This is a genomic window from Stenotrophomonas sp. YJH_SMC_10, from assembly GCF_059371555.1.
The window spans coordinates 1-57671 of record NZ_JCAFUS010000019.1; the positions used below are offsets into that span (position 1 = coordinate 1).

52 protein-coding genes and 2 tRNA genes (1 of these 54 running past the window's edge) are annotated in these 57671 nt (G+C 67.2%); 26 read left to right on the forward strand and 28 right to left on the reverse strand.

Annotated features, from left to right (window positions below; translation table 11 throughout):
* From AC5P9C_RS18520 to AC5P9C_RS18535, 4 genes are all read left to right on the forward strand, one after another.
* The coding region (locus tag AC5P9C_RS18520; protein WP_495205238.1) for a hypothetical protein at positions 1-277 on the forward strand (277 nt) is incomplete at its 5' end.
* Complete coding sequence (locus AC5P9C_RS18525; protein ID WP_495205239.1) at positions 270-449, forward strand: hypothetical protein; 180 nt, start codon at positions 270-272, stop codon at positions 447-449. The genes AC5P9C_RS18520 and AC5P9C_RS18525, both read left to right, overlap by 8 nt.
* Positions 446-667: a hypothetical protein gene (locus AC5P9C_RS18530; protein WP_495205240.1), complete on the forward strand. Its 222-nt coding sequence runs from the start codon at positions 446-448 to the stop codon at positions 665-667. Before AC5P9C_RS18525 ends, AC5P9C_RS18530 begins: the two co-directional genes overlap by 4 nt.
* A gap of 17 nt (positions 668-684) precedes the next feature.
* Positions 685-1875, forward strand: a complete 1191-nt coding sequence (locus AC5P9C_RS18535) for a site-specific integrase (protein ID WP_495205241.1) — start codon at positions 685-687, stop codon at positions 1873-1875.
* A 4-nt stretch (positions 1876-1879) separates the two neighbouring features.
* Here the strand turns inward: AC5P9C_RS18535 and AC5P9C_RS18540 are convergent, their stop codons facing one another.
* From AC5P9C_RS18540 to AC5P9C_RS18550, 3 genes are all read right to left on the reverse strand, one after another.
* Positions 1880-2785 (reverse strand): AbiTii domain-containing protein, encoded by a 906-nt coding sequence (locus tag AC5P9C_RS18540; protein WP_495205242.1) that lies wholly within the window; start codon positions 2783-2785, stop codon positions 1880-1882.
* A 167-nt stretch (positions 2786-2952) separates the two neighbouring features.
* Positions 2953-3029 (reverse strand) — tRNA-Arg (locus AC5P9C_RS18545).
* 39 nt (positions 3030-3068) lie between these two features.
* Positions 3069-3145: transfer RNA gene (locus tag AC5P9C_RS18550), tRNA-Pro, on the reverse strand.
* A 180-nt stretch (positions 3146-3325) separates the two neighbouring features.
* On the opposite strand from AC5P9C_RS18550, the gene AC5P9C_RS18555 reads away from it, so the two are divergent.
* Together AC5P9C_RS18555 and AC5P9C_RS18560 are read left to right on the forward strand one after the other, a co-directional pair.
* Positions 3326-4084 carry a Bax inhibitor-1/YccA family protein gene (locus tag AC5P9C_RS18555; protein WP_057495144.1) on the forward strand — a complete coding sequence of 253 codons (759 nt, stop codon included), beginning with the start codon at positions 3326-3328 and terminating at the stop codon, positions 4082-4084.
* Positions 4085-4174: 90 nt separating this feature from the next.
* The gene (locus tag AC5P9C_RS18560; RefSeq protein ID WP_049471073.1) at positions 4175-4795 is read left to right on the forward strand and encodes a flavin reductase family protein; all 621 of its coding nucleotides are present in this window, start codon (positions 4175-4177) and stop codon (positions 4793-4795) included.
* Positions 4796-4863: 68 nt separating this feature from the next.
* Here AC5P9C_RS18560 and AC5P9C_RS18565 read toward each other — a convergent pair whose 3' ends face one another.
* The 5 genes from AC5P9C_RS18565 to grxC all read right to left on the reverse strand — a co-directional run bounded on the left by AC5P9C_RS18565 (position 4864) and on the right by grxC (position 8824).
* Positions 4864-5772, reverse strand: coding sequence for a LysR family transcriptional regulator (locus tag AC5P9C_RS18565; RefSeq protein WP_187756933.1), 909 nt, complete (start codon positions 5770-5772; stop codon positions 4864-4866).
* Between the two features lie 53 nt (positions 5773-5825).
* Entirely contained in the window at positions 5826-6569 is a 744-nt protein-coding gene (locus tag AC5P9C_RS18570) for a cysteine hydrolase family protein (RefSeq protein WP_053462276.1), read from the reverse strand.
* Between the two features lie 242 nt (positions 6570-6811).
* A complete protein-coding gene (locus AC5P9C_RS18575) occupies positions 6812-7816 on the reverse strand; it encodes an isocitrate dehydrogenase (RefSeq protein ID WP_049464919.1) in 1005 nt (334 codons plus the stop codon).
* A 328-nt stretch (positions 7817-8144) separates the two neighbouring features.
* Positions 8145-8537: a carboxymuconolactone decarboxylase family protein gene (locus tag AC5P9C_RS18580; RefSeq protein ID WP_004154542.1), complete on the reverse strand. Its 393-nt coding sequence runs from the start codon at positions 8535-8537 to the stop codon at positions 8145-8147.
* A complete protein-coding gene (gene grxC / locus AC5P9C_RS18585) occupies positions 8534-8824 on the reverse strand; it encodes a glutaredoxin 3 (protein ID WP_329853418.1) in 291 nt (96 codons plus the stop codon). The genes AC5P9C_RS18580 and grxC overlap by 4 nt, the downstream gene beginning before the upstream one ends.
* A gap of 142 nt (positions 8825-8966) precedes the next feature.
* Here grxC and AC5P9C_RS18590 point away from each other — a divergent pair, with 142 nt between their 5' ends.
* From AC5P9C_RS18590 to lpxH, 9 genes are all read left to right on the forward strand, one after another.
* Positions 8967-10613 (forward strand): M48 family metalloprotease, encoded by a 1647-nt coding sequence (locus tag AC5P9C_RS18590; protein ID WP_049468159.1) that lies wholly within the window; start codon positions 8967-8969, stop codon positions 10611-10613.
* Positions 10614-10729: 116 nt separating this feature from the next.
* Positions 10730-11419: a phosphate regulon transcriptional regulator PhoB gene (phoB, locus tag AC5P9C_RS18595; protein ID WP_005408258.1), complete on the forward strand. Its 690-nt coding sequence runs from the start codon at positions 10730-10732 to the stop codon at positions 11417-11419.
* 106 nt (positions 11420-11525) lie between these two features.
* Entirely contained in the window at positions 11526-12857 is a 1332-nt protein-coding gene (gene phoR / locus AC5P9C_RS18600; protein ID WP_049468161.1) for a phosphate regulon sensor histidine kinase PhoR, read from the forward strand.
* Between the two features lie 4 nt (positions 12858-12861).
* Positions 12862-14949, forward strand: a complete 2088-nt coding sequence (ppk1, locus tag AC5P9C_RS18605; RefSeq protein ID WP_053506092.1) for a polyphosphate kinase 1 — start codon at positions 12862-12864, stop codon at positions 14947-14949.
* 323 nt (positions 14950-15272) lie between these two features.
* Positions 15273-16799 carry an exopolyphosphatase gene (gene ppx, locus AC5P9C_RS18610; RefSeq protein WP_049468166.1) on the forward strand — a complete coding sequence of 509 codons (1527 nt, stop codon included), beginning with the start codon at positions 15273-15275 and terminating at the stop codon, positions 16797-16799.
* Positions 16800-17116: 317 nt separating this feature from the next.
* A complete protein-coding gene (locus AC5P9C_RS18615) occupies positions 17117-20041 on the forward strand; it encodes a TonB-dependent receptor domain-containing protein (RefSeq protein WP_053462269.1) in 2925 nt (974 codons plus the stop codon).
* 169 nt (positions 20042-20210) lie between these two features.
* Positions 20211-21356 carry a glycosyltransferase family 4 protein gene (locus AC5P9C_RS18620; protein WP_049468169.1) on the forward strand — a complete coding sequence of 382 codons (1146 nt, stop codon included), beginning with the start codon at positions 20211-20213 and terminating at the stop codon, positions 21354-21356.
* Positions 21337-21876, forward strand: a complete 540-nt coding sequence (locus AC5P9C_RS18625; protein ID WP_049468171.1) for a phosphatase PAP2 family protein — start codon at positions 21337-21339, stop codon at positions 21874-21876. The genes AC5P9C_RS18620 and AC5P9C_RS18625 overlap by 20 nt, the downstream gene beginning before the upstream one ends.
* A 91-nt stretch (positions 21877-21967) precedes the next feature.
* Positions 21968-22714: a UDP-2,3-diacylglucosamine diphosphatase gene (gene lpxH / locus AC5P9C_RS18630; RefSeq protein WP_049468174.1), complete on the forward strand. Its 747-nt coding sequence runs from the start codon at positions 21968-21970 to the stop codon at positions 22712-22714.
* Positions 22715-22768: 54 nt separating this feature from the next.
* Here lpxH and AC5P9C_RS18635 read toward each other — a convergent pair whose 3' ends face one another.
* Entirely contained in the window at positions 22769-24022 is a 1254-nt protein-coding gene (locus AC5P9C_RS18635) for a zinc-dependent metalloprotease (protein ID WP_049468176.1), read from the reverse strand.
* Positions 24023-24247: 225 nt separating this feature from the next.
* On the opposite strand from AC5P9C_RS18635, the gene AC5P9C_RS18640 reads away from it, so the two are divergent.
* Positions 24248-25705 carry a T6SS phospholipase effector Tle1-like catalytic domain-containing protein gene (locus AC5P9C_RS18640; protein ID WP_154330112.1) on the forward strand — a complete coding sequence of 486 codons (1458 nt, stop codon included), beginning with the start codon at positions 24248-24250 and terminating at the stop codon, positions 25703-25705.
* Positions 25706-25772: 67 nt separating this feature from the next.
* Here the strand turns inward: AC5P9C_RS18640 and AC5P9C_RS18645 are convergent, their stop codons facing one another.
* From AC5P9C_RS18645 to AC5P9C_RS18675, 7 genes are all read right to left on the reverse strand, one after another.
* Positions 25773-26597, reverse strand: coding sequence for a ferritin-like domain-containing protein (locus AC5P9C_RS18645; protein WP_329851599.1), 825 nt, complete (start codon positions 26595-26597; stop codon positions 25773-25775).
* Between the two features lie 9 nt (positions 26598-26606).
* Entirely contained in the window at positions 26607-28073 is a 1467-nt protein-coding gene (gene purF / locus AC5P9C_RS18650) for an amidophosphoribosyltransferase (protein WP_049465904.1), read from the reverse strand.
* Positions 28074-28103: 30 nt separating this feature from the next.
* Positions 28104-28883, reverse strand: coding sequence for a CvpA family protein (locus tag AC5P9C_RS18655; RefSeq protein ID WP_057495134.1), 780 nt, complete (start codon positions 28881-28883; stop codon positions 28104-28106).
* Positions 28884-28929: 46 nt separating this feature from the next.
* Positions 28930-29976, reverse strand: a complete 1047-nt coding sequence (locus AC5P9C_RS18660) for an SPOR domain-containing protein (RefSeq protein ID WP_049465901.1) — start codon at positions 29974-29976, stop codon at positions 28930-28932.
* An 81-nt stretch (positions 29977-30057) separates the two neighbouring features.
* The gene (folC, locus tag AC5P9C_RS18665; RefSeq protein WP_414615300.1) at positions 30058-31329 is read right to left on the reverse strand and encodes a bifunctional tetrahydrofolate synthase/dihydrofolate synthase; all 1272 of its coding nucleotides are present in this window, start codon (positions 31327-31329) and stop codon (positions 30058-30060) included.
* Between the two features lie 41 nt (positions 31330-31370).
* A complete protein-coding gene (locus tag AC5P9C_RS18670; RefSeq protein ID WP_049465896.1) occupies positions 31371-32015 on the reverse strand; it encodes a histidine phosphatase family protein in 645 nt (214 codons plus the stop codon).
* Between the two features lie 238 nt (positions 32016-32253).
* On the reverse strand, positions 32254-34416 hold the full coding sequence (locus AC5P9C_RS18675) for a S46 family peptidase (RefSeq protein WP_053462263.1): 2163 nt from the start codon (positions 34414-34416) through the stop codon (positions 32254-32256).
* A 399-nt stretch (positions 34417-34815) separates the two neighbouring features.
* On the opposite strand from AC5P9C_RS18675, the gene tdh reads away from it, so the two are divergent.
* Positions 34816-35838: an L-threonine 3-dehydrogenase gene (gene tdh, locus AC5P9C_RS18680; protein ID WP_049468340.1), complete on the forward strand. Its 1023-nt coding sequence runs from the start codon at positions 34816-34818 to the stop codon at positions 35836-35838.
* 132 nt (positions 35839-35970) lie between these two features.
* Here the strand turns inward: tdh and AC5P9C_RS18685 are convergent, their stop codons facing one another.
* A complete protein-coding gene (locus tag AC5P9C_RS18685; RefSeq protein ID WP_049468338.1) occupies positions 35971-36663 on the reverse strand; it encodes a TorF family putative porin in 693 nt (230 codons plus the stop codon).
* Between the two features lie 196 nt (positions 36664-36859).
* Between AC5P9C_RS18685 and kbl the strand changes: the two genes are divergently transcribed.
* Positions 36860-38068, forward strand: coding sequence for a glycine C-acetyltransferase (gene kbl / locus AC5P9C_RS18690; RefSeq protein WP_049468337.1), 1209 nt, complete (start codon positions 36860-36862; stop codon positions 38066-38068).
* Between the two features lie 64 nt (positions 38069-38132).
* On the opposite strand, the gene AC5P9C_RS18695 is transcribed toward kbl, so the two are convergent.
* The 4 genes from AC5P9C_RS18695 to AC5P9C_RS18710 form a co-directional block, all read right to left on the reverse strand.
* A complete protein-coding gene (locus tag AC5P9C_RS18695; RefSeq protein ID WP_005412356.1) occupies positions 38133-38468 on the reverse strand; it encodes a hypothetical protein in 336 nt (111 codons plus the stop codon).
* Positions 38469-38553: 85 nt separating this feature from the next.
* Positions 38554-39360, reverse strand: coding sequence for a pseudouridine synthase (locus tag AC5P9C_RS18700; RefSeq protein WP_206149893.1), 807 nt, complete (start codon positions 39358-39360; stop codon positions 38554-38556).
* Between the two features lie 20 nt (positions 39361-39380).
* A complete protein-coding gene (locus tag AC5P9C_RS18705; protein WP_049468334.1) occupies positions 39381-39887 on the reverse strand; it encodes a hypothetical protein in 507 nt (168 codons plus the stop codon).
* Between the two features lie 219 nt (positions 39888-40106).
* Positions 40107-41198: an OmpA family protein gene (locus tag AC5P9C_RS18710; protein WP_049468332.1), complete on the reverse strand. Its 1092-nt coding sequence runs from the start codon at positions 41196-41198 to the stop codon at positions 40107-40109.
* Between the two features lie 357 nt (positions 41199-41555).
* Here AC5P9C_RS18710 and AC5P9C_RS18715 point away from each other — a divergent pair, with 357 nt between their 5' ends.
* From AC5P9C_RS18715 to AC5P9C_RS18735, 5 genes are all read left to right on the forward strand, one after another.
* A complete protein-coding gene (locus AC5P9C_RS18715; RefSeq protein ID WP_329851590.1) occupies positions 41556-42575 on the forward strand; it encodes a zinc-binding alcohol dehydrogenase family protein in 1020 nt (339 codons plus the stop codon).
* A gap of 196 nt (positions 42576-42771) precedes the next feature.
* Positions 42772-43404, forward strand: a complete 633-nt coding sequence (yczE, locus tag AC5P9C_RS18720; protein WP_064237731.1) for a membrane protein YczE — start codon at positions 42772-42774, stop codon at positions 43402-43404.
* A gap of 139 nt (positions 43405-43543) precedes the next feature.
* Positions 43544-45574 carry an FAD-dependent oxidoreductase gene (locus AC5P9C_RS18725; RefSeq protein ID WP_343542020.1) on the forward strand — a complete coding sequence of 677 codons (2031 nt, stop codon included), beginning with the start codon at positions 43544-43546 and terminating at the stop codon, positions 45572-45574.
* Between the two features lie 299 nt (positions 45575-45873).
* Positions 45874-46332, forward strand: coding sequence for a cell wall hydrolase (locus AC5P9C_RS18730; RefSeq protein ID WP_004154513.1), 459 nt, complete (start codon positions 45874-45876; stop codon positions 46330-46332).
* Positions 46333-46416: 84 nt separating this feature from the next.
* Entirely contained in the window at positions 46417-47028 is a 612-nt protein-coding gene (locus AC5P9C_RS18735) for a glutathione S-transferase N-terminal domain-containing protein (RefSeq protein ID WP_032955882.1), read from the forward strand.
* A 99-nt stretch (positions 47029-47127) separates the two neighbouring features.
* Here the strand turns inward: AC5P9C_RS18735 and AC5P9C_RS18740 are convergent, their stop codons facing one another.
* The 6 genes from AC5P9C_RS18740 to AC5P9C_RS18765 all read right to left on the reverse strand — a co-directional run bounded on the left by AC5P9C_RS18740 (position 47128) and on the right by AC5P9C_RS18765 (position 53318).
* Complete coding sequence (locus tag AC5P9C_RS18740; protein ID WP_343541717.1) at positions 47128-48183, reverse strand: suppressor of fused domain protein; 1056 nt, start codon at positions 48181-48183, stop codon at positions 47128-47130.
* Positions 48184-48217: 34 nt separating this feature from the next.
* Positions 48218-48733, reverse strand: a complete 516-nt coding sequence (locus AC5P9C_RS18745) for a hypothetical protein (RefSeq protein ID WP_313287768.1) — start codon at positions 48731-48733, stop codon at positions 48218-48220.
* 215 nt (positions 48734-48948) lie between these two features.
* Entirely contained in the window at positions 48949-50829 is a 1881-nt protein-coding gene (prpE, locus tag AC5P9C_RS18750; protein ID WP_053462258.1) for a propionate--CoA ligase, read from the reverse strand.
* A gap of 117 nt (positions 50830-50946) precedes the next feature.
* Positions 50947-51561, reverse strand: coding sequence for an RluA family pseudouridine synthase (locus AC5P9C_RS18755; RefSeq protein WP_049467560.1), 615 nt, complete (start codon positions 51559-51561; stop codon positions 50947-50949).
* A gap of 160 nt (positions 51562-51721) precedes the next feature.
* Positions 51722-52708 (reverse strand): malate dehydrogenase, encoded by a 987-nt coding sequence (locus AC5P9C_RS18760; RefSeq protein WP_074725629.1) that lies wholly within the window; start codon positions 52706-52708, stop codon positions 51722-51724.
* A 118-nt stretch (positions 52709-52826) separates the two neighbouring features.
* Entirely contained in the window at positions 52827-53318 is a 492-nt protein-coding gene (locus AC5P9C_RS18765; protein WP_004153629.1) for a peptidylprolyl isomerase, read from the reverse strand.
* A gap of 272 nt (positions 53319-53590) precedes the next feature.
* Here AC5P9C_RS18765 and typA point away from each other — a divergent pair, with 272 nt between their 5' ends.
* Genes typA through AC5P9C_RS18780 form a run of 3 tightly spaced genes read left to right on the forward strand, consistent with a single transcriptional unit; the run spans position 53591 to position 57580 of the window.
* Complete coding sequence (gene typA, locus AC5P9C_RS18770; RefSeq protein ID WP_049467556.1) at positions 53591-55438, forward strand: translational GTPase TypA; 1848 nt, start codon at positions 53591-53593, stop codon at positions 55436-55438.
* A 10-nt stretch (positions 55439-55448) separates the two neighbouring features.
* The gene (locus AC5P9C_RS18775; protein WP_049467554.1) at positions 55449-55916 is read left to right on the forward strand and encodes a DUF2127 domain-containing protein; all 468 of its coding nucleotides are present in this window, start codon (positions 55449-55451) and stop codon (positions 55914-55916) included.
* A 41-nt stretch (positions 55917-55957) separates the two neighbouring features.
* Entirely contained in the window at positions 55958-57580 is a 1623-nt protein-coding gene (locus tag AC5P9C_RS18780; protein WP_150827591.1) for an amidase, read from the forward strand.
* Between the two features lie 83 nt (positions 57581-57663).
* Here the strand turns inward: AC5P9C_RS18780 and AC5P9C_RS18785 are convergent, their stop codons facing one another.
* Positions 57664-57671, reverse strand: the 3' end of a protein-coding gene (locus tag AC5P9C_RS18785; RefSeq protein ID WP_176422010.1) for a mechanosensitive ion channel family protein. It continues 1120 nt past the right edge of the window; 8 of the gene's 1128 nt are visible here — the last part of the coding sequence; the start codon falls outside the window, past its right edge — the gene reads right to left on this strand; its stop codon occupies positions 57664-57666.

Sequence of the window (57671 nt, forward strand, 5' to 3'; positions counted from 1 at the left end):
GAAGATGAGTTCGAAGGTCGCATCGGTGCAAACCGCGCAAAGGCGGTGGCCAATGGCTGACCAGCTGCTCAACGTGCATCCAGTGCGCGTAGTGGTGAACGCGAAGTTCATTGCGAGTCCCGGTGTGTCCGTGCTTGAGGGCCGCTTCCAGTGCGAACTGGATTGCGGCCACATCGTCATCCGCCCAGGAGAGCACGTGCGCGGCACCAGGTTCTCTATTCGGGCGCCCCACAGCGCCCCGTGCAACCAATGCAAGAAGGAGCCCGACCATGGCTGAGCGAAAGCCGTACGGCCGCACTGGCGACGATATGGATCTGCCCGAGGGCAAGAACTGCGGCGACTGCGTGCATTGCCGACGCTGCACCGCCATGTTCGGCCACATTCCTGCAGACGAAAGCTGTGACTGGTCGCCGTCTCGATTCCGGGCCGTCGAAGGAGCCACGCCTTGATCGGCGAGATCCTCCAATTCCGTGACCTGCAGGAACTCTGCCAGCCCGGGAAGCGCCCGCGACTGGCAACCGTCGAGCGCTGGGCGCGCGATCGCCACATCCGATTTCAGTACGACGCCCGCGGCGGAATCTGGACCACCACGACAGCATTGAACGAGGCACTGGGCCTCACAGTGCCCGCCAGCAATGGCGACACCTATTCGACCGACCTGCTCTAACGGACACCGCTGAGAACATGGCACGCCCTCGTAAGGCTCCTTCGAACCTCCCCAAGCACATCGACTACGGCAAGGTGCCACAAGGCGTCTACTGGGACGGGACCGGCCGTGGGCGATGGTATGTGCGCGATGTCCATCCGGAGGGGCATGGAACGAAGTGCAAGACCGTGGCCGGCCCGGCCGCGCGGCTATCGGACCTACATGCGATCGCAGAAGCTCGCGGGGGCGAGGCGCAAAGGGGTACCGTCGCCTACGTCATCGACCAACACGCGAAGAGCTTCGCGTTCTCCCAGCTCGGTACCACCACGCAGCAGCACTATCGTGACTACGCGAAGGCGATCAAGGTGTTCCCTCTGAAGAACGGGAGCAAGCTGGGTGATGCCGTCGTGGACCGCCTGTCGCCAGGGTTCATCCGCCGGCTGATCGACATCATTGCCCAAGGCCGACCTGGCACAAAGCCAGGTGATGCATCCATTCCCGGCTACCCGACCAAGGCGAACCACTGGCTTAGCTACCTGCGCCGCGTCTTTGGCTGGGCGCGCGAGCATGACCATGTGACGACCAACCCCGCCGCCGGCATCAAGAAGGTTAAAGAAAAGCGCGACCACCGCATGCCGGAGCGCGACGTGTTCCGGGCGGTGCAGGACTATGCAAGACGCTGCAGCGAACGTGGTGCGCGCGAGAAGGGAGCGCTACCGGCCTACCTGTGGGCAGCGATGGAGCTGGCTTACCAGGCCCGCTTGCGCGGCATCGAGGTTCGAACGCTGACCGATCACCATGTGAAGGGAGAGGTCCTTCAGACCAACCGCCGCAAAGGCAGTCGCGACAACCTGGTGCGCAAGGGCGAACAAACTGAACTCGCGATCCGGGTCCTGCAGGATCGCCGTGCCGCCATCTGGGCCAAACGCGGCATTAATCAGTTCAATGCCCCACTGTCCGCAAAGTTGCGACCACTGTTCGTCAGCGAAGACGGCGAAATGCTCACCGGGCACGGATGGCACACCACTTGGGGTCGACTGATGCGCAACGCGGTGAGGGACGGAATCATCAAGGCAGATGAGCGCTTTGCGCTGCACGGCCTAAAGCATCGCGGGGTAACTGACACCAAAGGCAACAAGAAGGAAGCCAGCGGCCATGTAACCGACTCGATGTTGAACGTTTACGATCATTCTTTGCCAACTGTGGCGGAATCAGATCCCGCGCCGTAGGGACTCAGCGAATGGGGAAGCCGTAAAACGCAGACAATGCCGCAGTAATGATGTTTGCGGCGACTGTGGTACCAATCTTCCAGGTCCCGGACAGAGTCTTTCCTAAGGCAGTTGCCACCCACCCTTTGACATTGGCGCCAAGCTCCTTCGCCATTCCGGGTGCTGCTCCATCGGCGCTGATCGCCATCTTGAGCGACTCAGCGTCGCCGTCCGAAAGTCCAGACCGCTTTAACTCCGAGATCAGCGTGGCCAAGTCACCGAGGGTGACGCCACTGTTGATCTTGGCGACATTGTGGTCACCGAACTGAATCACAGAGTTATCACCCATCACCACGTTCTGAAAAATGGTCTCCACTCGCTCTTTCATTTCTCCACTCACTGGACTCTTGAACGCGTCATCCGAAGGCAGGGCTTCCTTTAGCTCAAGCACAAACTCCAGAAGGCGGGATCGCACCTGGAGCAGAATCTGATCCCAGGCTCCGTGGGAAGTAACGCCATAGAGGCGCTCGATCACACAGTGAGGCTGCAGCGCGCCTGCAAACAAGCCACCAAGATCGACCGGGAATGGAATGACGATGTTGTCTTTGCCGGCCCACGCCTGGATCGACCTAATTCCCTCCCGCACGGTCGTCTCGGTGAGCCGCTTCCGCATCTGATCGTCAAGATGAAAAATCGGCAGCGATTGCTTGGTTACCGTCCGTGCGCCGGCTGAAATAGTGGCCTGGAGTTCCAGTTCTATCTTTCGGTAGGAAGGTATTTCCGCGTCGACAGCGTACCCGGACAGCTCGTTCATGCACCAAGTCGCTAGGGGCTTGTTCCCAAGATTAGAGGCAAGCACACGCGCCTTCAGCAAGGCTGTTGCGATGTCGCACTGCTCGGAACTCAGAACATCAATGATCTCTGCAGCCAAGCTCACACTCGATCTCCATTCGAAAGCGCCCAGCATTCCTGAACAAACTGCAACAAGGCAGCCCGAACCGTAGTCCCATCATGGGGGACGCGAGCCTGATTTTCAGGATGCAATTCAGGACAGGCCAAGTTATCCACAGCAAACGCCATCTAACTTATTGATTCCAATGGCGCGCCCGACAGGAATCGAACCTGTAACCGCCGGCTTAGAAGGCCGGTGCTCTATCCAGTTGAGCTACGGGCGCCCGGACCGGAACGGTGTCCAATCCGACGTGATGTGGGATTGGTCGGGGTAGAGGGATTCGAACCCCCGACATCCTGCTCCCAAAGCAGGCGCGCTACCAGACTGCGCTATACCCCGGTCTTGCAATCCCCTCGGGCCAGGCCCGGGGAGCTGGTCATTGTCGCCAAGCCGGTCGCGAACTGTCAACGCGGCCGGCTCGACGCTGGTCCCCGCCACAGCGCCGTACGCAGTCATCGGCTATGCTCGCGGTCATCGGCCGGATGGCCGTCCCGATCCTCATTCGCACGGAGAATACGCATGCGCAGCGGCAACCCGGCTCTTTCCGAGTCGACCTTCCTCGACCTCGCCAGCGGTTCGGTGGTGACCAGCCCCGACCAGGTGATGACCCTCAACGGCACCGCCAACAAGACCGGCCTCCTGCTGCTGCTGACCGTGCTGACCGCAGCGTTCGCCTGGAGCCAGTCGGTCGACGACTACGGCCAGATCTCCGGCAGCGCGAGCCTGTACGCCATCGGTGGCGCGATCGGCGGCCTGGTGCTGGCGCTGATCACCATCTTCAAGAAGGAATGGTCGCCGGTGACCGCGCCGATGTACGCGCTGGTCGAAGGCCTGTTCCTGGGCGCCGTGTCGGCGCTGTTCAACATGAAGTACCCGGGCATCGTGTTCCAGGCCGTGCTGCTGACCTTCGGCACGCTGGCCGCGCTGCTGGTCGCGTACCGCAGCGGCGTGATCAAGGCCACCGAGAACTTCAAGATGGGCGTGGTCGCCGCCACCGGCGGCATTGCCCTGCTCTACCTGGCCTCGTTCGTGCTGGGCTTCTTCAACATCAACGTGCCGGTGATCCACGACGCCAGCTGGCTGGGCATCGCCTTCAGCCTGTTCGTGGTGGTCGTGGCCGCGCTGAACCTGGTGCTGGACTTCGACTTCATCGAAACCGGCGTCGCCCAGCGTGCGCCGAAGTACATGGAGTGGTATGGCGCATTCGGCCTGATGGTGACCCTGGTCTGGCTGTACGTGGAATTCCTGCGCCTGCTCTCGAAGATCCAGCAGCGCTGAGTCCAGCCACGCCGTAAACGACAGGCCGCGATCCGCAAGGGTCGCGGCTTTTTTTGTAGAGTCGAGCAAGCCCACACGTCCCCTGCCCCCATGCCCGACACCTTCCACAGCTACCGCCCGGCGGAGGGCCACCGCCTGCCGCATGACCCGTTCAACGCCATCATCGGCCCGCGCCCGATCGGCTGGATTTCCAGCCAGGACGCGGGCGGCACGTTGAACCTGGCGCCCTACAGCTTCTTCAACGCCTTCAACTACACCCCGCCGATCATCGGGTTCTCCAGCCAGGGCCGCAAAGACTCGCTGCGCAACATCGAAGCCACTGGAGAGTTCGTCTGGAACCTGGCCACCTTCGACCTGGCCGAGGCCATGAACGAAAGCTGCCGTGCGGTCGCGCCGGATGTCGACGAGTTCGCCCTCGCCGGCCTGTCCCCGCTGGCCTCCACGCAGGTCGCACCACCGCGGGTGGCACAAAGCCCGGTCAGCATGGAATGCCGCTGCACCCAGATCGTGCGCCTGCGCGATGCCGCCGGACAGGACACCCAAGGCTGGCTGGTGCTGGGCGAGGTGGTGGCGGTGCATATCGATGCACGGTTGCTGATCGATGGCATCTACGACACTGCCGCAGCGGCACCGATCCTGCGCGGCGGCGGCCCCGCCGATTACTTCCGTATCGGCGCCGAACAGCGCTTCCGCATGTTCCGCCCGACCTGATCCCAGCCCTTTGCGGGGCAATCCGCAGACTCACCGACGCTATCACCACCACGGCTGCAGCCGCGCGGCTACCCGGCCGCGCCCATCGGTGCAGCGTAGTGCGCCGCGAGGTGCTCGACCAGCGCGCGCACCTTGGGCGCGAGCGCACGTGCATGCGGATACAGCGCGAAATAGCGCCGCTGGCCGGCATGCCAGGCCGGCAGCACCCGGATCAAACGACCGGCGCGCAGGTCCTCCTGCACCGTCAACGCGGTGAACAGGCTGATGCCCATTCCGGCCAGCGCGGCGGCGTACAGCGCAGGCGTGGCATCCACACGCAGGCGCTGTCCGGCTTCAACGCTCACGCAGGCGCCGCGCGGCCCCTGCAACTGCCAGGGCGGCATTGATGGGGTGGGACTGAACCCCAGCAGCGTGTGCTGCTCCAGATCCGCAGCCTGCCGCGGCAGGCCATGCCGGGCCAGGTAGGCCGGTGCGGCGACCAGGATGCGCGGGCAGCTGGCCAGCTCGCGCGCGACCAGCTGGCTGTCCGGCAACGAAGCCGCGATGCGCAGAGCCAGGTCAAAACCACCGCCCACGACATCGACCAGCTGATCATCCGCCGACAGGTCCAGCGTGACCTGCGGGTAACGCTGCAGGAACGAGGGCAGCCAATGCGGCAGTTCCTGGCTGGCCACCACCTGCGGCACGCTGATCCGCACCCTGCCACTGGGTTGCGCCTGCCCGGCGCGGGCACGATCGTCCGCCTCCTGCAGGCGGTCCAGCAGCGTTGCCGCCTCGCGGTAGTAATCGCGCCCGGCCTCGGTCAACGACAGCCGACGGCTGTTGCGATCAAGCAGGCGCACCTGCAGGTGGTCTTCCAGCTGCCGCAGTTGCCGCGACATCGCCGAATGGGTGGTGCCCAGGCGTTCGGCGGCGGAGGTAAAGCTGCCCGCGTCAACGATGGCGCGCAGCGCACGCAGGGCGGCGAAGTGATCCATCGGTGGGCAGCTCCACGTGGCGGGGCCCACGGCATGCGGGCCCCGCCAGCTTATCAAGCGCCGTCGCCGGCCTTGCGCACCGGCAGTGCCAGGATCGCGTCAGTCGTCATGACATCACCAAAGGCGTCCTCGATCTGGGCCAGCGAGGCTTCATGCAGCGCGCGATGGCCGATGCGCTGGCCGCCAGCCAGATCCAGGTCGCGGCTGGCGCTGGCATCGGACGAGACGATCACCCGGTAACCACGGGGCGCGGCCGCCGCGTCGCGCGCGGCACCAGCCACGCAGGCATGGGTCTGCAGGCCGGTGACGATCAGGGTGTCGATGCCAGCGTTCTTCAGCACCTGATCGAGCACGGCGGCGGAGGCGCCGGCGAACACGCTGACGTTGTCCTTCTGCACCACGGTCTCGCCCTGGCGCGGCTGCAGGTCGCGATGGAAGGCCGCGTTGATGCTGCCCTGTGCGAACAGCGGCGCACCCGCCGGCAGGACGTGCTGCACATGGATCACGCGGATGCCATGAGCATCGGCGAATTCGACCACCCGCTTCGCCTGGCGCAGCGCGGCCTGGCCATCGGGAATGACCATGCGGCCACCGGCAAAGCCCGGTGCGGCCTTGGCATCGAAGTACTCGTTCTGGAAGTCGATCACCAGCACGGCGGTCTTCGCCGCGTCGAGCGAGCTCGCACGCGGTGCCCCTGCGATGTGGCGGATGGTGGGATGGGCCGGCTCGGCGGCGGCGACCGGGGCGGTGGCGGCCATGCCGATCAGACTGGCCAGACCGAAAGCGGTGAGATTCATGTGCGGATTCCTGCGATGGGTGTGGAGCACAGGATGCGGAGCGCCTGGCGCAACGAACCAGCCCCGCAGGGGCACATGATCTGTGCGGAATCCGCACAGGCCATCCCCCTGAAGCCACCCCATGGGTGGCTGCGGACCAACGCCCCGTCATCCACACATGGCGTGGTTACCGGGTCTGCCCATAACGCAACGGGGCGCCCGAAGGCGCCCCGCTGTGGATCCAACCGAGGTCGGCCGGCCGCTTACAGGCGGCGGGCGATGGCCTGGGCAAAGCTCATGGTGGTGCCGGTGCCGCCCAGGTCGCCGGTCAGCGAATCCTTGGCTTCCATGGTTGCCACGATGGCCTTGCGCAGGCGCTCGGCGTTTTCCGGCTGGCCGACATGGTCCAGCATCTGCGCGGCAGCCAGCAGCAGCGCGCACGGATTGGCCTTGCCCTGGCCGGCGATGTCCGGCGCGGTGCCGTGCACGGCTTCGAAGATCGCCGCGTCCTTGCCGATGTTGGCACCCGGGGCCAGGCCCAGGCCGCCGACCAGGCCGGCGCACAGGTCGGAGATGATGTCGCCGAACAGGTTGGTGGTGACGATCACATCGAACTGTTCCGGACGCATCACCAGCTGCATGCAGCAGTTGTCGACGATCATTTCCTGGAATTCGATGTCCGGATACTGCGCGGCCACTTCACGGGCGACATTCAGGAACAGGCCCGAGGTCGACTTGATGATGTTGGCCTTGTGCACGGCGGTGACCTTCTTGCGGCCGGTGCTCTTGGCCAGCTCGAAGGCGTAGCGCACGATGCGCTCGGAACCCTTGCGGGTGATGCGGGTGCCGGAGAAGGCGGTTTCGCCGTCGGCCGACACTTCCTGGCCTTCGGCCAGGTAGGCACCTTCGGTGTTCTCACGGACGGTGATCAGGTCGACGTTGTCGAAACGCGACTTGGTATTCGGGAAGGTGTGGGCCGGACGCACGTTGGCGTACAGGTCGAAGTGGCGGCGCAGGCTGACGTTGATCGAGGTGAAGCCACCACCGACCGGGGTGGTCAGCGGGCTCTTCAGCGCGACCTTGTTGCGCGCGATCGATTCAAGGGTCACCGCCGGCATCAGGTCGCCGTGCTTCTCCAGGGCCACCAGGCCGGCGTCGGCGTCTTCGTACTCCAGGCCCGTCTTGAGCTGGTCCAGCACGAACAGGGTGGCGTCCATGATTTCCGGGCCAATGCCGTCGCCGCGGATGACCGTAATTTTCTGCGTCATTGATCGATGTTCCGAACAGGGGGAAAAACGCCGTCCGGACGTGCCCGGAAACGCCGGCGCAAAGGAAGTTTCACCGGCAATTATGCCTGAGCCGGGGCCGAGGTCCCAAATAGACCATGGTCCCAGTTCCCGGCTCAGGCAGAATTGCCCGCGCATCCCACCTTATCCCCGCGCCTGTCGGCGCGCCCCTTCAACAAGAAGGGGCTCCTGGGCTGTTGGATCGTGGGGAAGGCCCCCTTGCAGGTCCGGTAGTGCCGGCCGCTGGCCGGCAACCTCGGCCATGTGGGGTTCAGGAAATGCCGGCCCGCGGCCGGCACTTCCGGAGCACTCAGTGCTCGTGCGCTGCCGGGGCGGCGGCGCCACCTTCAAGCTGGTCGAGGAAATCGACCGCGCGGCGCAGGTGCGGGATCACGATGGAACCGCCCACCACCAGGCCGACCGAGAAGGTCTCGAAGAACTCCTCGCGGGTGACCCCGGCGTCCTTGCACTGGGCCACGTGGTAGCTGATGCAGTCGTCGCAGCGCAGCACCATCGAGGCCACCAGGCCCAGCAGCTCCTTGGTCTTCACATCCAGCGCGCCGGCCTGGTAGGTCTGCGTGTCCAGCGCGAAGAAGCGCCGCACCACCTGGTTCGGCTCACCCAGGATGCGCTCGTTCATGCGCTTGCGGAACTCGGTGAACTCGGCGATGCGGTCCTTGCTGCCGTCGTCGGCCGCGCTCATGCCTGGCCCTGCCCGGCCAGCAGCGGCTCGAGCTTGCCTTCACGGTGCAGGACCATCATGTCGTCGTAGCCGCCGACGTGGACGTCGCCGATGAAGATCTGCGGCACGCTGGTACGGCGGGTCTTGGCCACCATCTTCTCGCGCTCGGCCGGGTCCAGGTCGATGCGGACCTCGGTCCACTGCTGGCCCTTGCTCTTCAGGAAGTTCTTGGCGGCCACGCAGTACGGGCAGACGGCGGTGGAATAGAGGGTGATGGCGGGGGCACCGCCGGCGGTCTGGGCTGTCACGGGAAACTCCACGATGGATCGACGGTCTACATATGGTACCGGTGCGCTGGAATTTCCACGCCACGGCCGCAACACTGTGGATTAACGAATGGTTGCCCCCTGCCCTGCCAGGCTGGGCGCGCCCCGCCCGAGGACCTTCTGCTTGCGAGCCCTGCTGCTGACTACCGCCGTCACCCTGGCCCTGGCCATGCCGCTGGCCCAGGCCCAGGAGAAGCTGCCTGACATCGGCTCCTCGGCCGGCGAGCTGCTGACCCCGGCCCGCCAGGCCGAGTACGGCGCAATGATGCTGCGCGAGCTGCGCAACTATGGCTACCTGCTGGACGATCCGCTGGTCAACGACTGGCTGCAGACCATGGGTACCCGGCTTGGCTCCAACAGTGACCAGCCACGGCAGCCCTATACCTTCTTCGTGATGAAGGACCGCCAGATCAACGCCTTCGCCACGCTGGGCGGCTACATCGGCGTCAATGCCGGCCTGGTGCTGACCGCCGAGCGCGAGGACGAGGTGGCTGCGGTGCTGTCCCACGAAATCGCCCACGTCACCCAGCAGCATGTGCTGCGCGGCGTCGAGCGTGCCCAGCGTGACCAGATCCCGATCCTGCTGGGCATGCTGGCGGCGGTGGTGGCCGCGCAGGCCAGCAACAGCACCTCGTCCGGCAACGCGACGATGGCCGCGATCAGTTCAGGCATGGGCCTGATGCAGCAACGGCAGATCAACTACACCCGTTCCAACGAGTCCGAGGCCGACCGCCTCGGCATCCGTACCCTGTCGCGCAGCGGCTACGACGTGGATGCCATGGCCGGCTTCTTCGAACGGATGTCGGCGGCCATGCGCGGCAATGAAGGCGGCTACAGCGTGCCCGAGTTCCTGCGCACCCACCCGGTCAACATCACCCGCATCAGCGAGGCCAAGGCCCGCGCCGAGCAGATGAAGAAGGATACGGTGCTGCTGACCACCAGCACCCCCAGCGGCGAGCGCAGGGAGCGGGTGGACCCGGCCGATCCCAGCCTGGGCGAGCCGCTGCTGCGCGGCAACAACCCGCTGCTGCCCAGCAGTGTGCTGCGCCTGCCGATCGGCCAGCTCAACCGCGGCGCCAGCGGTGACTTCGAGTGGGCACGCGAGCGCCTGCGCGTGCTCAGTGCCGATTCCACCCCCGAGCTGGAACGCGAGTATGCCGATCTGGCCAAACGGCAGAAGGACGGTCTCAATGATGCACAGCGCTATGGCCAGGCCCTGGCGATGATGCGCGGTGGCCGTGCCGGTGCCGGCCAGGCCCGGCAGACCCTGGCGGGCCTGCTGCAGACCCATCCCGGCAACCTGTGGCTGGCGCTGGGCCTGGGCGAGGCGGAGTCGCGTGCGGGCCTGGCCGCCCAGGCCAACAGCCGCTTCGAGCAGCTGCTGCGCGAACATCCCAACAGCCGCCCGGTGGCGTTGACCTATGCCGAGATCCTGAACGAGCAGGGCAACCGCGAGGCCGGCCAGCGGGCACAGGCGATGCTGCGCCCGCTGCTGTCGCAAAGCGGTAATGATCCGGTCTTCCAGCAGCGCTTCGCCCGCGCCAGCGAGCTGGCCGGTGACAGCGTGCGCGCCAGCGAAGCCTATGCCGAGGCGGCGTTCCTCAGCGGGCGGCCGGAACAGGCGCTGCTGCAGCTGCAGGCGCTCAAGCGCAACCCGGCGCTGGACTACATCGGCCGCGCGCGCGTCGACGCCCGCATCGAATCGATCACCCCGACCGTACTGGAGCTGCGCCGCCAGGGCGTGCAGGACCCGGACCTGGACCGCCGCTGAGCGCTGCATGACCGGCCGATGGCAATCCCGGCCGGTTCCGCCCGGGCAGTCACAAACATGTCATCAAACCGTAGTCTACTGGCACCACTCCAGTAACCGAGCCCTACGGTGTCCTCGTGCAGAAACGCATCCTGATCGTCGATGACGAGCCCGCGATCCGCGAAATGGTCGCCTTCGCCCTTCGCAAGGGCGATTACGAACCGGTCCACGCCGGCGATGCCCGGGAGGCCCAGACCGCGATCGCCGACCGCGTCCCCGACCTGATCCTGCTGGACTGGATGCTGCCCGGCACCAGTGGCCTGGACCTGGCCCGTCGCTGGCGCAAGGAAACGCTGACCCGCGAAGTGCCGATCATCATGCTGACCGCCCGTGGCGAAGAGAACGACCGCGTCGGCGGGCTGGAGGCCGGCGTCGATGACTACGTGGTCAAGCCGTTCTCGGCGCGCGAACTGCTGGCCCGTATCCGTGCGGTCATGCGCCGCGCGCGCGAGGATGACGAGGACGGCAGCGTGGCGGTCGGCCCGATCCGCATCGACGGCGCGGCCCATCGCGTGTTCGCCAACGACCAGCCGGTGCCGATCGGCCCGACCGAATACCGCCTGCTGCACTTCTTCATGACCCACCCCGAGCGCGTCTACACCCGCGCCCAGCTGCTGGACCACGTGTGGGGCGGCAGCGTGTACGTCGAAGAGCGCACCATCGACGTGCACATCCGCCGCCTGCGCAAGACGCTGGAACCGTTCAACGCCGAGAACATGGTGCAGACCGTGCGCGGCGCCGGCTACCGCTTCTCCACTGCCACCTGAGTCTCGTCGTGTCGGCGCCGTGCACCTGCGGGTGCCGGTGCCGGCAACTCTGCTATAACCCTCGGTTCACCCCAGTGAACCGCCGCACCTCAACGACGAGATCGCAATGCCCCGCCACATCCGCTCTGCCTGGTTGAAGACCCTGGCCACTGTTGCCGCGGTACTGCTGTTCGCCGGACTGGTGGGGGGAGTCACGGGCCACCTGTGGCTGTGCATCGCGCTGGCCGCCCTGGCCACCCTGGCCTGGCACTACTGGCGCCTGCGCAGCGTGCTGCGCCGGCTGACCGCCCGCCAGCGCTGGGACACCGCCGAAGAAGGCACCGGCGTCTGGAACGAACTGGACCGCCTGCTGTACCGCAACCAGGTGGAAATGCGCGTGCGCAAGCGCCGCCTGCTGGACATGCTGCGCAGCTACCGCGCCGCTGCCGCCGCACTGCCCGATGCGGTGGTGGTGCTGGACCGCAACAGCCAGCGCGTGCAGTGGTTCAACGAAGCGGCCACCGCCCTGCTTGGCCTGCACCACCCCGGCGACCTCGGCGAGGCCCTGGTCGAGCGCCTGCAGCCGATGCCGCTGGCGCACTGGCTGGCCGGTGGCCGCAATGCCGAACCGATCCTGGACGTGCCCTCGCCGGTCGACCCGGCGATCCGCCTGAACCTGCGCCTGATTCCCTATTCGTCGGACTACTGGCTGCTGATCGCGCGAGACGTCAGCAAACTGCTGCGCCTGGAACAGGTGCGCCGCGACTTCGTGGCCAATGTTTCACACGAACTGCGCACGCCGCTCACCGTGGTCCACGGCTACCTGGACATGATGGACCCGGAGGATTTCCCCGGCACCGGCCCGATGCTGGAAGAAATGCGCAAGCAGAGCCAGCGCATGGCCCAGCTGGTGGAAGACCTGCTGACCCTGTCGCGGCTGGAATCGCAGGAGCACAGCGAGGAAGAGACCGTGGCCATGCAGCCGATGCTGGCGACCCTGCGCCGCGAGGCCGAGGCGCACAGCCAGGGCCGCCACCAGATCAGCATCGACGATCTGGCCGGTGTCGACCTGCAGGGCTCGACCAAGGAACTGCACAGCGCGTTCTCCAATCTGGTCACCAACGCGGTGCGCTACACCCCGGCCGGTGGCCGCATCGCGGTGGAGTTCCGCCGCGAAGGCGACGGCGCCGTGCTGGCAGTGCGCGATTCCGGCTACGGCATTCCCGCCACCCACCTGCCGCGCCTGACCGAGCGTTTCTACCGCGTGTCCAGCAGCCGCTCGCGCGAGAGCGGTGGCACCGGGCTGGGCCTGTCGATCGTCAAGCACATCCTCGGCCTGCACCACGCACGGCTGGAGATTGAAAGCGAAGTCGGCAAGGGCTCGGTGTTCTCCTGCCATTTCGATGCCGACCACGTGCGCCCGCGCGAGTCCGCCCCCCTGACCTCCATCGAAGAATGACGCCATGAGCAGCCTCGGATCCCTCCCTCTCCCCGTGAGCCCGGACAACGATCCGTTGCGCGACCCGGCGCTGTACATCAACCGCGAGCTGTCGCAGCTGGATTTCAACTTCCGCGTGCTGGCGCAGGCCATGGACCCGCAGGTGCCGCTGCTGGAGCGCCTGCGCTTCATGTGCATCTCCTGCACCAACCTCGACGAGTTCTTCGAGATCCGCGCCGCGGCCGTGCGCCACGCGCAGGAGTTCGGCCTGCCGCCGGCACCGGACGGCATGAGCCCGCAGGCCATCCTCAACGCCATCCATGACCGGGCCGCCGAACTGGTGGACCAGCAGTACCGCTGCTGGAACGAGACGCTGCGCCCGGCGCTGATGGAGGCCGGCATCGGCGTGCTTGGCCGCCATTCCTGGACCGATCGCCAGAGGCGCTGGCTGCGTGCCTACTTCCGCAACGAGATCATGCCGGTGCTGTCGCCGCTGGGCCTGGACCCGGTGCACCCGTTCCCGAAGATCCTCAACAAGTCGCTGAACATCGTGGTGGTGCTGAAAGGCACCGATGCCTTCGGCCGCGCCGGCCACCTGGCGATCGTGCGTGCACCGCGCTCGCTGCCACGCATCATCCAGCTGCCGGAGAAGCTCGGCGGATCGCAGAACTTCGTGTTCCTGTCGTCGGTGCTGTCGACCTTCGTCGATGAGCTGTTCCCGGGCATGGAAGTCCAGGGTGCCTACCAGTTCCGCGTCACCCGCAATTCCGAGCTGGTGGTGGACGAGGAGGAAGTGGAAAACCTGGCGCTGGCGCTGCGCGACGAACTGGTTGACCGCGGCTACCGGCCGGCGGTGCGCCTGGAAATCGCCCACGACATGCCGCGCGAGATCGTGCGCACGCTGCTGCAGAATTTCGGCCTGACCGAGAACGCGGTGTACCGCATCGATGGCCCGGTCAACCTCAACCGCATCATCCAGCTGTACGACCTGATCGCGCAGCCGGACTTGAAATACCCGCCGATGACCCCGCGCACGCTGCGCGACAGCGATGGCATCTTCGAGACAGCGGCGCGCCAGGACCTGCTGCTGCACCACCCGTTCGATGCGTTCACCGCGGTGCTGGACCTGATCCGGCAGGCGGCGATCGACCCCAACGTGCTGGCGATCAAGCAGACCCTGTACCGCACCGGCAAGGATTCGCTGATCGTCGATGCGCTGATCCAGGCCGCGCGCAACGGCAAGGACGTGACCGTGGTGGTGGAGCTGCGCGCCCGCTTCGACGAAGAAGCCAACCTGGGCCTGGCCGATCGCCTGCAGGAGGCCGGGGTGCAGGTGGTGTACGGCGTGGTCGGCTACAAGACCCACGCCAAGATGCTGCTGATCGTGCGCCGCGAGGGCCGCAAGCTGCGCCGCTACGTGCACCTGGGCACCGGCAACTACCACAGCGGCACCGCCCGCGCGTACACCGACATCAGCCTGATCACCGCCGACGCGGACATCGGCAACGACGTGCACCTGCTGTTCCAGCAGCTGTCCGGGCTGGCCTCGAAGATGAAGCTCAAGCGCCTGCTGCAGTCGCCGTTCACCCTGCACACCGGCATCCTCGGCCGCATCGAGCGCGAGACGCGCATCGCCGCCGCCGGTCGCCCGGCGCGGATCATCGCCAAGATGAACGCACTGAACGAGCCGCAGGTGGTTCGTGCGCTGTATGCCGCGTCGCAGGCCGGCGTGCAGATCGACCTGATCATCCGCGGCGCCTGCACCCTGCGCCCCGGCGTGCCGGGCATCTCGGACAACATCCGCGTGCGCTCGATCGTCGGTCGTTTCCTGGAACACAGCCGGGTCTACTGGTTCGGCAACGATGGCGCGCCGGAGATGTACTGCGCCAGCGCTGACTGGCTGGAGCGCAACCTGCTGCGCCGGGTCGAGACCTGCTTCCCGATCCTCGATCCGGAACTGGCCAAGCGGGTCTACCGCGAAGTCCTGCAGAACTACCTGGACGACAACCTCAATGCCTGGGAGCTGGACGCGGACGGCGTGTACCACAAGCGCGCCCCGGCCCATGACGAAGCCCCGCATTCGGCACAGATGGCGTTGATGCAGGGGCTCTGACCCGGTAGGTGTCGACCAAGGTCGACACCTACCAGCAGCAGCGCAGAACGCCGTCCGGCAGGTCGCAGAGAACTGTCGAAGGCGGGGTGGGTCCGGTGGCAGGGGTGTGAGCCGCATGGATGCGGCGACCAAGCCCCCATGGACGGGTTCACGGCGTCCCCTGCCATCGGACCCAGCCCGCCATCCCACGGATAGCCTGCTGTTGCTGTGGCTGTTGCCGTTGATTCGGCAGGTGCAGGGCGCAGCCCTGCCGCACTCCCCTCTTCCAACATGTGAAGGCCGCGCGGTGACGAGCACACCGCCCCTTCGGCTAACATTCGTCCATGCCGCATACCACCACGACTCCGCCCGCATTGCAGGATGGCGACCTGCTGGCCGCCATCGACCTTGGCTCCAACAGTTTCCACATGGTCATCGCGCGCTACACGCTTGGCCAGCTGCGGGTGATTGACCGCCTGCGCGAGACCGTGCGGATGGCCGATGGGCTGGACGGCAAGGGCGGCCTCTCCGCAGCGGCCCGCCAGCGCGCGCTGGAGTGCCTGGCGCGCTTCGGCCAGCGCATCCGCAATGTGCCGCCGCACCGGGTACGCGCACTGGCCACCAACACGGTGCGCCAGCTGCGCTCGCCGCAGTCGTTCCTGGTCCCGGCCGAAACCGCACTGGGGCATGCCATCGAAGTGGTCAGCGGCCGCGAAGAAGCCCGCCTGATCTACCTGGGCGTGGCCCATGCGCAACCGCCCAAGCCCGGCCAGCGCCGGCTGGTGATCGACATCGGCGGCGGCTCCACCGAGTTCATCATCGGCATGGGCATGCAGACCCTGGAGCGTGAAAGCCTGCAGGCCGGCTGCATCGCCAGCACGCGGCGCTTTTTCCCGGGCGGCAAGCTGAGCAAGAAGCGCTGGAAGGACGCGCTGGCCGAGATCGGCCGCGAGTTCCAGCCCTTCGCCAGCAAGTACCGTGCGCTGGGCTGGCAGGAAGCACTGGGCTCGTCAGGCACGCACAAGGCGATCAGCGAGATCTGCGCGACGATGAAGCTGAGCAAGGGCGCGATCACCGCCGAAGCCCTGCCGCAGCTGCGCGATGAACTGCTGAAGGCCAAGAAGATCGACGATATCCAGTTGCCGGGCCTGTCCAGCGACCGCCGCCCGATCATCGCCGGCGGCATCCTGGTGCTGGAAGCCGCGTTCCAGGCGCTGGGCCTGCAGAAGCTGCTGGTCAGCAAGGCCGCGATGCGCGAAGGCATCCTGTATGACATCGTCGGCCGCGCCGGCGAGAACGACCTGCGCGATGAATCGGTGGCTGCACTCAGCCAGCGCTACGGCATCGATACCGTGCAGGCCGAGCGCGTGCAGGAGACCGCGCTCTCGCTGCTGGAACAGGTGCAGGAACGCTGGCGGCTCGACGCCGACGATGCGCGCATGCTCGGTTGGGCCGCACGCCTGCACGAGCTGGGCCTGATGATCGCGCACAGCGGCTACCACGTGCATGGCAGCTATGTGCTGGAACATTCGGACATTGCCGGCTTCTCGCGCCAGGAGCAGCAGATGCTGGCGGCGCTGGTGCGCAGCCACCGCCGCAGCGTGGCCAAGACCGCCTTCGACGCCCTGCCCGAACGCCTGCTGCTGACCGCGCGCCGGCTCGCGGCGCTGCTGCGGCTGGCGGTGCTGCTCAACCGCGCCCACGAGGATGCCCCGCTGCCGGCGCTGGAACTGACCGCCGACGATAACCGGCTGTCGCTGATCGTGCCGCAGGCGTTCATCGATGCCCGTCCGCTGCTCCGCGCCGACCTGATCGGCGAGACCGACGGCATCGCCGGGCTGGGCATCCAGTTCCGCCCGTTCGTCGCCTGAATACGCTGCCCCGTGCCTTGCACGGGACCGCTCAAGTGACGCACTTCGCTGTCCCACTTTGCGCAGTCTGGCGGTTTTTTGTGCTGCTTCGCAACACGACGGCACCGTATCGCGTCCCGGACCTCTCACGTAAGCGCCTGCTTTTGTTCACGTTTCGTGAAGGAAGAAGGTGCCTCGTGACATAAATTGATACGAACTCTTTACAGAGCATTAACTAACGAGACTACTATCGGGTCACCGGCTCGGTCATCAACCCAGCTGGCTCCTTCGACGCCCACTTTGGCGTCTTGTGCACGACCTGAGAGAGAGAGCTCGCCATGACTTCACGCACCACCGCACTGGGGCAGGCCATCCGCTATGCCCTGGTTACCACCGCAACGCTGGCCGCCCTGCCCGCGTTCGCCCAGGACGGCAGCAACGCTACGCCCACCAACCTCGACCGCATCGAGATCACCGGCTCGCGCATCCGCCAGGTGGACGTGGAAACCGCCCAGCCGGTGTTCGCGATCAGCCGCAACGACATCGAAAAGCAGGGCTTCAGCTCGGTTGCCGACATCCTGCAGAACGTCACCGCGATGGGCAGCCCGACCATCAGCCGCGCCAATGCGCTGACCGCGGGTGAAAACGCGGGTGGCACCTACATCGACATGCGCAACCTGGGCACCCAGCGCACGCTGGTGCTGGTCAACGGCAAGCGCCTGGGCATCAGCACGTCCGGCTACCAGGACATCTCCACCCTGCCGGTGTCCGCCGTGGAACGCATCGAGGTGCTGAAGGACGGCGCCTCTGCGATCTATGGCTCCGACGCCATGGCCGGCGTGGTGAACATCATCACCCGCTCCAATGTTACCGGCGTGACCGCCAACGTCTACCACGGCCAGTACAGCCAGGGCGACGGCGCGCGTGACCGCTTCGACGTGGTCGCCGGCTGGAGCAACGATCGCCTGTCGCTGACCCTGTCGGCCGAGCACGCCGAAGAGAAGGGCGTGTGGGCGCGCGATCGCGGCTTCAGCAAGTACGGCATGACCGATCGTCATCCGTACGACAGCAGCAACTGGACCACGATCAGCCAGTACGGCCAGTTCACCGGTCTGCGCGGCCCGGGCTGTACCGCCACTGCGGGTTGCGGCTACTCCCTCAACCGCGGCGCGGATCCGACCAATCCGGCCAACTACCACCTCACCGATAGCACGCCGTTCACCGGTGACGTGAGCAACGCCAACGACCAGATGCACGTGATGTATCCGGTCAAGCGTGACTCGGTCTATTTCGACGGCCGCTTCAAGATCACCGACAACGTCAACTTCCGTACCGAGCTGGGCTACAACCAGCGTGAGTCCACCCGCCAGATCGCGGGCTATCCGCTGCAGTCGAGCACCGCCGGTGTCGGCTCGATGTCGATCAACAGCTACTTCAATCCGTTCGGCCGCCAGCACGGTTACGCCACCCCGACCGCCGTGGCATGGAACCGCCGCACCTGGGAGGTGCCGCGCGTGACCACCAGCGAGCTGAAGACCTACCGCGCGGTGGCGTCGTTCGACGGTTCGTTCGAGATCGGCAGCCGCTACTTCGACTGGGAAGTGGGCTACCAGTACAACCGCAATGAACTGGAATCGGTGGCGACCGGCAACCTGCACAAGGCTCGCGTCGCCGGCGGCGTCGGCCCGTCGTTCTACAACGCCGCCACCGGCAAGGTGCAGTGCGGCACCGCCGCTGCACCGATCTCCTATGACGTGTGCAAGCCGTGGAACCCGCTGGTGCCGTACGGCACGACGGCGGCCGATGGCCTGTACGGCAACGAAGAACTGCAGGCGTGGCTGTTCCCGGAAGAGATCACCAAGGGCCGCACCACCTCCAAGAACTTCTTTGCCAACATCGCCGGCAGCATCGTGACCCTGCCGGCCGGCGACCTGGGCTTCGCGTTCGGCGTGGAAAGCCGCAAGGAAGAAGGCAAGTACACCCCGGATGCCCTGGCCCAGACCGGCGCGACCACCAACCTGGCCGCTGGCCCGACCGGCGGTGACTACACCGTCAACGAAGCCTACCTGGAAGTGAACGTTCCCGTGCTGGCTGATCTGCCGGGCGCGAAGGAACTGACCTTCAACGGCGCAACCCGCTTCTCGGACTACAACACCTTCGGCAACACGCTCAACAGCAAGTTCGGCTTCAAGTGGAAGCCGATCGACTCGCTGATGGTGCGTGGCACCTGGGCCGAGGGCTTCCGTGCACCGACCATCAGCGACCTGTTCGGCGGTGGTTCGGAGACCTTCGCGCAGTTCAGCGATCCGTGCGACACCCGCTTCGGTTCCTCGGCCTCCAGCGCGGAAGTCCGTGCACGTTGCGCACGCGACATCGCCAATGCGAATACCTTCCGCCAGCTGCGCCAGGGTGGCACCCCGGTGAACACGTCGACGGACGCGACGCCGGTGCCGTTCACCTCCGGGTCGAACCCGCTGCTGACGCCGGAAACCTCGACCAGCAAGACGCTGGGCCTGGTCTGGAGCCCGAGCTTCATCCAGGGCTTCAACGCCTCGCTGGACTGGTGGAAGATCCGCATCGACAACACGATCATCGCTGACACGCCGACCCAGATCCTGCAGGACTGCTACGAGTCGGGTATCCAAGCGCGCTGCTCGCGCTTCCAGCGTGACCCGGTGACCGGCATCGTGACCAACCTGAAGTTCGGCAACCGCAACGCGGGCTTCATGGAAACCGAAGGCTACGACCTGGACGTGAGCTACCGTCTGGACACCCGGTTCGGCAAGTTCAACGTGAACTCGGCCACCACCTACGTGTCCAGCGCGACCTACCGCACCTCCAACGACAACTCGATCGTCCCGATCGTCACCAACGGCATCGGCAGCGCCTTCCGCGTCCGTTCCAACCTGGTGCTGGGCTACGAGCGGGGCAACTTCGGCGCGAGCTGGACCGCGCGTTACTATTCGGGCGTGAAGGAAACCTGCTCGAACATCGCGCTGTACCCGGACGAGTGCTCGGATCCGGGCGTGTACGCACCGTGGTACAAGGGCGCACGCAACTACAACGAGCGCGGCGCGGTCACCTTCCACGACGTGCAGGTGCGTTACTCGCTGCCGTGGGATGCCACCGTGTCGGTCGGTGCCAACAACGTGTTCGAGAAGTACGGCCCGGTCATGTACAGCAAGCCGAACTCGGCCTTCTCGTACTACGGTGGCTACGATATCGGCCGCTTCATCTACATGAAGTACCAGCAGCGCTTCTGATCCATCGCGCTGTAACGGAAGCATGACGACCACGGCCCTTCGGGGCCGTGGTTTTTTATGGGCCGCAGCGCCCATGCGGTGGCCGGCGCCGCCGTCATCTGATGGTCGCAAAGCGGTCATGTCGGCTACATCGCCAGGCCCGAGCATTCCCGAAACCGGGAGGCCCGCCATGCGCTATGCCATCGTCACCGAGACCTATCCGCCGGAAGTGAACGGCGTCGCTCTCACCGTACAGGGCCTGGAGCAGGGTCTGCGTGCAGCCGGCCACGAGATCGACCTGGTCCGCCCCCGCCAGTCCAGCGAAGCGCTGGATTCGGCACCCGGCACCTTGCTGGTTCCCGGCGCTGCCCTGCCGCGCTACCCCGGACTGCGCTTCGGCCTGCCGGCTCCGATCCGGCTGGGCCGCCATTGGCAGAAACAACGCCCGGATGCGGTGTACATCGCCACCGAAGGACCGCTGGGCTGGTCGGCACTGCGCACCGCGCGCCGCCTCGGCATTCCGGTCGCCAGCGGTTTCCACACGCGCTTCGACGAATACCTGCCCGACTACGGCGTGGCGTGGCTGCAGGCCGCGGCCATGCGCTGGATGCGCCGTTTCCACAACCAGGCCGACGCCACCCTGGTGCCGACCCGCGAGCTGCAGCAGTTCCTCGGCGAACAGGGCTTCGAGCGCGTGCGCCTGCTGGCCCGCGCGGTGGACAGCCAGCAGTTCGATCCGGGCCGGCGCGATCCCGCGCTGCGCGAGGAATGGGGCGTGGATGGCAACGGCCTGGTGGCGATCTATGTCGGCCGCATTGCCGCCGAAAAGAACCTCGGCCTGGCCGTGAAAGCCTTCCGTCGGTTGCAGCAGATCCGACCGAAGGCCCGCTTCGTGTGGGTGGGTGATGGCCCGGCCCGCGAAAAACTGGCGCATGAAAACCCCGACTTCATCTTCTGCGGCATCCAGCGCGGCGATGCGCTGGCCCGGCACTTCGCCAGCGGCGATCTGTTCCTGTTCCCCAGCCGCAGCGAGACGTTCGGCAACGTGACTCTGGAAAGCATGGCCAGCGGTGTGGCTACCGTGGCCTTCGACTACGGCGCCGCGCGCGAGTACCTGCGCAATGGCGAGAACGGCGCAGCCGTGGACAGCGACGAGCAGTTCATCGATGCCGCCGTGCGACTGGCCGCCGATGACGCGCAACGCCGCGAACTGGGCGGCAATGCCGCACGCGCGATGAAGCGACTGCATCCACAGCAGGTGGTGGCCGAGTTCGATGCACTGCTGGCCGAACTGGCACAGTCGCGGAGGAACGGCCATGCGCACTACGCCGCTTGAGCTGCTGGCCGGGCGCGAAGCACGCTGGTGCCGGCGCGCAAACCACTACTGCCGGCGGCGCCGCGTGCGTCGCCTGTTCGCGGTCATCAGCCGGCTCGGCGATGGCGTGTTCTGGTACGTGCTGATGGCCGCGCTGGTGATGCTGGACGGCTTCGACGGCCTGCGCGCCTCGGTGCACATGGCCGCCACGGGCCTGGCCGCGCTGCTGCTGTACAAGGGCCTCAAGCGCTGGACCCGGCGCCCGCGGCCCTACGCGGCCGACCTGCGCATCCGCGCCTGGGTGGCGCCGCTGGACGAGTTCAGTTTCCCTTCCGGGCACACCCTGCACGCGGTGTCGTTCACCATCGTGGCACTGGCCTACTATCCATGGCTGGCGCCGCTGCTGGTGCCGTTCACCTGTGGCGTTGCGCTGTCGCGGGTGGTCCTGGGCCTGCACTATCCTTCCGATGTGCTGGCCGCCACCGCCATCGCCATCGTGCTGGCCTCGGCCAGCCTGACCTGGTTGCCACTGCCGGTGTAAACCGGGGTCAGATCCCTGTTCCCCCGGTAAGGGATCTGAGCCCACGATGCCAGCGGCGCTACCGTCCTCCTTGATGGCCTAGAATGCGGCCATGACCACGCTGTTCATTTCCGACCTGCACCTGGACCCCAGCCGTCCGGAGATCACCGACCTGTTCCTGCGCTTCCTGCGCGAGCAGGCGCCCGGCGCCGATGCGCTGTACATCCTCGGCGACCTGTTCGAAGCCTGGATCGGCGACGACACCCCCTCGCCCGCCGCCGATGCGGTGGCCGACGCGCTGAAGGTGCTGTCCGACAGCGGCGTGCCGGTGTACTTCATCCGTGGCAACCGCGACTTCCTGCTTGGCGAGGATTACGCACGCCGCGCCGGCCTGCGCATCCTGCCCGACCCCTGCGTGATCGAGCTGTACGGCCGCCCGGTGCTGCTGCAGCACGGTGACCTGCTGTGCACCGATGACATCCCCTACCAGCAGTTCCGCGCGCAGACGCGCGACCCGGCGTTCCAGGCGCAGTTCCTGTCGCAGCCGCTGGCCGCACGCATCGCCTTCGCGCAGAAGGCGCGCGAAGCCAGCCAGGCCCGCCAGTCGGAAATGAAGCAGGGCGATCGCGCGCAGTTCGAGACTGTCACCGACGTGGCCCCGTCCGAAGTCGATGCCACCTTCGTGCGCCACGGCGTGGACACGATGATCCATGGCCATACCCACCGCCCGGCCATCCACACGCTGCAGGCCGGCGGCCGCGACCGCACCCGCATCGTGCTCGGCGACTGGTACGAACAGGGTTCGGTGCTGCGCGTGGACGCCCATGGCTGGTCGCTGGATACCCTGCCCCGCGGGTAATTCCCGCCGGCAGGAAATCCGCGGCCGCACAAGGCGGCCGCGGACCGTGCGGACTCAGCGGAAGGCCGCGATGGTGGCCTTGGTGTTGACCAGCACGCGCTGGTTGTCGGCGGTACTGGCATTGCCCATCGGGATGCCGTTGTAGCTGATGTTCGGGTTGGACCAGTAGTTCAGGCGCGGGCAGCTGCGGGTGCAGTTGTAGGCCATGATCGTGCGCCAGCCGGTGCCGGTGGCCGGCTCGTAGCGGTAGCCATGCCCATAGGCATAGGGCGAGGTGCTGGAGTCGGTGGCGATGTCATGCCGTGCACTCTGCAGGTGGCCGATCTCGTGCGCGAACGAGTAGTAGCCGGTCGCGCAATCCCAGTACACCGCCGCGAACGCGGTCGATGCCGTCGAGCCGATGCCGGAGGCCAGCCCGCAGTAGGCCGTGTTGTTGATCAGCAGCACGCCCACGTCGGCGGCGGTGTTGTTGCGGCTGGTATGGATGCTGTCCATGTAACCGTCGCTGGTGCCGCGGAAGCGCGCCAGGTCGGTATCGAAGCTGCCCGACTCGGTGTAGCTGGTGGTCTCGTAGCCGGCCAGCTGCATGGTGATGCCGACGTTGCTGTTGACATAGCCCTGGTTGGACTCGGCCACCGCCAGCTGCACCAGTGACTGCATGTTGCCGCCGTAGGCGGTGACGGCGGCATTGGTCGCCACCACCAGCACGCGGATGGTGGCCGGCGTGCCCGACGACGCCTGCGCGATGCCGATGCGATCGTTGTTGCCCATCGGGATCTTCGGCAGCTGGTTGTAGTCGGCCGGATGGTCGGCCGGCATCCGCGATTCATCCACTTCCACCAGCACGTGGCGGTTGCCCAGCGGGCGCAGGCGGTACAGCTTGCCGTCCTTGCGGATCGAACCGGTGATGGTGTTGCCCGAGCGCACCAGGATCAGCGAATTGCCGGGATCGTCCTGCCCGGTGGACGTCGCTGCGGTCAGCTTGTCCGAGGGCGAACGGAACTGGCCATACCAGATGCTGCCGCCGTCGGGCAGCGCCTCGACCTTGCTGCGTACCGCCTGCACGCGCTGGCCGAGCAGTTCGAATTCCAGCTGCGGCTGTGCAGTCGCGGCTGCATCAACGCGCACTTCCTGTACCGTCGCGGTGGACGGGGTGGCCAGCAGCTTTCCCAGCGCCGGCTCACTGCTTGCCGATGCCCGGCTGATGACCGTCACCGGCTCGAACAACGGTGCCGCCTGCGCGGCCGCTGCGACCGACAAACCCAACACCAGGCCACCTGCCGCTTTACCAATCGATCTGGACAACATTGCGTCGCTCCTTGAATGATGTGAACAGCGTTGATGCAGCACGACCCGGTTTGCCGGGTTTGGCCATATGGCCTGCGCGGGTCGCGTGAATTCAATAGGCGCGAGGAATGAAAGTCAGGATTTGTGATCCACCGCAGCTGCGTTCAGTCAGGTCAAAAGCGTCACTACACTTCGCCAATACACCGCTTTCGCGCTACCGTGACGCGGCCACCACGGGAAATACACATGGCACCCTCGCAGGACACGGACGAAGATGTCGGCTTGCTGCGGATCGGCCTGTTCTTCGATGGCACCCGCAACAACGCACACAACCTGGCGCGTGGCCGACCACGGCCGCCCCAGCCGCGCCCGGCGCAGCTGCGCGCGGATGACGATTCGACCTACCAGAGCCGGCTGACCAGCAGCTACGACAACGGGCCGACCAACATCGCGCGCCTGCAGCAGCTGTACCCGGACAGCCGCACCGGCACCTCCGCTTCTCCCTCGTTGTCGATCTACGTCGAAGGTGTCGGCACCCGCGATGACGCCGACGACGATCTGATCGGACTGGCGTTCGGCATCGGCGCCAGCGGTGTGCGTGCCAAAGTGCAGCGTGCACTGCAGGTGCTGCTGCCGGCTGCGCTGAGCGCGCTCGCGGCACGCTGGCGGCAGCCGCTGCGACGCGTGCAGCTGGATCTGTTCGGCTTCTCGCGGGGTGCAGCGGCCGCACGTGACGTTGCCAACCAGGTGCAGGCCTGGGATGGCGCGCACTGGCGCCAGCTGCTGCAGGGCGCCGGCCTGGCGTGCACTGTGGACTTCGATCGCGCCGATCCGGTGCTGCGCTTCATCGGCCTGTTCGACACCGTGGTGGCGGTCAACGGCGGGCGTGCCGATGAACAGCCCCGCGTCGCGCTGCGGCCCGGCGTTGCCAGGCAGGTGCTTCAGCTGTGTGCGCGCGACGAGCACCGCCAGCACTATCCGCTCACCAGCGTCGCGCCGCCCTTTGCCGAGATCGCGCTGCCTGGCGTGCACGCCAACATCGGCGGCGGCTACAACCAGCTCGACGAAGGGCCCAAACTGCTCAGCCGTCCGCGCCGGCAGATGCTGCGCCGCGCGGGCGTGGCCGACTACCAGACGCCACCGCTGGCGGTCCTGCAGGCGACCACCGCCTACGCCGAGGCACAGGCCGACGCCGAGCGCTGGCGGCAGCAGCTGGGCGTGGACGAAAAGGAAGTGTGGGTGGATGTCTGGCACCAGTGGCAGCAGCAGCGGCGCGCCGGCAGCCGCAGCGTGCTGCTGTCACCGGTGCTGTACGTGACGGCCGCCGTGGTACTGCGGCGGCGCATCGACTGGCGCTACCAGCTGATCGCGCTCCAGGTGATGCAGCAGCATGCCATCGATGCCGGCGTGACCTGGCGCGCCAGCGCTGCCGAGGTTCCCGGCTGGGAACTGCCGTCGGCCCTGCAACCGATCGCACGGCGGCTGGTGGCCGGCCAGGCGTTGACCCAGCCCCAGGAGGCACTGTTGCGGCGACGCTACCTGATGCAGTCGGCGCACTGGAATTTCGACGCGCTGGGCGACACCGCCCTGACCTATGCCGCCGACGCCGGTGTCAGCGAGCTGCCGTACCGGCCCGGCCCCGGCCTGTTCTACATCAACCGGCCCACCGTGGATGGCAAGCGCGTGGTGCTGCCCAACGCATGAAAAAGGGGACGGAGGGGATTAAGTCGTTTGTGCCACAAACGACTTAATCCCCTCCGTCCCCTTTTCTTCAACCGGCCTGTTCGACCAGGTTGGCCAGCTCATCGGCGTCGAAGCCGGCCAGCAGGCGCGCTTCGATGTTGAACGGCCCGTGCAGGTAGCCGCCGGCGTATTCCACCAGCAGCGCCTTGAACCGTGCGCGCGGTTCAACGCCGGCGCGGTCGCAGTACCAGCGGTACCAGCGCGAACCGGCGGCAACATGCGCCACTTCCTCGCGCAGGATCACTTCCAGTACGTCGGCGGTTTCGCCATCACCGACGTTGCGCAGCTTCTCGATCATGCCCGGGGTGACGTCCAGGCCGCGTGCTTCCAGCACGCGCGGGACCAGCGCCATGCGCGCCAGGCCGTCATGCGCGGTCTTTTCACACATTTCCCACAGGCCGTTGTGCGCGGGGAAATCAGCGTAGTCGTGGCCGTGCGCCTGCAGGCGCTCGCGCAGCAGCATGAAGTGCCGTGATTCGTCGTCGGCACAGCTGACCCAGTCGGCATGGAACGCCGGCGGCAGGCCGCGGAAGCGGTACACCGCGTCCCAGGCCAGGTCGATCGCATTGAGTTCGATGTGGGCGATGGCGTGGATGAAGGCCGCTCGCCCTTCCACGCCGCCCAGTCCGCGCCGCGGCACGTCGCGCGGATGCACCAGCACCAGCTGCGCCGGCCGGCCGGGCATGCGGATCGGTTCCGGCGGCGGCGCATCGGCGGCCACCTTCAGGCGGCCGGCACGGAACGCGGCGGCATAGGCCTGGGTCAGCGCGACCTTGCGCAGCGGGTCGGCCTCGGCCAGGCACTGCTGCGCCGCGCGCAGCAGGTCACCTCCGGCATCGGGCACCGCGACCACGCCTGGACCTCAGGCGCGGCGCTTGTGCTTGGCGTCGTCCGAACGCAGCTGCTGGATGCGCTCGAAGTAGCCTGGCTCGATACCGGTCGGGTAGTGGCCGTTGAAGCAGGACGAATCGAAACTGCGCAGCGCCGGGTTGCCCTCGCTCACCGCCGCTTCCATGTCCTCGATGTCCTGGTAGATCAGCCAGTCGCAGCCCAGGTGGGCTTCGATCTCTTCCACGCTGCGGTTGTGCGCGACCAGCTCTTCAGCCGCCGGCATGTCGATGCCGTAGATGTTGGGATAGCGCACCGGCGGTGCCGCGCTGGCCAGATAGACCTTGCGCGCGCCGGCATCACGGGCCATCTGCACGATCTGCTGGCTGGTGGTGCCACGCACGATCGAGTCGTCCACCAGCAGCACCACGCGGTTGCGGAACTCCAGGTGGATCGGGTTGAGCTTGCGGCGCACCGACTTCACGCGTTCCCCCTGCCCCGGCATGATGAAGGTGCGGCCGATGTAGCGGTTCTTGATGAAGCCTTCGCGGTACTTCACCCCGAGCACGTTGGAAATCTCCAGCGCGGCGTCGCGCGAGGTATCCGGGATCGGAATGATGGTGTCGATGTCGTGGTCCGGGCGCAGGCGCAGGATCTTCTCGCCGAGCTTGATGCCCATGCGCATGCGCGCCTTGTGCACCGAGACGTTGTCGATCATCGAGTCCGGGCGCGCGAAGTACACGTACTCGAAGATGCACGGAGTGTGCTCGACCGGCTCGGCGCAGATCTCCGAGAACAGCTCGCCGCGTGCAGTGATCACCAGCGCTTCGCCCGGCTGCACGTCGCGCACGCGCTGGAAGCCCAGCACGTCCAGCGCCGCCGACTCGGACGCCACGATGTACTCGTCGCCCTCGGCATGGCTGCGCTTGCCCAGCACCAGCGGACGGATGCCATGCGGGTCGCGGAAGGCCACCAGGCCCAGGCCCAGCACCACGCTGACCACCGCATAGCCGCCCTTGCAGCGCCGATGCACGCCGGCCACCGCGCGGATCGCGGCTTCCGGGCTGAGCTGGCGCTGCTGCTCCAGTTCGTAGGCGAACACGTTCAGCAGCACTTCGCTGTCCGAATCGGTGTTGACGTTGCGGCGGTCCTGTTCGAACACCTGCTGGCGCAGCGCCTCGGTGTTGATCAGGTTGCCGTTGTGGGCCAGCGCGATGCCGTACGGCGAATTGACGTAGAACGGCTGTGCCTCGTCCATGCCTTCCGAGCCCGCGGTCGGGTAACGCACGTGGGCGATGCCGACGCTGCCTTCCAGAGTGGACATGGTGCGGGCGTCGAACACATCGCGGACCAGCCCGGTGGCCTTCTGCACGCGCAGGCGGCTGCCACTGGCGGTGGCGATGCCCGCCGCGTCCTGGCCGCGGTGCTGGAGAACGGTCAAGCCGTCATACAACTGCCCGGCGACGTTCTGGTTGCCGACGATTCCGACGATGCCACACATGGTGCGAGGTCTCCGCTGGGCTGTGCCCAGTTACAAGGAAGGTGGCCGTACCTGGCCGCGGTGGTCGCCGCGCCTGCGGTCGACGTTGGCCGGATCGCCCGGCTCGATACTGTCCGGCAGTGCTGGGGCGTCCGGGCGCACTTCGGCCGGATCGTATGCATCGCCCTGTTCCGCTTTCGCGGGCCGCAGCCATCCGCCGCCCGCCACTACCTGGTTGAGGATGCCATTATCGCCTGCCTCGCCCGGCTTTCCCAACCCGGCGCCCGCGTTCTTCCCCAACTCCATCAGTGCAGATGGGGACAGCATGTCGGTGGGCAAGGCCTTGGGCAGCATATCGGCGCCGGGCACCTGCCAGTGCGGCAGCTTGCCGTTCATCCAGGCCACCGCCGGATTCAGCACCGGGCGTACCGCCGAACGCTTCCAGGACGGCTCGGCGGTCAGCGGCGTGAAACCCGCCAGCAGTACCAGGATCGCCGCGATCAGGCCGCCGCGCACGGCGCCCAGCACGCCGCCCAGCAGGCGGTCCAGGCTGGTCAGCATGCTGCGGTGGATCATCGCCTTGATGACCATGCCGATCACCGCGACCACGATCATCACGCCGATGCCCACGCCCAGGTAGCCGCCGACGAAGTGCTCGCCGCCGGGCGCGGCCGGGGCCGCCCACCAGCGCGCGGCGTCGTTGCCGAAGGCGAAGGCCGCCCATGCAGCCAGCAGCCACGACAGCGTGCCGATGACGATGCCAACAAAGCCGCGCAGCATCCCCAACAGGGTCGAGGCGGCGATCACGATCAGCAGCACCACGTCGATCATGGCGCCCCGCTCCTTCGGCGGCGCTGGCAACGGGCCTGCGCGTCGGTCATGGGTGCGGTCGGACCATGCCGGCGACGCCGACCTTGGCAGCGACCTGCGCCTTCAGCTGTTCGGCATCCGCGCGGTTGGCCACCGGACCCACGCGGACGCGATGCAGGGTGCCCTTTTCGGTGCGCACCTGCTCGACGAACGCACTGAAGCCGGCGGCACGGACCTTGTCGCGCAGCGCAGCGGCATCGCTGGCCTGGCCGAACGCGCCCAGCTGCACGGCGAAGCCGACGCCACTGGCCGCCGGTGCGGCCGGCGTGGCCGGCGCCGTGGCCGGCTTGCTGGCGGTGGCCTCCGGCTTCGGTTCCGGCTTGGCCTCAGGCTTCGGGGCCTCAGGCTTCGGCGCCGGCTTGGCCGGCTCCGGCTTGGTGGCCGGCGGCGTAGTCACGGTCGCCGTGCTCGGCGGCAGGCTTTCGCTGCGCACCGGGTTGCTGGTGGCCGACGGGCTGGTCGCTGCGGCCGGTGTGCTGGCCGCCGGTGCCGGTGTGGCAGCGACCGCGGCACTGTTGCCTGCGGCCGCATCCAGCGTGATGACTTCGGCCTTCACGTCGGCGCGGATCTTCACTGCCTGCAGGCGGGCGGCCTCGGCCTGGGCACGGTCGGCATACGGCCCGACGCGCACGCGCCACGCCTGGCGCCCGCTGATGGTGGTCGCTTCTGCGAAGCCCGGCAGCTGCGAGCGCTGCAGGTAGGCGATCACCGCATCGGCGTCGGCCTTGCTGCCGTATGCGCCAAAGGTGACCGCGAAGTTGCCCGCGGCAACGGCCGGGGAGGTGTCCACGGTCGGCGGCGTGGCCGGCGCGGCCGCTTCCTGCAGTGGCTTGGCCTGTCCGGTCTGCAGTCCGGTGGCGCCACCGGCCGGGGCGACCAGCGGCAGCTCGCGGGTCTCGAACTGGCCATCGGCCGGCGCATCCGGCGCGGCGATCGGCACCGAGGCCACGCCACTGTCCGGTGCCGGACCCTTGACCAGCATCGGCAGGAAAATCACGGCCAGCGCCACCAGCACGATGGCACCAATCAGACGCTGTTTCAGAGGCGTATCCACGTGAGGCAGGCAACGGTCCGGAGATTGCCGTCGATTATACGGGTGCCGGACCGGCCGGCGTCGGCATTGGCTGAACGCGGATCAGGCGGCGCCCTGCAGCCAGCGCAGCGCGGCCGCAGCGGTATGGAACGAGCCGAAGACCAGGACGCGGTCGCCGCGCCCGGCCTCGGCCAGGACCTGGGCCAGTGCCTGTTCGACGGAACCGGCCAGCTGCGCATCGGCGGCGGCGGTGCCGGCCAGGCGCGCCTGCAGCTGCGCCGCGCTCTGCCCACGCGGGCCGTCCAGGCCGGCCAACGTCCACGCGCCCACGACGTCCTGCAGCGCCTGCACCACGCCCGCCGCGTCCTTGTCCTGCAGCGCGGCGTACACCGCCAGCGTGCGCCCGGCCGACACATCGGCCTTCAATGCGCGTGCCAGCTGACCGGCGGCCTGCGGGTTGTGGCCGACATCGACGCGGATCTGCACACCGTCGCGCTCGAACGCCTGCAGGCGGCCGGAGATCCGCGCCGCCGCGATACCGGCCGCCCACGCCGCACGCGGCACCGGCTTGTCCAGCGCGCGCAGCGCGGCGATGGCGGCACCGGCGTTGGCCAGCTGGATCGGGCCGGCCAGGGCCGGGGTCGGCAGTTCCATGCGCAGGCCGACATCGCGCCAGCGCCAGCGCTGGGCATCGATCGGTTCGTAGAAGTAATCGCTGCCGCCGCGGATCGCATTGGCGCCGACCAGGTAGGCGCGGCGCAGCACGCTCGACGGCGGGTCGGTTTCACCCAGGATCACCGGTTTCCAGCCACGGATGATGCCGGCCTTCTCGGTGCCGATCGCTTCGCGGTCCTCGCCCAGCCACTCGGCATGGTCAATGTCCACGGTGGTGATCACCGCCACGTCGGCGTCGACGATGTTGACCGCATCCAGGCGACCGCCCAGGCCCACTTCCAGCACCGCCAGGTCCAGCCCGGCGTCGGCGAACAGGTGCAGGGCGGCCAGCGTGCCGTACTCGAAATAGGTCAGCGTGGTCTGGCCACGCGCGGCCTCGACCGCATTGAACGCAGCGACCAGCGCCGCATCGTCCACGTCCTGGCCGTCGATGCGCACGCGCTCGTTGTAGCGCAGCAGGTGCGGCGAGGTGTACGCGCCGACCTTCCAGCCAGCGGCGCGTGCAATGGCTTCGATGAAGGCCACGGTCGAGCCCTTGCCGTTGGTGCCACCGACCACGATGGTGCGCTTGGCCGGCGCCCCCAGGCCCATCGCCGTGGCCACGGCGCGCACGCGCTCCAGGCCCATGTCGATGCTCGCCGGATGCTGGCGTTCAATGTAGTCCAGCCAGTCGGCCAGGGTGGTCGGGGTGTTCGTCACGGCAGCGGTTCCAGCAGAAGCAGTTGATGCAGGGGGATGGATCAGAGAGCGCGGTGCTTGGCTTCGCCGAAGAATGGCGTGTGGTGGGCGCAGTCGTTCAGGCGCACCACTTCCAGGCTGTCGAGGTCGGCGCCTTCGAGCAGGTTGAGCGTGGTCGGTGCCTGGCGGAAGGTCCACAGCCGGGAAATCGGCAGCCCCAGCACCTTGCACAGGATCACGCGGTTCACCGCGTCGTGGGCGACCACCAGCAGGGTGTCGTGCTCACCAAGGCCTTCGGTGGCGCGGGCCAGGCCGCGCCAGCTGCGCTCCAGCACCAGGCGCAGCGACTCGCCGCCGGGCATCAGCACGGTATCCGGTTCCTCGCGCCACGCTTTCAGGCGTGAGGGATCCTTCTCATGGATCTCACTGGCCAGCAGCCCTTCCCATTCGCCGTGGGCGATTTCCTGCAGTTCCGGTTCGGTCTGCAGCATCCCGGCACGGGCGGCGCCGAGCGCCAGCTGCGCGGTGCGCTGCGCGCGTGACAGCGGCGAGGCGACGGCACGGGTGATGTCCACCGAGGCCAGGCGCGCGCCGAGGGCCTGGGCCTGGGCTTCGCCGATCGGCGAAAGCGGGATGTCGATCTGGCCCTGGTAGCGGCCTTCGGCGTTCCACGGCGTTTCGCCGTGGCGGGCAAGCAGGATGCGCATGCGTGCAAGGGGTCCTGGGGGAGGAAGTTCCGCGTTTCGTTCACATCCTGTGAAGTGCGCGGAACAGGGATGATACCTGTTCGGCGCGCCGGGCCGGGCCGGGCATGAAAAAACCCCGCGACGTGGGTCGCGGGGTTTCGGAATCGCGGACGGCGCGCCGGGCAGCAGATCCACGCCATGCGCGGATGCACCGCCCGGCAGTGTCTGCAGGCGTTGCCGGCCAGCGACCGGCACTACCTCACTTGGCCAGGTTCAGTTCCTTCAACAGCTGCGGCGCCGGCGCCACTTCCTGCATGATCCACTGCATGTAGCGGCTGTCGACGGCGATCATGCGGGTCATCACCGGGTCGAATACCCAGTTGGAGCTGACCGATTCCCAGTTGCCATCGAAGGCCAGGCCGACCAGCTTGCCGTTGGCATCCAGCACCGGCGAACCCGAGTTGCCGCCGGTGATGTCCAGGTTGGACAGGAAGTTCACCGGCACCGAACCAATGCGCTTGTCTTCCAGGCCGCCGTAACGCTTGGCCTTGACCGCATCGAGCAGCGCCTTCGGCGAATCGAACGGATCTTCACCGGTTTCCTTCGCTGCCACGCCTTCCAGGGTGGTGAACGGGGTGTACTTCACGCCGTCCTTGCCATACCCCATGACGTTGCCGAAGGTGATGCGCAGCGACAGGTTGGCGTCCGGGTAGACGAATTCACCCTGGCTCTTCTTGTAGTCGGCCACGGCCTGCAGGTACAGCGGGCGCGCGGTCAGCGATTCGCCTTCGCGGATCTTCTTCTGCTCTTCTTGCTTCAGCAGTGCCGGCATGACAGCCACAGCGTACTGGATGGCCGGATCGCTGCTGGCTTCAAACGCGGCACGGTCGGCCTTGAACCACTTCAGGCGTGCATCCAGGCTGCCCAGCTCGGTGCCCGACAGTTTGGCCACCAGCGACTTCACCGCAGCGGCATCGCTGCCGGCCAGCCACTTGTTCAGCACTTCATTGTCGCGCTGCGCGGCCGGCAGGGCCACGTACTGCTCCAGCCAGTAGGCCTGCAGCTGCTGGTCCATCTTCGCCACGTAGCGACGGTCCATCTGCTTCAGGCCGCCTTCGATGGTGGTCAGGTCACGTTCCTGGTAACCGGCTTCGCGTTCGGCATCGGGCTTGCTGCGCTCGATCGACAGGCGGTACAGGGTGATCGCTGCGCCCACGGCCGAGGTGTTGTTGAACTGGCCGACGAACAGGTCACGCTCGCGGGTGGCCTTGCTGGTGTCCAGGTGCTTGACCAGCTGCGCGTGTGCGGCCAGCGCCGGCTTGCCGGCCGCGCCCTGCTTCTTCAGCCATGCCAGCACGGCGGCTTCCTCGGCCTGCTTCTGGCCAGCGGCGTCGATGCGCTTGAAGCCTTCCAGCTGGCCCAGGTAGTTCTTGGCCACGTTGTTCATGCTGGCGGCAGTGGCGGCGTACTTCACCTTGACGTCGGCGTCGGCCTTGCCGGCGTCGGCGATCATCTTCAGCACCGCGTTGTAGTGCTTGGCGATGGTCGGGTAGGTGAAGCTGGCGGTCTCGTTGAACTCGCCGGCCAGTGCATAGCGGTTGGTGCGGCCCGGGTAGCCGGCCACCATCACGAAGTCGTCGGCGCCCAGCGGCTGGTCGGCGAACTTCAGGAAGTGCTTAGGCTGGTACGGCACGTTGTCGGCGGCGAAGGCGGCCGGCTTGCCGTCCTTGCCGACGTAGGCGCGGTAGAACGAGAAATCGCCGGTGTGGCGTGGCCACATCCAGTTGTCGACGTCGCCGCCGAACTTGCCGACGCTGCCCGGGGGCGCGTAGACCAGGCGCACGTCCTTGATTTCCATGTTGCGGAACAGGCGGTAGGTGTTGCCGCCGGAGAAGCTGTACAGGCGGCAGCGGAAACCGGCATCGGCTTCACAGGCGGCAACCTGGGCCTTGTCGAAGGCGTCCAGCGCGCGGCTGCGGGCCAGCGGGTCGTTGCCGGCAGCGGCGATGGCGGCCTTGGCCTGGGCGGTGACGTCGGTGATCTGGTCGAGCACGAACACGCGGGCGTTCGGGCCGGCGCTCAGTTCGTCCTTCAGGGTCGGCGCATTGAAGCCGTCCTTGATCAGGTTCTTCTGCGCGGTCGAATTCAGCTGGATGGCGCCATACGCGCAATGGTGGTTGGTGACCACCAGGCCCTGCGGCGAGACGAAGCTGGCGGTGCAGCCGCCGAGGGCGACGACCGCGCCCATCGGGTCGCCGGTCAGGTTGGACAGCTGTTCCGGGGACAGCTTCAGGCCGGCCTTCTGCAGCGGGCCGGCGATTTCCGGCAGCTGCTGCGGCACCCACATGCCTTCAGCGGCATGGGCGACCTGGGCCAGGCCGAGGCTGGCGACGATGGAAAATGCAAGCAGGTTCGAGCGCATGGAGCAGCCCCTGGTAGTGGAACCCTCGATTGTAGCCCGCCGCCCTGCCCCGGCCCGAACCCCGGAAGTCATGGGCCTGCTTCTTGCTCTGCCATGCGCACGTCGGCCGCGCACATGGAATCGTCCTGAGGGGGCGTGGCCACCCTGGCCGGGACCGTTGGCGCCATGGATGGCGCCATCGAGCACCATGGATGGGCTTTTGCGTGTCCCGGCCAGGGTGACCACGCCCCCTCCCCCGGAATCAAGGAGGCGCTGCTGTTTGCGGCACGTTCGAAACGCCCGTCGGCGCACGCCTTTCGTTCCGCCAAAGCACCCGCAGCGCAACATGGGAATTCCGTCCGGCACCCTATAATCCGCGCTTTCCCCCTGATGAGTTCCACCCCGATGGCGCAGCAAACGATGAAGGCCCTGGTCAAGCGCGAAGCAGCCAAGGGCATCTGGCTGGAAGAAGTTCCGGTGCCGACCCCCGGCCCGAACGAGGTCCTGATCAAGCTGGAGAAGACCGCGATCTGCGGTACCGACCTGCACATCTACCTGTGGGACGAATGGAGCCAGCGCACGATCAAGCCGGGCCTGACCATCGGCCACGAGTTCGTCGGCCGCATCGCCGCGCTCGGCTCGGCAGTGACCGGTTATGAGATCGGCCAGCGCGTTTCGGCCGAAGGCCACATCGTGTGCGGCCATTGCCGCAACTGCCGTGGTGGCCGCCCGCACCTGTGCCCGAACACCGTCGGCATCGGTGTCAACGTCAATGGCGCCTTCGCCGAATACATGGTGATGCCGGCCAGCAACCTGTGGCCGATCCCGGACCAGATCCCGTCGGAGCTGGCCGCGTTCTTCGACCCGTATGGCAACGCCGCCCACTGCGCGCTGGAATTCGACGTGATCGGTGAAGACGTGCTGATCACCGGTGCCGGCCCGATCGGCATCATCGCCGCCGGCATCTGCAAGCACATCGGCGCGCGCAACGTGGTGGTGACCGACGTCAACGATTTCCGCCTGAAGCTGGCAGCCGACATGGGCGCCACCCGCGTGGTCAACGTCGCCAACCAGTCGCTGAAGGACGTGATGAAGGAGCTGCACATGGAGGGCTTCGACGTGGGCCTGGAAATGAGCGGCAACCCGCGTGCGTTCAACGACATGCTCGACTGCATGTACCACGGCGGCAAGATCGCCATGCTCGGCATCATGCCCAAGGGCGCCGGCTGCGACTGGGACAAGATCATCTTCAAGGGTCTGACCGTGCAGGGTATCTACGGCCGCAAGATGTACGAGACCTGGTACAAGATGACCCAGCTGGTGCTGTCCGGTTTCCCGCTCGGCAAGGTGATGACCCACCAGCTGTCGATCGACGAGTTCCAGAAGGGCTTCGACCTGATGGAAGAAGGCAAGGCCGGCAAGGTCGTGCTGAGCTGGAATTGATCCTCGGTTCCGCGCACGAATGGTGGGTGCCGAGCTTGCTCGGCACACCATGAAATTGAAAAAGGCGCCCGATGGGCGCCTTTTTCTGGTGTTGCCGGCCAGCGGCCGGCACTACCGGCAACGCCTGCGGCGTTACTTGCCGACGGCCACGGTCAGCAGCACGCGGCTGTGCGCCAGCTTGCCCGAGTTTTCGCGCCCGTTGCTGTCGGTGCCGTAGTAGCCGAGGCCGACATTGAACAGGCCGAACTGGCGGCTGACGCCGACGTTCCAGTCGGTGTAGTCCTTGGCCAGGCCCTTCTCGAAGCTGCTGCGGCCGACGTTGGCACTGAGGGTGAACTCCTGCGGCAGGCCCCACTGGCCGCCGACGCCGTAGTACCAGCCATCGGTGCCGCTGTTCCACTGGTCGTTGGTGTAGGCCACGGTCAGCTTGTAGGTCTCGTCCAGCGTGGTGGTGGTGATCAGCTCGTTGTAGTTCAGGTCGCTGGCACCCAGGTAGGTGTAGCGGTTCAGCAGCACGTCGAAGTTGACGCGCGGAGTGACGTCCACGCCGTAACCGATCTGGTAGTCGATCTCGGTGCTCGGGTCGCCCGGACCGAAGTCCACGCCCGAACCCCATACACCGGCATACAGGCCGACCGGCGAGGTGTAGGTGAAGCCCGCCTGCAGGGTCGGCTTCTCGTCGGTCTGCGACACACCACGGAACAGGTAGTCCGACACCGCAGTGACGTTCCAGCTGTACGGCGATTCGGTCTCCTGGGCACTGGCCGCGAACGGCGCAAGGGTCAGGGCGGCGGCAATGGCGAGGCAGGCATGGGCGTGCTTCATGAGCGTCTCCGGGGGCGGGGGGCGGGAAGGGGGCAGCAGTGAAGCCGATGCCAGACAGGCACGGTTCACGAATATTTAACCATTTGTTACTGCATTGCAACATGTGCCTGCCATGGCGGTGCCCTGCCCGCCGCGGTCGGTGAACCTCGTTGCCCGGTAGAATCGGCGGTTTCCCGTGCAGAGCCGTGCCCACGCCATGACCGACGCCTCCTCCGCCCTGACCCGCCACTATGCCGAGGAACTGGACGCCATCCGCGCCCAGGGCCTGTTCAAGTCCGAGCGGATCATCACCAGCCCGCAGTCGGCCGAGATCACCCTCGATGACGGCCGCCAGGTGCTGAACTTCTGTGCCAACAACTACCTGGGCCTGGCCGACCACCCGGACCTGATCCAGGCCGCCAAGGACGCGCTGGACACCCATGGCTTCGGCATGGCGTCGGTGCGCTTCATCTGCGGCACCCAGGACCTGCACAAGCAGCTGGAAAAGCAGATCGCCGACTTCTTCGGCAAGCAGGACACCATCCTGTACGCGGCCTGCTTTGATGCCAACGGCGGCCTGTTCGAGCCGCTGCTCGGCGAGAACGACGCCATCATTTCCGATGCACTCAACCATGCGTCGATCATCGACGGCGTGCGCCTGTGCAAGGCCAAGCGCTTCCGCTACGCCAACTGCGACATGGCCGACCTGGAAGCCCAGCTGCAGGCCGCCGATGCCGCCGGCTGCAAGACCAAGCTGATCACCACCGACGGCGTGTTCTCGATGGATGGCTTCATCGCGCCGCTGGACGAGATCACCGCACTGGCGAAGAAGTACAACGCGCTGGTGCACATCGACGAATGCCATGCCACCGGCTTCCTCGGTGCCACCGGTCGTGGCTCGGCCGAAGTGAAGGGCGTGCTGGACAGGATCGACATCATCACCGGCACCCTGGGCAAGGCCATGGGCGGCGCACTGGGCGGCTTCACCTGCGCCAGTGCCGAGGTGATCGAACTGCTGCGCCAGCGCTCGCGCCCGTACCTGTTCTCCAACTCGCTGCCGCCGCACGTGGTGGCTGCCGGCATCAAGGCGTTCGAAATGCTGGCGGCCGCCGACGACCTGCGCAGCACGCTGGCCGACAACACCGCCTACTTCCGCGAGAAGATGACCGCCGCCGGCTTCGACGTGAAGCCGGGCGTGCATCCGATCAGCCCGGTCATGCTGTACGACGCACCGCTGGCGCAGAAGTTCGCCGAGCGCCTGCTCGAGGAAGGCATCTACGCGATCGGCTTCTTCTTCCCGGTGGTGCCCAAGGGACAGGCCCGCATCCGGACCCAGATCAGCGCCGCGCACAGCCGCGAGCACCTGGATCGCGCGATCGATGCGTTCACCCGCATTGGTGTCGAGCTGGGCGTGATCAAGGGCTGATCACGCCGGGGCCGGGTCTCTTTCCACAGGAAAGGGCCCTGGCCCCATCACCCCACCCCAGGCGTCACTTCTTTTTCTTCTTGCCCTTCGGCTCGTCCTTGCTGGCCACCACCACCGGCTTGGCGGCGGCGTCCTGGCCGTTGCCCTTGGCGACGCGGATGCCGTTGGCCTTCATCCAGGCATCGAACTCATCGGCGGTCATCTTCTTGTCGCCGTTGCTCATCAGGAAGCGGTAGCTGCCGCGACCATCCAGCTCCGGGGTCTTCACTTCCACCACCGGGGTTTCGGCCGGCGTTTCCGCCTTGGCCACCTTCTTGTGGCCACCGCAGGCGGTCAGCAGCACCATCGGCAGCAGCAGGCCTGCGCAGCGCAGGGTTTGATTGAGGGTCGGGTGGTACATGGGCAGGCTCCGTTCGGGAAATTCAGCAACCAGGCGCCCCCTACGCCTGGAACGGTGGCCGGCAGCTGCCGGCCGCGGGCGGTGATCAGCCCGGTGCAGCGGCCCCCAGCCGCTGCTGGTCGCTGACCTCCAGCACCCGCCACTGGCCCTTGCCGAGATCGCCGAGCAGCAGCCCACCGATCGCGACCCGGACCAGGCGCAGCACCTGCAGGTCGAAAGCCGCGAACAGGCGGCGGATATGGCGGTTGCGGCCCTCGTCGAGGACCACCTCCAGCCATGCGGTCTTGTCGCCACGGCGCAGCACGTGCACGGCGCGGGCAGCGAGGAACTCGCCCTCGTCCTCCACCCCGGCCTGCAATGCCGCCAGGGTGGCGGCATCGGGCAGGCCATCCACCTGCACGTGGTAGGTCTTGTCCGGCCCGGTCTGCGGGTCGGTCAGGCGCGCGGCCCACTGCGGATCGTTGCTGAACAGCAGCAACCCTTCGCTGGCCTTGTCCAGGCGCCCGACCGGTGCGATCCAGGGCAGGCCGGCGCCATCAAAACAGCGGTACACCGTGTCACGGCCACGCTCGTCCTGCGCCGTGGTCACGACCCCGCGCGGCTTGTTGAGCATCAGGTACAGGCGCTGCGGCGCAGCCATCGGCTGGCCATCGACCTCGATCGGCGGCGCAGGCTGTCCGATCGGGAACTCGGGATCACGCACGACGCGGCCGGACACGCGCACCCGGCCTTCGGCGATCCAGCGCGCGGCCTCGCTGCGCGAGCACACGCCGGCCTTGGACAGCACGCGCGCCAGGCCATGACGCGCACCGCTGGATACGTTCGGCGCCGCACGCCCACGCGGTGCGTGGGAGCGGGCGGCGGGGGTGGCAGGTGGGCGGCGCGTGCGCAAGCCTCTGCTCCCCGCGGCGCTTACTTCTTGTCGACCGGCTTGGTCTCAGCCGGTGCTTCGGCCGCAGCCGGAGTGGCGGCCGGGGCCGGGCGCGCCTTGACCACGCGCACGCCGCGCGCCTTCATCCAGGCGTCGAATTCTTCGGCGGTCATGCGCTTGCCGTTCTGGCTCATGTCGAAGCGCCACGGCGTATTGTCGAACTCGGTCTGCGGCTTGTAGGCCGCCGGATCGTTCGGCTTCACCGCTGGCGCGCTCGGGATGGCCTTGGCGATGTTCTGGCAGCCATCGATGCGCAGGCGCTGCAGCACCTGGTCCAGCGACTGCGACGGGTCGTAGTTGCTGCTCAGCACGCCGGCCGGCATGCCCAGCTGGTTGCCACGGATGTACAGCTCGTCGGCCACCGGCGCGATGGTCGTGGCCGGCAACGGCAGCGGCGAGGCGCTGGTGTTGACCGAGCAATCAACCGCGGCGTGGGCGGCGGGAACCAGGGCCAGCGCCAGAACGGCGGCCGATGCAGAGCGCAGCATGAGGGGCATCCACGGAAGGAAGTGACGCGGCGAGTTTAGCAATGCCGCGTCAGCTTTCAAGCGCCACTTTCAATGAATACGGCAACTCATTGGATTTACGGGCAAAATCCCGACGAACGGCTATTGCCCGCCCGCCCCAGGCCGGTTTCCCGGCGGCAGAAACAACAAGACCCGGCCGAAGCCGGGTCCTGCTGTGTCCTACTGGCAGAGCGTCAGAACTTAGTTCTGGACGTTCAGCTCGGTACGACGGTTCTTGGCGCGACCTTCCGGGTTGTCCGAACCATCCGGGTTGGTGTTCGGAGCAATCGGACGGCTCTCGCCGTAGCCGATCGGGCCGACCAGGCGACCGGCGTCGACGCCGTTCTTGGTCAGGTAGTTGTACACGGCGGTGGCGCGACGCTCCGACAGCTTCTGGTTGTAAGCGTCGGTACCCTTCGAGTCGGTGTGACCGGCAACTTCAACGCGCAGATCCGGGTAACGCTTCAGGATCTCGGTGGCTTCGCTCAGGATCGCCACGGCGTCCGGACGCAGGTTCGACTTGTCGAAGTCGAAGTTGACGCCCTTCAGGTCGATGGAGACCGGAACCGGGCAACCGTCCGGACCGATGGTCTGACCCGGCTGCGAGTTCGGGCACTTGTCGTCGCAGTTGTTGACGCCGTCACCGTCGTCATCCAGGTCGGCGCAGCTCGGGGCAACCGGAGCCGGAGCCGGAGCAGCCGCGACCGGAGCCGGGCCCAGCGGGATCACGACGCCGACCGAAGCCAGCACGTCGCCGAACCAGCTTTCGTCGCGTGCAGCGACGCTCTGGTCGTCGAAGTCAGCGCGGTAGGCCACTTCGGCGCGGACAGCCACGCGCTTCTCGAAGGTGGTCTGCAGGCCGACGCCCAGCTTGGCGGCCAGGTTGCCGTCCTTACGCTGGCGCGGACCGTTGTTGTCGATCGCAGCGTACTCTTCTTCCGACTTCTGGTAGCCCAGGCCACCGACGATGTACGGGTTCCAGCCGCGGCCTTCCTTGATGAAGTGGCGACGCAGGTCCAGCGAGACGCCGTACTGCGACCAGTTCAGGTCCTGGTTGCTGTCGAAGTTCGGGTTCTGGTAGTTCAGCTCACCGTCCAGCGACCAGTTCGGGCTGATGAACTTACCCAGGCCCAGGGTCACGAACGGAGCGTCATTGGTCAGACGGTCGCTGTCCTGGAAGTTGAAGCCGGCCGAACCGGTCAGGTACCAGCGGTCATCGAACTCCTGCGCCGAAGCTGCCTGGGCGAAAGCCAGGCCGCCCAGCAGCGCGGCAGTAAGGATCTTCTTGTTCATTGAGTACAGCTCCTATTTCGGGGGTATGAAACCGGTAGAGGCATGGGCCAGCACTAGTGCATCGATGTACGACAGCCGATTCAGCACGCCACCGCCGCGAACATTATGCTCAGGCGGGTGAAGGCCATGTTAACAGTCCCGTAACATGTGAAGTGTTGCGCCCGACCGGCCACCGGTCCGACGTTGAAACCCTATACAGGATGATGAAAATCCGCAAGACCCACGCACTGCAAGGGTTTGACGGGGTTTAAGTGTCGAATGCGACATATTGCGCAACGCGCCGCATCACACGGTTCAGCGCGTTTGCGGAAACGTGAGGAACCTTATGATGGGATCACGAACCCAGCCGGAGCCGTGATGAAAGCCGTCGCCCTGAGTCGTGAATACGCCCCTGCCCTGCGTGATGTCCTGCTGCCACCGCCGCTGCCTCCACGCGGCCGGGACCTGCTGGTCCGGATCGAAGCGGTCTCGGTCAACCCGGTCGACGCCAAGCAGCGGGCCGCCACCGATCCGGCAGCGCTGGAGACGCCGCGGGTGCTCGGCTGGGACGCCGCCGGCGTGGTTGAAGCCATCGGCGATGAGGCCAGCCTGTTTGCCTCCGGCGACGAGGTCTACTTTGCCGGCGACGTCACCCGCCCGGGCTGCAATGCGCAGTACCAATGGGTGGACGAACGGCTGGTCGCCCGCAAGCCGACCACGCTCGATTTCGCCGAAGCCGCCGCGCTGCCCCTGACCACGCTGACCGCGTGGGAGCTGCTGTTCCAGCGCATGCCCCTGCATCTGGACGACCGCCGCCATGGCGGCCAGCACCTGCTGGTGATCGGCGGTGCGGGCGGCGTGGGCTCGATGGCGATCCAGCTCGCCCGCCACGCCGGTTTCGAGGTGATCGCCACGGCTTCGCGCGACGCTTCGATCGAGTGGTGCCGGCAGATGGGGGCCACGCACGTGATCGACCATCGGCAGCCACTGCAACCCCAGTTGCAGGCGCTGGGCATCGCTGCGGTGCAGGTTGCGCTGAATCTGGCCGACACCGACCACTACTGGGACGAGCTGGGCCAGCTGCTGGCACCGCAGGGTCATGTCGGACTGATCGTGGAGCCGCGTGGCGCGCTGCGCATCGGCGATCCGTACAAGGCCAAGTGCATCGGCATCCACTGGGAATTCATGTTCGCGCGCTCGCGCTTTGCCACCGCCGACCGTATCGAACAGCACCGCATCCTCAGCCGCGCCGCCAGCATGATCGATGCCGGCCAGCTGCGCGGCACGCTCAGTGAGACGCTGGGCACGATCAACGCAGCCAACCTGGACATCGCGCATCAGCGCCTGGCCAGCGGGCACACGGTGGGCAAGCTGGCGCTGGTCGGCTGGGACGACTGACGCGGTGATGTAGAGCCGGGCCCACGCTCGGCTGCTGTGCCTGCCGCCACCCGCAGAGCACGGGCTCGGACCTGCACAACCGCCCGCATGCAGGTTCGGCGCCGCCTGTAGCGCCGGATTGGCTTGAATCTGTATCTATGGCATCAAGGAAATCAGGGATACGGTGGGAACAGATTCCCCCTCCCCCGAGCCCGCCATGCCCACCGCCCTGCCCCTGCGCCTGCTGCAACTGATCACTGGCCTGTTCCTGTACGGCTTCGGTGCTTCGCTGATGATCCGCGCCGCGATCGGCGTGGCACCCTGGGATGTCCTGTCGCAGGGCATCGCTGCGCAGACCCCACTGTCGTTCGGCCTGGCGACCAACGTGATCGGCGCGCTGGTGCTGCTGCTGTGGTGGCCGCTGCGCCAGAAGCCGGGCGTGGGCACCGTGCTCAACGTGATGCTGATCGGTCCCTCTGCGCAGTTCGGGCTGTGGCTGCTGCCGCCGGCCGTCGGCCTTGGCTGGCAGCTGGCGATGTTCTGCGCGGGCATGCTGCTGGTGGCCCTGGCCACCGGCCTGTACATCGGCGCCCGCCTCGGCCCGGGTCCACGCGATGGCCTGATGACCGGCCTGCATGCCCGCACCGGCTGGCCGATCTGGAAGGTGCGCAGTTTGATTGAAGGCAGCGTCCTGCTGCTGGGCTGGTGGCTGGGCGGCAACGTCGGCCTCGGCACCCTCGCCTTCGCCCTGCTGATCGGCCCGCTGTGCGGGGTGACCCTGGGCTGGTTCGGGATCGGTCGCCCCGCTCCGGTCGTGCCGGCCGCTGCCCGGCAACCGCAATCACCCTGAGCTGCCCCGTATGCCGGCCAGCGGCCGGCACGACCGCCCCCGGAGTTCGGGGGCAGCGCCGCAGGCGCCATCCAGCAACCCTTGCCCCGGCCGCCGTTTCGCGGCACGCTTCGCGCTTCCGTACGCAAGCGTATCGACCATGTCGCCAGCCAACGAAAGCGCCTATCCCCATCTGTTCGCCCCGCTGGACCTGGGCTTCACCCAGTTGCGCAACCGCGTATTGATGGGCTCGATGCACACCGGCCTGGAGGATCGCGCCCGCGACTTCCCGCGGCTGGCGGCCTACTTCGCCGAACGCGCCGAGGGCGGCGTCGGCCTGATCGTCACCGGCGGCTTCGCACCGAACGTGGTCGGCTGGCTGAAGCCGTTCGGCGGCAAGCTGTCCTGGCCCTGGGAAGTGCGGCCGCACCGCCAACTGACCGCCGCCGCGCACCAGCATGGCGCGAAGATCTGCCTGCAGCTGCTGCATGCCGGCCGCTATGCCTACCACCCCTTGTCGGTGGCACCGTCGAAGCTGAAGGCACCGATCAACCCGTTCACCCCGCGCGCGCTGTCGGCCAGCGGCGTCGAGCGCCACATCGCCGACTACGCGCGCAGCGCGAAGCTGGCCCGCGAGGCCGGCTACGACGGCGTGGAAGTGATGGGCTCGGAGGGCTACCTCATCAACGAGTTCATCGCCCCGCGCACCAACACGCGCACCGACCGCTGGGGCGGTGACGCCAGCCAGCGCATGCGCTTCGCGGTCGAGATCGTGCGCCGCATCCGCGAAGCCTGTGGCCTGGACTTCATCATCATCTACCGCCTGTCGCTGGTCGACCTGGTGGAAGACGGCAGCAACTGGGAAGAGATCGTGCAACAGGCGCAGGCCATCGAGGCCGCCGGCGCGACGATCATCAATTCCGGTATCGGCTGGCACGAAGCGCGTATCCCGACGATTGCCACCTCGGTGCCGCGCGCGGCCTTCGCCGGCGTCACCGCCAAGCTCAAGCCGCACGTGGCGCTGCCGCTGGTGGCGACCAACCGCATCAACATGCCCGAGGTCGCCGAACGCATCCTCGCCGATGGCGGCGCCGACATGGTGTCGCTGGCACGCCCGCTGCTGGCCGACCCGCAGTGGCCGAACAAGGCCCGCGCCGGCCGCGCCGAGGCGATCAACACCTGCATCGCCTGCAACCAGGCCTGCCTGGACCACGTGTTCGAGAACAAGCTGGCCAGCTGCCTGGTCAACCCGCGCGCCGCGCACGAGACCGAGCTGGTCTATCGCCCGGCCGCCACGCCGAAGAAGGTTGCCGTGGTCGGCGCCGGCCCGGCCGGCCTGGCCTGCGCCACCGTCGCCGCCCAGCGCGGTCACCAGGTCACCCTGTTCGATGCCAGCGACGAGATCGGTGGCCAGTTCAACGTCGCCAAGCGCATCCCCGGCAAGGAAGAGTTCCACGAGACCCTGCGCTACTTCCGCCACACACTGCAGGAGACCGGCGTGCAGCTGCGCCTCGGCACCCGCGCGGACGCCTCCCACCTGGCCGGCTTCGACGAGGTGGTGCTGGCCACCGGCATCACCCCGCGCAGGGTCGATTTCCCCGGTGCCGACCACGCCAAAGTGGTCAGCTACCTGGACGTGCTGCTGGGCCGGGTCGAAGTGGGCGCCAGTGCGGCGATCATCGGCGCCGGCGGCATCGGCTTCGATGTCGGCGAGTTCCTCAGCCACGCCGGTGAGTCGCCCTCGCTGGACCCGCAGCGCTGGATGGCCGAATGGGGCGTGGACAGTACGTTCGAGGCCCGTGGCTCGCTGGCCCGGCCGCAGGTCGAGGCCTCGCCGCGCCGGCTGTGGCTGCTGCAGCGCAGCCCGGGCAAGCCCGGCGCACGACTGGGCAAGACCACCGGCTGGATCCACCGCGCCACGCTGAAGGCCAAGGGCGTGCGCATGCTCGGTGGCGTCGAGTACCTGGGCGTGGACGACGCGGGCCTGCGCATCCGCGTGGACGGCAGCGAACAGCTGTTGCCGGTCGACCATGTGGTGATCTGCGCCGGGCAGGAACCCAACCGCGCGCTGCAGGCCGAACTGCAGGCCGCCGGCATCAGCGCGCAACTGATCGGCGGCGCCGACGTGGCCGCAGAACTCGACGCCAAGCGCGCCATCGACCAGGGCAGCCGGGTCGCCGCCGCGCTTTGATCTGTGGATGAATGGGGGACGGAATGTGATTTCCGTCACCCCCGGCAAACCTGAATGTCAAGCCGTGCGGTTCACGATGCGTTCGGCTACGCCCCCCTACCTTGCGCCATCTTTCCGCTCACCAGCCAGTTTCCGGTGAGCCGGCGCAGCCCCCACGACCGGTACTGGTCGTTTCTTTTGGGGCTGCCCACGGGGCGGCCCCGATGGCCGCCTCCCCATGACGCCAAGTCGTAGCCCGCCTCCTGTCGCCCCCCGCGGCCGGAACTGGAGAGTGCGACCCATACGGAGCAAGGAGTTATATGAAACTGGCCTGGATTCTCTGGCTGTCGCAGTTGTTGCCTCAGCCGGCCGCTGATTCACTGTGTTTGAGCACCACCGTTTACCTGGAAGCCCGCGACCAGACCCTGCGCGGCCAGCAGGCCGTCGCCGAGGTCGCGCTGCGCCGCCTCGACAGCGGCCTGTGGGGTGATTCGATGTGCCAGGTGGTCACCGCACGCAAGCAGTTCGCACCGACCATCGTCTCCCCCGGCACCCAGCTGGGCAACGACGCGGCCTGGAGCGAGGCCATGAACGTGGCCTTCGACGCCGAGCGCAACTGGGCGCTGCCGGCCGGCGAGCGCCGCGAGATCGTGCCCGGTGCCAGCCACTTCGCCGCGCTGTCCATCGCCAGCCCGAACTGGCGCAATGCCTACCAGGTGGCCACCATCGGCGATCACACCTTCTATAAGGTGCAGAACCTCAAGCCGCGGCAGTCGTAACGATCCGTGCCGGCGGCAGCGTTGCCGCCTGCCGGCAGGCTCTGGGATAGTGGGCGTTTCCCGCCCGCATCACCTGGAGTTCCCATGAAGCTGTACAGCAAGCCCGGTGCCTGTTCCACCGCCGACCACATTGCCCTGCAGTGGACCGGCCAGCCGTTCGAGGTCGAACTGCTGAACAAGGACACCCTGAAGGGTCCGGAATTCCTCAAGATCAATCCGGCCGGTGCGGTGCCCGCGCTGGTCGACGGCGACTTCGTGCTGCTGCAGAACGCCGCGATCATGGGCTATATCGCCGATCGCTTCCCGCAGGCCGGCCTCGGCGGTGATGGCAGCCCGCGCCAGCGCGCCGAAGCCACCCGCTGGCTGGCGTTCGTCAATTCCGACGTGCATCCGGCCTTCTCGCCGCTGTTCGCGCCGGGCAAGTTCATTGCCGACGAAGGCCAGTACGACGCGATCCGCGCCGCCGCGCACAAGCGCCTGCGTGGCCTGTTCGAGACCGCCGACAGGCAGCTGGCCGACAAGCCGTGGCTGGCCGGCTTCCGCAGCTTCGCCGACCCGTACTTCTACATCACCCTGCGCTGGGCCGCCGGCACCAAGGTCGACCTGTCGGGCCTGGACAACCTGGCCGCCTACAAGGCGCGCATGGACGCCGACGCCGGCGTGCAGGCCGCGCTGAAGGCCGAAGGCCTGGCCTGACCTTGGTCAGGGGTCAGAGCCGTTCGCGTGGCGAACGGATCTGACCCCATCGGCTACCAGGCGGCTCCGCCCCCCCCCCCCTCGATTTCATTGGCGCGATCAGCCGATCTGGCGGATCACTTCCCCCTTGGCATCGCGCAGGTAGGTCGGCACCACCTCGATACGCAACCTTACTGCCAGCGGGTAGACCCCGCGCTCGGCGCGCACCCCTGCCAGGGCCTGCAGGCCCGCCTCGTCCAGTGACCAGCGCGCGCTGTCGGCGGATACGTCCGCCACTTCACCGCCCCCGTCCGCGATGAACTCCCACTGCCGCTCGCGGCTGACCAGTTCCAGCGATCTGCCGTGGCGCAGGCGCAGCGGCAGCAGTTCGCACACGCTCGCCACCTGGCCGGCGCCAAGCACCAGCGTGGTCATGCCCGCCTCCTGGCGCCAGTCCAGTGTCTCGATGAACAACATGCCGGTGCTGGAGCCTTCGCGCTCGCTGCCGGCCCGCACCTCTGCCGCCAGCGCAGGGTCCTCCAGCAGGTTGCCGCGGTGCAGGTCGCTGACCCACAGCGGCATTGCCGGCTGCAGCGCCTGCAGCACGCCGCGCGTGGACCAGCGCTTGACTGCCTCCATTTCCTCATCGGTCAATCCCACCAGCTGCAGGAACTGCAGGTGGCCATTGGCGGTGTCGCGTGCCAGCAACTGCGGGTCGGCAATGAACGCCAGATGGCACAGCCGCGTGTCGGTCTCCAGCGCGATCGGGCCGTTGGCATTGAGGTGGTGACCATCCTCGAACACGTTGCCACTGCCGAACACATAGCGCGCCAGGTTCTGCAGCAGGTTCATCGGCCACACCGGTGGCGGGCTGCCGGCGTCCTCGCCGGCTTCGGCCGCGAGGCGGAAGGTCAGCTCGAAGCCATAGCCGCTGGCGGCGGCATCGCGGCTCTCCTTGGCATACAGCTCGGAGAAGCCATAGGTGATGTAGTGCCAATGCGGCAGCGGCGCGTCCGCCCAGTACACGCTGATGCCATCCAGTGGATCCTGGCCCCCCAGCGTGTACGGCAATGCCGTGCCGTAGTGGCGGGGTTCCTGGCCCGCGTACAGCGGTGCCAGTGCCGCATTGATCGCGTCCCAGCCAGGGGTGTCGGTGTCGTCGTGGTCGTCCTGCACGCGGGACTCCTTGTGGGGAAGTGAACCGATCACTTTACGCGTTGGCTCGGGCCTGCACGACCTCGCTGCCGGTGTCCAGCAGGGCCAGCCGGGTTTCCTGCCACCAGCGCTGGGCCAGCGCCGGGCTGCGCGCCTTGGCGACCGCCGCCAGCAGTTCCGGGCACAGGCGTTCCAGTGCCAGTGCATCGGTGCAGCGTTCGATCTTCAACTGCATGAAATACCCCTTGAGGCCCAGATGACGCCGCACCGCCTCGCTCATTGCGTCGTACAGCTGCTGGTACAGCGCCGGGTCGTGTTCGCGACCGGTGCTGAGGCCACGTGCGGGCGCCACGTCTGCGCTTCCACCGATCACTTCGATCAGTCCCTGCGCGGCCAGTTGCTCCAGCGCATCGGCAGGCGCGCGCAGGCCTTCCAACAGGCCGCGCAGTTCAGTGTCGTCGCGACGGCCATCGACCATCAGCAGGATCGAGCGCAGCCCCGCCGGCAGGCGCCGGCCACGGTCTTCGATTTCCTGACGGCCAGCAGCCGTCTTGGCGTGCAGCAATGCCATTGCCTCCCCCTCCCTCGATGCGCCATGCCGGCGGGCCTTCGCGGGCACGCCCCCCTGTGTGCCATCCCCCGACGGCACGCGCCTTCCCCGGCGCGCGCCGCGTATTGCAGGTCGATGACAGGCCGAGCTTAGCGCAAGTGCAGAGGGGAGTGCCGGCCGCTGGCCGGCAACCTCGGGATTGATGGGGGTGCCGGCCAGGGGCCGGCACTACCGGATCAGCGGCCCAGCGCCCGCCGGATCTCTTCCAGCGCGCCGGGATCGTCCAGCGTCGACAGGTCGCCCGGGTCGCGCTGCTCGGCCAGCGCCTGCAACGAGCGCCGCAGCAGCTTGCCCGAACGGGTCTTGGGCAGCGCGTTGACCACGTGCACGTGCGCCGGGCGCGCCACTGCGCCGAGCGAGGTGGTCACCGTGGCCATCATCTCGGCCACCACCGGCGCCGGATCCTCGCCATCCAGGCCCTGCTTGAGGGTAACGAACACCAGCGGCACCTGCCCCTTCAGTTCGTCCTTGACCCCGATCACCGCCGCCTCGGCCACCCGCGGGTGGCTCGAAATGGCCTCCTCGATCTCACGCGTGCCCAGCCGGTGTCCGGCCACATTGATCACATCGTCGGTACGGCCGAGGATGAAGGTGTAGCCATCGTCGTCGCGGATCGCCCAGTCCAGCGAGCTGTACAACAGTTCCTTGAAGTGGCTGAAGTAGCTCTGCAGGAAACGGTTGTCGTCGTTCCACACCGTGCTCATGCAGCCCGGCGGCAACGGCGGCGACACCACCAGCACCCCCTTCTGCCCCGCTGCGACTTCCTCGCCGGTGTTCTCGTCGATCACCTTCATCCGGTAGCCGAGGTTGGGGAAGCCCGGCGAACCGAAGCGCACCGGCTTCATCTCCAGGCCCGGCAGCAGGGTCAGCGCCGGCCAGCCGGTCTCGGTCTGCCAGTAGTTGTCGATGATCGGCTTGCCGAGCGCTTCGCTGATCCAGTGCGCGGTCGGTTCGTCCAGCGGCTCGCCGGCCAGGAACAGGTACTTCAGCGCGCGCAGGTCGTGGCGATGGATGAAGTCCGCATCGTGCTTCTTCAGCACGCGGATGGCAGTGGGCGAGGAGAACATGGTGCGCACGTTGTACTGCTCACACAGCGCCCACCAGATGCCCGGGTCCGGATTCGTCGGCAACCCTTCGTACAGCAGCGACGTGCAGCCGCCGATCAGCGGGCCGTACACGTTGTAGGAATGACCCACCGCCCAGCCGACATCGGATGTGGAGAACATCACTTGCCCCGGCTTGCAGTCGAATACGGTTTCCATCGACTGCGCCATCGCCACCGCGTAGCCGCCGACATCGCGCTGCACGCCCTTAGGCTTGCCGGTGGTGCCGGAGGTGTACAGCAGGTAGCTCGGCTCGCTCGCTTCCAGCCACTGCACCGGCACATCGACTTCACCCACCTGTGCGCGCAGCGCGGCGTACTCCACGTCGCGACCCGGCACGCGCGGTTCGGCGGCATCCAGCCCACGCGAGACGATCAGCACGTGTGGCGGAGGCGACGCCGCTTCGGCGCAGGCGGCGTCGACCATCGGCTTGTACGGAATCAGCTTGCCACCGCGCATGCCCGCGTCGGCGGCGATCAGCAGCCTGGGCTTGGCGTCGTCGATGCGCAGTGCCAGGTTGTGCGCGGCAAAGCCACCGAACACCACCGAATGCACCGCGCCGATGCGCGCGCAGGCCAGCATTGCGAACACGGCTTCCGCCATGTTCGGCATGTAGATCACCACGCGGTCGCCGTGGCCGACGCCGAGGTGCTTGAGCACGGCGGCGAAGTCGTTCACTTCGCGATACAGCTGGCGATAGGTGATCTCGCGGGTGCTGTTGGTTTCGGTGGAAATGGCGACCAGCGCGAGCTGGTCGGCGCGCTCGGCCAGGTGGCGGTCGACGGCGTTGTAGCAGAGATTGGTTTCACCGCCGACGAACCAGCGCCGGAACGGCGGATTGCTGTAGTCGAGCACCTGCTGCGGCGGTTTGTGCCAGTGGATGCGCTTGGCTTCCTCGCCCCAGAAGGCCTCCGGCTCGTCGATCGAGCGACGGTAGGTTTCCTCGTAGTTCATGACGCAGCCCTCCCAGACAAAGTCATGGGTTCGAGGATAGTCCGGCGCTGCCGCGCGGGCCGCCCTACCTTGGTAGGGGGTGGGGTTTGTTCTGCAGGGCTGCACCCTGCCGAACCCCTAGAACGGAGCCGCGGACTCGAACGCGAGCGCCTCGCCCGTCACCGGATGAATGAACCGCAGGCTGCGCGCATGCAGGTGCACGCGTTGCGCCGGGGCGGCGCCGTACAGCACGTCACCGACAATGGGATGGCCGAGGCTGGCCATGTGCAGGCGCAGCTGATGGCTGCGGCCGGTGACCGGCTCCAGCGCCACGCGGGTGCGCTGCGCCCCAGCATCGCGATCCAGTACGCGCCAGCGTGTCAGCGCCGGCTTGCCGCATTCGTGATCGACCCTCTGCTTCGGCCGGTTCGGCCAGTCAACGATCAACGGCAGGTCCACTGCGCCGGCATCACCCTCGAGCAGCCCCTGCACCACCGCTTCATACCGCTTGCCGACCTGGCGCTGCTCGAACTGCATCGACAGTGCTGCCTGCATCGCCTTGCCGCGCGCGTGCAGCAGCAGGCCGGACGTCACCTGATCCAGGCGATGCACGGTCAGTGCATCCGGGTACAGCGCCTGCAGGCGCGCAACCACGCAGTCCTGGTTCTCGGCACTGCGGCCGGGCACGGACAGCAGGCCGGCCGGCTTCTCGGCCACCAGCAGTGCGTCGTCGATGTAGTGCAGGTGGATCATGCCGTTCCGTATCCGTCCAGACGCAAACGGGGAAGCCGAAGCTTCCCCGTTCTCTGCGTACCGACCAGCGGTCGGTACCTACCCTGAAGGAAAAGTACCGACCAGCGGTCGGTACCGACCTCGATGGAAGACGTACCGACCGGAGCCGGTACCGCCTGCATCAGCCCAGCAAGTGGGCGACGCCGGCGCGCTCTTCTTCCAGCTCGGCCAGGGTCTTGTCGATGTACTTCTGGCTGAAGTCGTCGATCGGCAGATCCTTGACCAGGGTGTACTTGCCGTTCTCGGTGGTGACCGCGAAGCCGAAGATCACGCCTTCCGGAATGCCGTAGGAACCGTCGGACGGCACGCCCATGGTGACCCACTTGCCGTTGCTGCCCAGCACCCAGTCACGCACGTGGTCGATGGCAGCGTTGGCGGCCGAAGCGGCCGAGGACGAGCCGCGGGCTTCGATGATCGCCGCGCCGCGCTTGCCGACGGTCGGGATGAAGGTGTTGGCGTTCCACTCCTGGTCGTTGATCGCATCGGCGATCGACACACCATCGGCGGTGGCGAAACGGTAGTCCGGGTACATGGTCGGGCTGTGGTTGCCCCACACGACCAGCTTCTCCATGCCACCGACCGGCTTGCCGAGCTTGGCCGACAGCTGGCTCAGCGCGCGGTTGTGGTCCAGGCGCAGCATGGCGGTGAAGTTTTCCGGCTTCAGGTCCGGGGCCGACTTCATCGCGATGTAGGCGTTGGTGTTGGCCGGGTTGCCGACCACCAGCACCTTCACGTCACGGCTGGCGACCTTGTTCAGCGCCGCGCCCTGGGCGGTGAAGATCTTGGCGTTTTCCAGCAGCAGGTCCTTGCGCTCCATGCCCGGGCCGCGCGGACGTGCACCCACCAGCAGGGCGATGTCGGCGTCCTTGAACGCGACTTCAGCGTCGTCGGTGCCGATCATGCCGGCCAGCAGCGGGAAGGCGCAGTCTTCCAGCTCCATCATCACGCCCTTCAGGGCGGCCTGGGCCTTGTCGACCGGCAGTTCCAGCAGCTGCAGGATGACCGGCTGGTCCTTGCCCAGCATTTCGCCGGAGGCGATGCGGAACAGCAGGGCATAACCGATCTGGCCGGCGGCGCCGGTCACGGCAACACGAACGGGTGCTTTCATGGGGGTTTCCTCTTGCTTGCAAGCGTTTGATGGGACGCCGCGGGCGTGGCCATGAAGGCCGGGCGGGCGGCGGGGAACAGGGAAACGGCCACCCGTGGGTGGCCGTTTCGAAGGGGGATCAGGCGGCGAGGTGCTTGTTCCACTCCGCCACGCGCTCGGCCTGGGCGGCCAGCACGGCGTCGACGTCGCCTTCCAGGGTGATCGAATGGATCACGTCGCCCTGCTTGACCGAATCGACGATGGCCTGGCCTTCCAGGACCTTGCCGAAGACGGTGTGGCGGCCGTCCAGCCAATCGGTCTTGATGTGGGTGATGAAGAACTGGCTGCCGTTGGTGTTCGGGCCGGCGTTGGCCATCGACAGCGAGCCGACCTCGTGCTTCACGCCATTCTTCTCGTCTTCGAACTTGTAGCCCGGGCCGCCGGTGCCACGGCCCTGCGGGCAGCCGCCCTGGATCATGAAGTCGGCGATCACGCGGTGGAAGATCAGGCCGTCATAGAAGCCGTGCTTGACCAGGTTCACGAAGTTGGCCACGGTCAGCGGCGCCTTGTCGGCGAACAGCTCGACCTTGATCGGGCCCTGGGTGGTGTCGAAAGTGGCGATGAGGGACATGAAGATCCTTGATGCAAAGGGGAATGCGTCTAGCCCCCTAGTTTACACCTGCCTCGTGGCGGCGGCGGCTTCGACCATCGGTGGAGACGCCGGCTTCAGCCACCGGACGGGCAGCGCCGCCCGCCGTCCTGGCAGCCTCGGCCGGGGCGCTGGACAGCCACCTGAATGGCGCCCGGGACCGGCGTGAAATCCACCTTTTCGCGAATCGTCAAGTTCGACGTATAATGTTGGACTTCTTTTTCCAAATCCGGCGCCGACTGGCCCCCTTTCGTATGTCCATCGAAAATCTTCGCAACATCGCCATCGTCGCCCACGTCGACCATGGCAAGACCACCCTGGTCGACCAGCTGCTGAAGCAGTCCGGCACCCTGTCCGAGCGTACCGTCCTCGCCGAGCGCGTGATGGACAGCAACGACCAGGAAAAGGAACGCGGCATCACCATCCTGGCCAAGAACACGGCCATCACCTGGGAAGACAAGAAGACCGGCATCAAGAACCGGATCAACATCGTCGATACCCCCGGCCACGCCGACTTCGGCGGTGAGGTCGAGCGCGTGCTGTCGATGGTCGACACCGTGCTGATCCTGGTCGATGCGATGGACGGCCCGATGCCGCAGACCCGCTTCGTGACCCAGAAGGCCTTCGCGATGGGCTTCAAGCCGATCGTCGTGGTCAACAAGATCGACCGTCCGGGCGCCCGTCCGGAATGGGTGATCGACCAGGTCTTCGACCTGTTCGACAAGCTCGGCGCCACCAATGAGCAGCTGGACTTCCCGATCGTCTACGCCTCGGCCCTGAACGGCTACGCCGGCCTGGAAGACACCGTGCGCGACGGCGACATGACCCCGCTGTACGAAGCGATCATGCAGCACGCCCCGCGTCCGGAAGTGGACCCGGAAGGCCCGTTCCAGATGCGCATCAGCCAGCTGGACTACAACAACTTCGTGGGCGTGATCGGCATCGGCCGCATCCAGCGCGGCACCCTGAAGAAGAACATGCAGGTCGCCGTCATCGACCGTGAAGGCAAGAAGCGCAACGGCAAGGTCGCCCAGGTGCTGGGCTTCCTGGGACTGGAGCGCATCGAGCAGGACACCGCCGAAGCCGGTGACATCGTGGCCATCTCCGGCATTCCGGAGCTGACCATCTCCGACACCCTGTGCCACCCGGACACCCCCGAAGCCCTGCCGGCGCTGACCGTCGACGAGCCGACCATCTCGATGACCTTCCAGGTCAACAACTCGCCGTTCGCCGGCAACAAGGACCTGTCCGGTGGCAAGTTCCTGACCAGCCGCCAGATCAAGGACCGCCTGGACCGCGAACAGGTCCACAACGTGGCCCTGAAGGTGGAGCAGCTGGAAGACGCCGACAAGTTCCTGGTCTCCGGCCGCGGCGAACTGCACCTGTCGGTGCTGATCGAGAACATGCGCCGTGAAGGTTATGAGCTGGCCGTGTCGCGCCCGGAAGTGATCATCAAGGAAATCGACGGCCAGATGATGGAGCCGATCGAGCAGCTGGTGGTCGACATCGAGGAAGTGCACCAGGGCGGCGTGATGGAAAAGCTCGGCACCCGCAAGGGCCAGCTGAAGAACATGGAGCCGGACGGCAAGGGCCGTGTGCGCCTGGAGTACCAGATCCCGGCCCGTGGCCTGATCGGTTTCCAGAACGAGTTCAAGACCCTGACCCAGGGCTCGGGCCTGCTGTTCCACGTGTTCGACCATTACGGTCCGAAGGAACAGGGCGCGATCGCCAAGCGCATCAACGGCGTGATGATCGCCAATGCGCCGGGCGTCACCCCCGCCTACTCGCTGGGTCCGCTGCAGGAGCGCGGCAAGCTCTTCGCTGCCGAAGGCGACAACGTGTATGAAGGCCAGCTGGTCGGCATCCACTCCAAGGACAACGACCTGACCGTCAACGCGATCAAGACCAAGCCGCTGACCAACATGCGCGCTTCGGGCAAGGACGATGCGATCCAGCTGACCCCGGCGATCAAGTACTCGCTGGAACAGGCGCTGGACTTCATCGAAGACGACGAGCTGGTCGAGATCACCCCGAAGGAGATCCGCCTGCGCAAGAAGTTCCTGACCGAAAGCGACCGCAAGAAGGCTTCGCGCGGCGGCTGAGCCAGCACCCGTGAACCCGAGCGGCTACAACCCGGATCCGCACCGGCATCCGGGTCTGCACGTCATCGCCCTGCTCGAAGCGAGCAAGGCGATGCTGGCGCTGTTGGCCGCGACCGGGCTGGAAGTGCTCGGACCGCAACCGCTGCGGCACGGCATCATGGTCCTGATCCGGCGTTTCAGCCTGGATCCGGACCATGGCACCCTGCCCTCGCTGCTGCACATGATCAGCCCCGACGCGGTCCATCTGGCCGCGGCGGGGATGATCGGCTACGGCCTGCTGCACCTGGTCGAAGCCTGGGGCCTGTGGCGGGCCAAGGCCTGGGCCTCCTGGCTGGGCTGCCTGACCGCCTCCCTGTACCTGCCTTTCGACATCTTCGCGATCATCCGCCATCCCGGCTGGCCATCGTGGACGATCCTGGCGATCAACCTGATCGTGGTCTACGTCCTCGCCCGCGACCTGCGCAAGCGCCACCGCTGAGCACCGGCTACACTGGGGATTGGAGCCGACCAAGCCGCCCCATGCGCCCGTCCTTGCCGCCTCTGCTGACCTGCCTGCTTGCCGCGCTGCCTGCGCTGCTTTCGGCTGGCTGCAGCCCGGCCGCGTCCAGCGCGCATGCGGCCGAACCCGCGAGCCGCAACGTGCCGTTCCCCTACGCTGAAACCGATGTCGCCGACCTGCAGGCGCAGATGACCGCCGGCGAGCTGGACAGCGCCACCCTGGTCCAGGCCTACCTGCAGCGGATCGCCTCCCTGGATCGCGCCGGACCCCGCCTGCGCGCGGTGATCGAGCTCAACCCCGATGCCCTGAAGGACGCCGCCGAACGCGACCGCGAGCGCCGTGCGGGACGCCTGCGCGGCCCGCTGCACGGGATCCCGGTGCTGCTGAAGGACAACATCAACGCCGCGCCCATGGCCACCAGCGCCGGCTCGCTGGCCCTGCAGGGCTTCCGCCCGGACGACGCGTACCTGGTACGGCGGCTGCGCGACGCCGGTGCGGTGGTGCTGGGCAAGACCAATCTCAGCGAATGGGCCAATTTCCGCGGCAATGATTCGATTTCCGGCTGGAGCGCGCGCGGCGGCCAGACCCGCAACCCCTATCGCCTGAGCCACTCGCCCTGTGGCTCCAGCAGCGGCAGCGCGGTGGCAGTCGCGGCCAACCTGGCCAGCGTGGCGATCGGCACCGAAACCGACGGCAGTATCGTCTGCCCGGCAGCGATCAACGGCATCGTCGGGCTCAAGCCGACCGTCGGCCTGGTCAGTCGTGACGGCATCATCCCGATTTCGTTCAGCCAGGACACCGCCGGGCCGATGACACGCAGCGTCGCCGACGCCGCCGCTGTGCTGACCGCGATCGCCGGCCGCGATGATGCCGACCCGGCCACGGCGACCATGCCCGGCCGCGCGGTCTACGACTACACCGCGCGGCTGGATCCACAGGGCCTGCGCGGCAAGCGCATCGGCCTGCTGCAGACACCGCTGCTGACGTACCGCGGCATGCCACCGCTGATCGAACAGGCCACCACCGAGCTGCGCCGCGCGGGTGCGGTCGTGGTGCCGGTGACGCTGCCCAACCAGGGCGCCTGGGCCGAGGCCGAGCGCACGCTGCTGCTGTACGAGTTCAAGGCCGGGCTGGAGCGCTACTTCAGCGCCCACCATGCCCCCGTGCGCAGCGTGGCCGACCTGATCGCCTTCAACCAGGCGCACAGCAAGCAGGAACTGGGCCTGTTCGGCCAGGAACTGCTGGTGGAAGCCGAGGCTACCGCTGGCCTGGCTGACCCCGCCTACATCCGCGCACGCAGCGATGCCCGCCGGCTGGCCGGCCCCGAAGGCATCGATGCGGCCCTTGCCGCCCACCGGCTGGACGCGCTGGTGGCACCCACCACCGGCGTGGCGTGGCCGATCCGCAGCGAAGGCGACGACTTTCCCGGCGAAAGCTACAGCGCCGCCGCCGTGGCCGGCTATCCCAGCCTCAGCGTGCCGATGGGCCAGATCAACGGCCTGCCGGTGGGCCTGCTGTTCATGGGCACGGCCTGGAGCGAGCCGAAGCTGATCGAAATGGCCTACGCCTACGAACAGCGCACCCGCGCGCGGCGTCCTCCGCACTTCGATACCGATGCGCTGATCGACGCCGGCGAGCCGTGAGCTCCGGTGACGCCGCGACATCCTGCTTCCGGTAGTGCCGGCCGCTGGCCGGCAGAACCACGCTCGCCGGCCAGCGACCGGCGCTACCGTT

Excerpts from the sequence above, each read along its gene's own strand:
- AC5P9C_RS18655 (WP_057495134.1), bottom strand. The coding sequence starts at position 28,883 with ATGATCGACGTGGTGCTGCTGATCGTGATCGCCGCCTCGACCCTGTTG.
- AC5P9C_RS18525 (WP_495205239.1), top strand. The coding sequence starts at position 270 with ATGGCTGAGCGAAAGCCGTACGGCCGCACTGGCGACGATATGGATCTG.
- AC5P9C_RS18555 (WP_057495144.1), top strand. The coding sequence starts at position 3,326 with ATGCGCAGCGGCAACCCGGCTCTTTCCGAGTCGACCTTCCTCGACCTC.
- AC5P9C_RS18675 (WP_053462263.1), bottom strand. The coding sequence starts at position 34,416 with ATGCGCTCGAACCTGCTTGCATTTTCCATCGTCGCCAGCCTCGGCCTG.
- AC5P9C_RS18560 (WP_049471073.1), top strand. The coding sequence starts at position 4,175 with ATGCCCGACACCTTCCACAGCTACCGCCCGGCGGAGGGCCACCGCCTG.
- phoR (WP_049468161.1), top strand. The coding sequence starts at position 11,526 with ATGCCCCGCCACATCCGCTCTGCCTGGTTGAAGACCCTGGCCACTGTT.
- AC5P9C_RS18755 (WP_049467560.1), bottom strand. The coding sequence starts at position 51,561 with ATGATCCACCTGCACTACATCGACGACGCACTGCTGGTGGCCGAGAAG.
- AC5P9C_RS18715 (WP_329851590.1), top strand. The coding sequence starts at position 41,556 with ATGAAAGCCGTCGCCCTGAGTCGTGAATACGCCCCTGCCCTGCGTGAT.
- AC5P9C_RS18565 (WP_187756933.1), bottom strand. The coding sequence starts at position 5,772 with ATGGATCACTTCGCCGCCCTGCGTGCGCTGCGCGCCATCGTTGACGCG.
- lpxH (WP_049468174.1), top strand. The coding sequence starts at position 21,968 with ATGACCACGCTGTTCATTTCCGACCTGCACCTGGACCCCAGCCGTCCG.
- AC5P9C_RS18625 (WP_049468171.1), top strand. The coding sequence starts at position 21,337 with ATGCGCACTACGCCGCTTGAGCTGCTGGCCGGGCGCGAAGCACGCTGG.
- AC5P9C_RS18695 (WP_005412356.1), bottom strand. The coding sequence starts at position 38,468 with ATGTACCACCCGACCCTCAATCAAACCCTGCGCTGCGCAGGCCTGCTG.
- AC5P9C_RS18615 (WP_053462269.1), top strand. The coding sequence starts at position 17,117 with ATGACTTCACGCACCACCGCACTGGGGCAGGCCATCCGCTATGCCCTG.
- AC5P9C_RS18725 (WP_343542020.1), top strand. The coding sequence starts at position 43,544 with ATGTCGCCAGCCAACGAAAGCGCCTATCCCCATCTGTTCGCCCCGCTG.
- AC5P9C_RS18760 (WP_074725629.1), bottom strand. The coding sequence starts at position 52,708 with ATGAAAGCACCCGTTCGTGTTGCCGTGACCGGCGCCGCCGGCCAGATC.
- AC5P9C_RS18570 (WP_053462276.1), bottom strand. The coding sequence starts at position 6,569 with ATGAATCTCACCGCTTTCGGTCTGGCCAGTCTGATCGGCATGGCCGCC.
- AC5P9C_RS18640 (WP_154330112.1), top strand. The coding sequence starts at position 24,248 with ATGGCACCCTCGCAGGACACGGACGAAGATGTCGGCTTGCTGCGGATC.
- AC5P9C_RS18705 (WP_049468334.1), bottom strand. The coding sequence starts at position 39,887 with ATGCTGCGCTCTGCATCGGCCGCCGTTCTGGCGCTGGCCCTGGTTCCC.
- AC5P9C_RS18765 (WP_004153629.1), bottom strand. The coding sequence starts at position 53,318 with ATGTCCCTCATCGCCACTTTCGACACCACCCAGGGCCCGATCAAGGTC.
- yczE (WP_064237731.1), top strand. The coding sequence starts at position 42,772 with ATGCCCACCGCCCTGCCCCTGCGCCTGCTGCAACTGATCACTGGCCTG.
- prpE (WP_053462258.1), bottom strand. The coding sequence starts at position 50,829 with ATGAACTACGAGGAAACCTACCGTCGCTCGATCGACGAGCCGGAGGCC.
- AC5P9C_RS18780 (WP_150827591.1), top strand. The coding sequence starts at position 55,958 with ATGCGCCCGTCCTTGCCGCCTCTGCTGACCTGCCTGCTTGCCGCGCTG.
- ppk1 (WP_053506092.1), top strand. The coding sequence starts at position 12,862 with ATGAGCAGCCTCGGATCCCTCCCTCTCCCCGTGAGCCCGGACAACGAT.
- ppx (WP_049468166.1), top strand. The coding sequence starts at position 15,273 with ATGCCGCATACCACCACGACTCCGCCCGCATTGCAGGATGGCGACCTG.
- AC5P9C_RS18730 (WP_004154513.1), top strand. The coding sequence starts at position 45,874 with ATGAAACTGGCCTGGATTCTCTGGCTGTCGCAGTTGTTGCCTCAGCCG.
- AC5P9C_RS18685 (WP_049468338.1), bottom strand. The coding sequence starts at position 36,663 with ATGAAGCACGCCCATGCCTGCCTCGCCATTGCCGCCGCCCTGACCCTT.
- AC5P9C_RS18670 (WP_049465896.1), bottom strand. The coding sequence starts at position 32,015 with ATGCGCATCCTGCTTGCCCGCCACGGCGAAACGCCGTGGAACGCCGAA.
- AC5P9C_RS18580 (WP_004154542.1), bottom strand. The coding sequence starts at position 8,537 with ATGAGCGCGGCCGACGACGGCAGCAAGGACCGCATCGCCGAGTTCACC.
- AC5P9C_RS18635 (WP_049468176.1), bottom strand. The coding sequence starts at position 24,022 with ATGTTGTCCAGATCGATTGGTAAAGCGGCAGGTGGCCTGGTGTTGGGT.
- purF (WP_049465904.1), bottom strand. The coding sequence starts at position 28,073 with ATGTGTGGCATCGTCGGAATCGTCGGCAACCAGAACGTCGCCGGGCAG.
- AC5P9C_RS18710 (WP_049468332.1), bottom strand. The coding sequence starts at position 41,198 with ATGAACAAGAAGATCCTTACTGCCGCGCTGCTGGGCGGCCTGGCTTTC.
- AC5P9C_RS18535 (WP_495205241.1), top strand. The coding sequence starts at position 685 with ATGGCACGCCCTCGTAAGGCTCCTTCGAACCTCCCCAAGCACATCGAC.
- typA (WP_049467556.1), top strand. The coding sequence starts at position 53,591 with ATGTCCATCGAAAATCTTCGCAACATCGCCATCGTCGCCCACGTCGAC.
- AC5P9C_RS18620 (WP_049468169.1), top strand. The coding sequence starts at position 20,211 with ATGCGCTATGCCATCGTCACCGAGACCTATCCGCCGGAAGTGAACGGC.
- tdh (WP_049468340.1), top strand. The coding sequence starts at position 34,816 with ATGAAGGCCCTGGTCAAGCGCGAAGCAGCCAAGGGCATCTGGCTGGAA.
- AC5P9C_RS18745 (WP_313287768.1), bottom strand. The coding sequence starts at position 48,733 with ATGGCATTGCTGCACGCCAAGACGGCTGCTGGCCGTCAGGAAATCGAA.
- kbl (WP_049468337.1), top strand. The coding sequence starts at position 36,860 with ATGACCGACGCCTCCTCCGCCCTGACCCGCCACTATGCCGAGGAACTG.
- AC5P9C_RS18575 (WP_049464919.1), bottom strand. The coding sequence starts at position 7,816 with ATGACGCAGAAAATTACGGTCATCCGCGGCGACGGCATTGGCCCGGAA.
- AC5P9C_RS18735 (WP_032955882.1), top strand. The coding sequence starts at position 46,417 with ATGAAGCTGTACAGCAAGCCCGGTGCCTGTTCCACCGCCGACCACATT.